The organism is Sedimentitalea todarodis (assembly GCF_032595355.1).
GTDB lineage: Bacteria > Pseudomonadota > Alphaproteobacteria > Rhodobacterales > Rhodobacteraceae > Sedimentitalea > Sedimentitalea todarodis.
Genome location: NZ_JASMWN010000023.1, coordinates 1 through 56,427, shown reverse-complemented (window position 1 = coordinate 56,427; position 56,427 = coordinate 1). Strand labels below are relative to the sequence as shown.

Genomic DNA, 56,427 nt, shown 5'->3' with positions numbered 1-56,427 from the left:
CTGTGCTCAAAAACCGTTGCCAATCGAAGTGTATCGCTTTCGACTATTGATCGATTTGCCGGGCTTGCGCGAACCTTTCTTTGCCCCAAGCCGCGCCGCAACGGCACTGGGAGGCCAAAGCGCAAATAGACACAGCACATGCCCGGAAAGAGACAAATGACTACGTCAAGTTGCAGTGTTGGTGAAATCCCTAGGAAGTTCCAGATCCAATAGGCTTCAGTTCAACCAAATCCGCAAAGCCGCCAAACGCCCGATAGAGCGCGCCAGAAGGCGATTTCATGTTGCACACACAGTGCACATGACACCACTTAACTTATTTAAAATAAATATGAACCTGTCCAATCCATCATTTCGGCGCAATAGAAAGTCTAGCGTGTTGATTTATTTTCATTTTTCTTTTACATTCAAACTGTTGCGAGGCAAAGTTACTACGCAGGAATACGCCCCGATTTGCCCCTTTTCGACGACTCAGCGCACATGATATGGCCACTATAAGCAAGCTTCCCTCCGGTGGATACCGGGTCCAGATCAGACGCAAGGGCCGCTATGCCAGCGAGACCTTTCACCATCGTGACGGCGCCCACAAATGGGTCCGCCAGGCGGAGACACGTGTCGATCAGGGCCTGACACCGAACAAGTCTTCCGCCGCCTGCCTTGCGACGTTTGACGATCTTGTCGATCTGCATGTAAACGACATGTGCGCGGTTGGGAAACCACCTCGCAGAAGTAAGGCCGCGACCCTGGCCACCTTGAAATACGACCTCGGCAAGGAGCGCTTTGGCCATATTGATCGCGCGATGCTGATCGCATATGGTCGCAAGCGCGCATCCGGCCACAGTTACGAGACTGCCGCGCGTTCCTTGCCAATCGACGAATGCAGCATCGAACCCGCCGATTGCCAGCGCACGACCAGTTCCTTGACGCGTGTTGCGCACGCTCGGACCCGGCGTATCTCGTGATAGAGCTTTGGCAGCGTTGTGTTCTTCCTTCTGGTGGTTCCCAGAAGCCTGTCAGATCAGCCCGTATTGCCGGGACTTGTTGCGCAGAAACGGTAGGCCGTTCTCCATCACCTCGGCTTCACCAGAGGCGACAGGCCGCCAGACGGACAGGCCATTCGCGATTTCTGGCGGCATGTTGATAAAGCTCTCCATCGCCAGCCCGCCTTTGAATCCGACTGCGCGCAATGCCGCGAATATTTCATCCCATGCAATCGTTCCGGCCCCGGGTGTGCCGCGGTCGGACTCGGACAGGTGAATGTACAGCAGGTGATCGCGAGCATCGACAATGCCCTGTGCGATGCCTTTTTCCTCGATGTTCATGTGATAGGTATCAAGATGGACAAACATGTTGTCCGCGCCGATGCGCTCGATCATCTCGACCGCTTGCCAACCGGTATTGATCAAATGGGTCTCATAGCGATTGACCGGCTCGATCCCGAACAAAAGGCCCAGGGATTTCGCATGTCGCGCCGTGCGGGTCAGGGCATCTGCGACGTTGTCCAGCTCGCCCTGTGTCGGCGGCAGACCCGACCGTTCGCCGATGCCACCGTAGACCACGCCAGACAACGCCTCTGCCCCGATCGCCGCGCATTGATCCAGCGCAATCGTCAGGAAATCGACCGCGCCATCGGGATTGTGCGACGCCCACACCTCTTGGGGCAGACCCAGCGAACAGACCGCGCGCATTTCTGCGGCTTCCAGCAACTGACGGCTATGCCCGGTATCGACGCTTGGCGGATCGAGCAGCGCGATTTCAAGAAAATCCATGCCATAAGATTTTGCCTTGGTGACTGCTCTTTCACAGCCTGCCCTGTCCCATGTCATGGTCCACATGCTTGTATGAACACCAAAACCTTCCACTATGCCCTCCAATCCCGGCCAGCCTGCACCAGCGCCACCGCAAGTCCTTCATCGACCATCAGTTTCTTGACGAACCCGGCGCGCAGCACCGCGAGGGTCGCCGCCAGTTTGCCGACACCACCGGCGAGCAGGATTGTATCCATCTTCGCCATGTCGGCAGGTTGGACACAGGGGGTGCAGCGGTTCAGCTCGATATCCGCGACGGTGCCGTCGGCCTTGTAGAAGACGCCGCAGCAATCCCCGACGACTTCCGCATCAAGAAGTTGCTGGATTTGGTCAGCGGTGAAGATATCGCCGCCAAAAAGGATTGCGCCTTCACGACATTCGCCGACGCTCATGAAGGCATGATCGGCCTGACGCGCCACATCCATCGCCTCGCGGACGAGCCGCTGTGACATGATCCCTTCGCAGGCGAGCGCACTGTCTGTGACAAAGGGTGCAGGCATCAGGATCGCCCGTCCTCCGGTCTGCGCCGCCAGCCGCACACAGACATCGCCGGGTGCTGTATGCGAGGCATGGGTCACCGACCCCATCAGCGACACAAAGGTCAGGCCGGAATTGCGCACACCTGTGAGATTATCCGCCATCGCGGAAAGTGTTCGCCCCCAACCCAGCCCGACCGTGGCCTGATTGTCGGATCCGGCAATCCGGGCCAGATAGCCGCTCGCAAGGATCGCAACCGCGTTGCGGGACGTGACATCATCGTCGGTGGCGGCCCCGATGGGTGCCACCAGCACCTCTCTCAGCCCGAACGTATCGACCAATTGATCGGCCAGCGCCAGAGTGCGCGAGGTCCGATGTTCGACCGTAATTCGAACCAGCCCCTGTTCGCGTGCATCGGCCAGCATCCGCAACACCTTGAAGCGCGAAATGCCCAACCGCTTGCTGACTTCCTGCTGGCTCAAATTGCCAACGTAATATAGCCACGCAGCCTGCGCGATATCGTCATCAGCCTGGCGTTTCTGCATCAACATCGCGCGCCCGAGACTCCTGGAATTCCTGCGACAAAATAGCTTGACCAACGAAATGATACTTATATAGTCACAAATGTGCAGTCAATGCACAAGTGTTGAATGAGCATCCGATCATACGGCTGCGGCCCTTATCCCCGGAGGTTCAAAGTGACGTTTTCTGCTTGGGTTGTTGGCCTTGCCCCAACCCCGGTCAATGACCCGCAACTGCGGGCATAGGGAGGAACAGATGAAGACCAAGATCAAACTGCTGGCCAGCGCGACGCTAGCATCCACCGCCTTGTTGGGCACTCAGGTTGCAGCGGACGGCCACTCCAAGAACATCGCCACCGTGGTCAAGATCGCCGGCATCCAGTGGTTCAACCGCATGGAAGAGGGCGTGAAGCAATTTGCGGAAGAGACCGGCATGAACGCATTTCAGGTCGGCCCGGCACAGGCGGATCCCCAGCAGCAGGCCGCATTGATCGAAGATATGATCGCGCAGGGCGTCGATGCACTTGCCGTCGTTCCGATGTCACCCGAAGCGCTGGAACCGGTTCTTGGCCGCGCGATGGAGGCTGGCATCACCGTGATAACCCACGAGGCGGCTGCGCAGCAGAACACAACCTATGATCTGGAGGCCTTCGTCAACGAAGATTTCGGCGCGAACCTCATGGAACAGCTTGCGACCTGCATGGGGGGCGAGGGCGAATACGCGGTCTTCGTCGGCTCGCTGACGTCCCAGACCCACAACCAATGGGTGGATGGCGCAATTGCCCATCAAGAAGCCAACTATCCGAACATGACGTTGGTCGGCGACAAGAACGAGACCTTCGACGACGCAGAGCAGGCCTATACCAAGTCGCAAGAAGTCCTGCGCGCCTTTCCGAACATCAAGGGCATGCAGGGGTCGGCCTCGACCGATGTCGCGGGCATCGGTCGCACGATCGAAGAGCGCGGAATGGAAGACGACACCTGCGTCTTTGGCACCTCCCTGCCGTCGATCGCCGGTCAGTACCTTGAAACAGGCGCTGTGGATGGCATCGGGTTCTGGGATCCGGCGGTTGCCGGCGAAGCCATGAACAAACTCGCCGTCATGGTGATGAACGGTGAAGAGGTCACCGACGGCATGGACCTTGGTCTACCCGGCTATGAGAGCGTGTCGCTCGATGGCAAGGTTATCTATGGTCAGGCCTGGGTGAACGTGAACCAGGACAATATGAGCGAATACCCGTTCTGATCCTGACACATTCTGGGGCGGCTCATGGGCCGCCTCCTCTTTCTGAATACACTTCAATCAAGTTGGTTGTTCATGTCCTCAGACCATGACACCGCGTTTATCGACCTGCGTGCCATCACCAAACGCTACGCAGGTGTGACAGCGCTCGACTCTGTCGATTTCACCGTCCAACCCGGCGAAGCGGTCTGTCTGGCCGGGGAAAACGGGTCTGGAAAATCGACACTCATCAAGATCATTTCAGGTGTTGAACCCGCCACCGAAGGCACCATCCACATTGCCGGCCAGGAGCGGACGACGCTGAACCCGCGCATCTCGGCGGCGGCGGGTGTCATGGTGATCTTTCAGGATTTCTCGCTGTTTCCGAATTTGAGCGTGGCCGAGAACATCGCCTTCGCCACCCAGCTTTCGACGCATCAGCGCTTCTTCAAGGCCCGCGCCTCGCGCGACATCGCCAGCGCCGCGCTGGACCGGATCGGGGTTGAGATCGACCTCGACGCGCGCGTGGAGTCGCTGCCCGTGGCGCAGAAACAGCTGGTCGCGATCTGCCGCGCGCTGGCGTCCAAGGCACAGCTGATCATCATGGACGAACCCACCACCGCGCTGACAGACAAGGAAGTGCGACGGCTTCAGGGTATCATCCGGATGCTCAAGGACGAAGGTGTCGCGGTAATTTTCGTGAGCCACAAGCTGGCCGAGGTGCTCGAGGTGTCGGAAAAGGTGGTTGTCCTGCGCAACGGCAAGAAGGTCGCCGAAGGTCCCGCATCAGATTTCGATACGCAATCCCTGACCTATCACATGACCGGACGCGATGTACCCATCGTTCCGCCCAGCGACGTGACCGCGGGTGCCCAAACGCTGATGGAGGTCAAGGGCCTCGGCAAGGTTGGGTCTTTCGCGGACATCAATTTTGAGCTCAAGACCGGCGAAGTGCTCGGCATCACCGGGCTTCTCGGGTCCGGGCGGACGTCTGTCGCCAAGGCGCTCTTCGGACTTGTGGCCCCGGATTCGGGCAGCATTAGGGTAGACGGGCAGCCTGTGCCCATCGGCGACCCACAGGCGGCATCAACGGCCCGGATCGGCTATGTGCCGGAAGATCGCCTGACCGAAGGGCTCTTCCTCAGCCAATCCATTCTTCGCAACGTCGCCGTCGGGCGGCTTGATGCACACACAAGCAGCGGATTTCTCAATATGGGCGATCTTGCGGAGGAAGCCGCAGAGTGGCTTCGCCGGCTCAAGGTCAAGGCCCCGGATATCGAGGCCCCCGTGCAGTCACTCTCCGGCGGCAACCAGCAACGCGTCGCGTTGGCGCGTTGGCTGTCGCGCGCGCCGCGTGTGCTGATCCTGAACGGCCCCAGCGTCGGTGTCGATGTGGGTTCAAAGGCCGACATCCACGACATCATCCGCGATCTGGCGAGCCAGGGCATCGGGATAATCGTGATTTCGGACGACCTGCCCGAACTCCTGGCCACATGTCACCGTATCCTGGTGATGAGGGACGGGCGGATCATTGACACGCTGGACGGAAAATCGGTGACCGAAGACGACCTCGCCCACAGGCTTGCCTCATGACCAAATTGTTCCCCAGGGATTTCTGGACCCGCAACGAAACGCTGGTTGCCGGTGTTATCGTGCTTTTCTGCATCATCGCAACGCTGTCGGATCCGCGGTTCTTCACCATCACAACCGTGTCGGATCTTCTGCGGGCCTCCATCGTGATCGGCATTCTGGCCGTCGGTGCGATGCTGGTTCTTGTGTCGGGCGGAATCGACGTCAGTTTCACCGCGATCGCTGTCTTCGCGATGTATTCGTCAACCGTGCTGTCGCTGGCCATATGGCCCGGGATACCCTGGCCGATGATCTTCGTGATCTCGGTCATATTCGGCGCTGGTTTGGGTGCGGTCAACGGGTTCTTCATCGCCTTTCTGGGCCTGCCCACTCTGATCGTCACACTCGGCACCCTGTCGATCTTTCGCGGGTTCCTTCTGACCTTCATCGGATCGCAGCGGATTTCGGATCTGCCGCCCTCGATGCGTGATTTTTCACGCGGTGTCATTGCGCGGGGCACCACCGAGGCCGGGAACTTCTATTCGATCCCCTGGGCGGTGCTTGCGCTCTTTTTCGTGATCGTCCTGACATGGTTCATCCTCAAGAAAACCATGCTGGGCCGGTCGATCTATGCCATCGGCGGATCGGTCGAAAGCGCGCGGCGCATCGGTATCAACGTCAAATGGACCCAGTTCTTTGTCTATGTCTATGTGGGCGCCTTGGCGGGGCTTGCGGGCATCATCCACGGTTCGGTGGGGCGCATGGCCGATCCGTTTTCGCTGGTCGGGCTCGAGTTGTCGGTGATCGCAGCCGTTGTTCTGGGCGGGGCGCGGCTGATCGGAGGATACGGCACGCTGACCGGTACGATGCTGGGCGTCGCCCTGATCGTCATCGTCCAGAACAGCCTGATTGTCGTCGGCATTCCGACCACATGGCAATCCGTCACAATCGGCGTCCTGATCCTGCTGGGCACCGGCGTTCCCGCCTACCGCGCCAAGCGGGCAGCGGCACAGGCGGGGTGAAGTGATCATGTCAACAAACACATTCATGAAGAACGCCACCGCAGCCCCGGAATTCCGGTTGCTGGTCATAGCGGTGTTCATCTTTGGCTTGATGTCGGTGCTGTCGCCAGACAGGTTCCTGTCGTCGCAGAACCTGACCTCTATGGCATTCCAGTTCCCGGAGTTCGCCATTCTGGCCCTGGCGATGACCATAGCGATGATGACCGGAGGGATCGACCTGTCGGTGGTGGGTGTCGCCAACCTGTCAGCGGTGGTGGCCGCGCTCATTCTGACCCAATTCTCGGATACCGGGATGCCCGCTTCGCAATCCGCGATCTGGCTTGCCATCGCAATCACAGCCGCGCTTTGTGTTGGTGCCATTGCAGGCTTGATCAACGGGTCGCTGGTCGCATTCTTTGGCCTGCCGCCCATTCTGGCCACACTCGGATCGGGTCTGGTCTTTACCGGTTTTGCCATTGCCATGACCGGAGGCAGCGCGGTGATGGGCTTTCCCGAAACCGTGGCGCTGATCGGGAACGCGAAATTGGTGGGTATTCCGGTGCCTCTGATCCTCTTCGCACTCCTTGCCGTGCTGCTGCACCTGATCCTGACGCGCACTGCCTTTGGTCTGCGGGTAACGATGTATGGTGCCAACCCGTTGGCAGCCCTATATGCCGCCATCGACATCAACCGTATGCTGCTCAAGGTCTACGTGATCGCGGGGATGTTCTCGTCCATCGCGGGCCTCATCGTCATGAGCCGCGCCAATTCGGCAAAGGCGGATTACGGCTCGTCCTACCTGTTGCTGGCGGTGCTGATCGCCGTACTGGGTGGGGTGAATCCCTATGGCGGCTATGGCCGCGTGATCGGAGTCGTTCTGGCGGTGCTGTCCATGCAGTTCCTGTCGAGTGGTCTGAACATGCTTCAGGTCTCGAATTTCGCGCGGGAACTGATCTGGGGCGCGCTGCTGATCCTGGTCATGGTCATGAATACACATGCCGTCGCTGCCCTGCGCGGCAGCTTTGCGAAATCATCGAAATAGCGAACCCATCCTGACCTGGAGGAGGACATCATGAAGAAGATACTCAACAATCCAGAAGACTATGTCGACGAGATGTTGGCGGGCCTGACCGCTGCGCATCCCGAGTATTACCGCCTGCACGGAGACAGCGGCAGGGTCGTGGCCCGCGCCAAGCCGGGCAAGGACGGCAAGGTCGGCATCGTGACCGGTGGCGGGTCGGGCCACCTGCCCGTATTTACGGGCTATGTCGGCGACGGACTGCTGGATGCCTGTGCCATCGGGGATGTCTTTGCCTCGCCTTCGGCCGAGCAGATTGCCGACGCGATCCGCGCCGCCGACACCGGCGCGGGCGTGCTGCGCCTTTATGGCAACTACGGTGGCGACGTCATGAATTTCGACATGGCCGGCGAACTGGTGGAATTCGATGACATCGTCTGTTCCACCGTGCTTCTTGCCGATGACGTGGCCTCTGCCCCCCCCGAGGAACGCGAGAAACGCCGGGGCGTGGCGGGCATGGTCTATGCGTTCAAGATCGCCGGGGCCGCCGCCGCAGAGGGACGGGAACTCGATGGCGTGACGGCGGTGGCACAGACCGCCGCCGATGCCTGCCGGTCTATCGGCGTGGCCCTGTCGCCCTGCACCGTCCCGCAAGCCGGCAAACCCACCTTCGAGATCGCCGAGGACGAGATGGAAATGGGCATGGGCATCCACGGCGAACCGGGCGTCTGGCGCGGCAAACTGCAATCCGCTGATCAGATCGCGGGCGAGATGATGGATCGTCTTCTGAGCGACATGCCGATCACCGGCGACGACCGCGTATCGGTCATGGTCAACTCACTCGGAGCGACGCCGCCGGAAGAACTCTATATCCTATACCGCACTGTCAAGGCTCGGATCGAAGACGCAGGTGCCACGATCATCATGCCGCTGGTGGGCCGCTATGCCACGTCCATGGAGATGGCGGGCGTGTCCTTTACCCTGTGCAAGCTCGATGACGAGATGGAAAAGCTGCTGCTCGCGCCCTGCGACTGTGCCTTTTGGAGAGTCTGATGTCGGTCACCCGTGAAATGTTTCTGGCCGCCATCGACCGTATCGCGGCGGCCGTGGAGCGCGACTTTGACATGCTCAACGCCGCCGATGGCGCGTTGGGAGATGGTGATCTGGGGGTCACGATGACCCGTGGCATGCGTAGCATCCACGCGATGAAAGATGACTTGCCCGACGATATCGGCATGGCTCTGTTTCAATGTGCGCAGGCGTTCACCAAATCATCAGGATCGTCTTACGGCACCCTCATGGCGACAGGACTGATGAGCGCCGCCAAGACCCTGCGCGGCCGGCAGCAGATCGACACGGCCAGCATCTCCGGCCTGCTCGCCGGTGCGCGTGACAAGATGCAGGAACGCGGCAAGGCGGAACTGGGTGGCAAGACCGTGTTGGATAGCCTCGACTACGTCGCACGCGCCACCGCCACCGCCGAGGCCGAGCCCGATGATATGGTGCGCGCAGCAGCCCGGGCCGTAGACAAGGCACTTGACGACTTCCGCGACAAACCCGCCACGGTGGGACGCGCGCGCGTCTATGGCGACAAGAGCATCGGCTTGGACGATCCCGGAATGCTGGCGATGCGGTCTGTGGTCAAGGCCGCTGTCGGGCATTGAACCCGCCACCAAACGAATAGGCCAAACAGCCACTTGACTGGAAAAACCGGTCCGGACCCCGTCCGCGCCTCTCCCGCCTTACACCAACGGGTCTTCTCCGCCGTAGTGCCGATCCGGGTAGTCCGCATGCAAGGCCTGATCGGCGGTGCAAAACCGGGGCCGGGCAAAATTGTGCTGGTGCCAGTAGGGATAGATCAGCGGAAGGCGGCTGACATCGTTCAGGCGCCTCAGCTCGTCGTCCGACAGCGCCACGTCAACGGCGCGGAAGTTGCGCTCAAACTGCCCAACCCGGCGACCGCCAACCACCAACGACGCCACCGCCGGTCGGGTCAGCAGCCACGCCAGCGCGATCTGCGCCGCCTCGACCTCATGCGCTTCGCCGATCTCGACCAGCGTGTCGACGATGTTCCAAAGCCGCTCGGTGTCGCGGATCGGCGGTTCGTTCCACCCCTCGGCCTGCCGCGATCCTTCGGCGGGGCCAGCGCCCCTGTGGTGTTTGCCGGACAGCAGCCCGGCCGCCAGAGGCGACCAGACCAGCACGCCCAGACCCTGATCGACCGAGAGCGGCAACAGCTCGTATTCCGCTTCGCGCGCCTCGATCGTGTAGTGGATCTGCTGGGTGGCAAAGCGGCTGGAATGCCGGGGCGCGGCGGCGAGGGATTTCATCACGTGCCACGCCGAGTAGTTGGAACAGCCCGCATAGCGGATCTTGCCCTGCTGGATCAGCGTGTCCAGCGCCTCCATCTTTTCTTCGACAGGGGTCAGCCCGTCCCATTCATGCATGTAGTAGATGTCGATATGATCGGTGCGCAGCCGCTTGAGAGACCGTTCGCATTCCCGGATCAGGTGCCAGCGCGACACACCTTCATCGTTTGGGCCATCGCCAATCGGCATCCGTACCTTGGACGTGACAAGAATGTTGTCGTAGCGGCCTTCCAGCACTTCGCCCAATATCTCTTCGGACAGACCGGTGGAGTACATGTTCGCCGTGTCGAACAGGTTGATGCCGTGGTCGATGCAGGTGTCCACAAGCCGACGCGCATCACTCATATTCTGGTTTGCCGTCAGACCGAAGGCGCCGCGTCCGCCGAACGTGAACGTGCCCATCGTGATGACCGAAACCTTCAGCCCGGTTCGTCCCAAGGTGCGATACTGCAAATTGTCCTCCCTTATTCTCTTGTGTTGTCCGTGTTCCGAGGCCCGTAGCTCTGAAAGGCGACCATCACCTCGGCGATCTCGGCATCCGTCAGGATATGCGCCTCTCCGCCAATGCTGCTGTACAGGTAGGTGCGCGCCAGGGTTTCGAGCTCTTCCAGCCGCCAGCAGGCCTTGTCGATCGTTTCGCCCAGAACCGTGGCCCCGTGATTGGCCATCAGACATCCATGCCGGTCCGCCATGATCTGCGCCATGTTGGCACAAAGGGCCGGGCTGCCAAAGAGCGCATAGTCCGCCAGCGGCACATCATGTCCGCCAAAGGCCGCGATCATGTAATGGCAGGCCGGGATCGACCGGCGCTGGACCGCGAGGACGCTGCAATACGGCGGATGCGCATGCAGAACCACCGGCATGTCGGGGCGCGCCTGGTGCATCCCCTGATGAAAGGGCCACTCCGACGACGGTTTCGGTCCGGCGCAGGGGGGCAAGCCTGACAGCGGGATCGTGACCATCGCGTCAGGCGTGAGGTCCTCATAGCGCACTCCGGACGGGGTGATCAGAATGCCGCCGTCCAACCGGGCTGAAATGTTGCCCGACTTGCCCTGGTTCAGGTGCCGGTCATTCATCCAGAGACAGGCTTCTATCAAAGCCTGGCGCGTCGCGGTCGTGTCGGGCAGCGGGCTTGCGCGCGTCATGTCTTCATCTCCAAGAGCTCCCTTGCAACCCTGGTGCTGGTTGCGAGATGCGTGACGAACCCACCCTTGATGGCCGCCTGCGCCGGCTCGGCGCGGCCCGGCCCGGCGGCAACCAGTAGCGCCATGTCCTTGCCGCGCATCTGATCCAACGACACGCCGATCATCCGTTCTTCGACATCAGCGACCACTGACTGACCCGCGCCATCGATCAGCCGACCGCAGATCACGCCCGCTGCACCCTTGGCGCGATAATCTGCCATACTCTGCGCGCTCAGGATCCCGCTGCGCACCACATGGGCGTCGGCATCGCAGGTGCCACAGGCCAGAACGGTCTTGTTGCAAGTCGCCAATGCCCTGAGTTGGTCATGAACTACCGGTTCGTCCGACAACGCGTCGCGCAGAGCCTTGCTCGACAGGACCAGCGGCACATGCAGGTTGATGCATTGCCCGCCAAGCCGTTGTGCCAGCATCGACGTGCAGGCCTCGGCGGCAAAGCCAAGCGCGGCGGGGCGCGAGCCCAGAAGCTGGATTACTGTCAGGTCCGGCACCGGCGTGTTGGGCAGCTGCTGCGCCATCTGATACACGGTAGCGCCCCAGGACACGCCCAGCCTGTCGCCCGGCTCCAGCAATCGGGGCAACCAGTCGGCGGCCGCCCGCGTCACCCGCGCAACGCTCGCCGCAGTCCCATCCGGATCGACCGGGTCATCGGGTACCACCAGCGCCTCGGCGAGCCCGTAGACCGTGCAAAGTTCCGCCGCCAGGCGATGTCCGCAGAATACATCGCTGTCCAGATGCACCAGCACCCAACCCCGTGCGCGTGCTTCGCTGAGGTAATTCACCACCGACGCACGGCTGATCCGCATCCGCTCGGCGATTTCATTCTGGTTCAGCCCGTCGTGATAGTAGAGCCACGCCGCCTCGACAAAATGCGTGTCATCGCGCGGCTGGACCCGCGCCAGGTCAGCAGCGCCTTTGGTCTTGCCGAGGGGCACACCGGACAGGGGCACGTTCTATTCTGCCGCCCTGGCGAAGTCCGGAAACAGCTCCGCCAATCCCTTTTCCGACGCCTCGCAGACCCCGCGTTCGGTGATCAGGCCAGTGACCAATCGGTTCGGCGTCACGTCAAAGGCCGGATTGCCCCCGGCCGTGCCTGCGGGCGTGACCTGCACTGTGCCGATGCCTCCTCCTTCGATCACCCCCTGCACGTGCGTGACCTCTTGCACGTCGCGCTCCTCGATCGGGATCTCGGCCATGCCATCGCCCACCGTCCAGTCGATCGTGGGCGATGGCAGAGCGACATAGAACGGCACGTCATTGTCATGTGCCGCCAGCGCCTTGAGATAGGTACCGATCTTGTTGCACACGTCCCCGCGCCGCGTGGTGCGGTCGGTTCCGGTGATCACCATGTCCACCATACCGTGCTGCATCAGATGGCCGCCCGCGTTGTCGGTGACGTAGGTGTGCGGCACACCATGCTTGCCCAGTTCCCATGACGTTAGGGCACCCTGATTGCGGGGTCGGGTTTCGTCGACCCAGACATGCAAGGGAATGCCGGCATCATGGGCGTGGTACATCGGGCTGGTCGCAGTGCCCCAATCGACGGTGGCCAGCCATCCGGCGTTGCAGTGGGTGAGCAATCGCACCGGTTCGCCCGCTGGTTTTCTGGCTGCAATCTCGCGGATCAGGGCAAGACCATTCTCTCCGATCCGGCGATTGATCTCGACATCCTCGTCGGCGATCTCATGTGCAAGGGTCAAAGCGGCGGCGGCGCGCTCCGCCTCGAGCAAAGGCCGCAATGCCGCGCGGCAGCGGTCCAAAGCCCAGCGCAGGTTGATCGCAGTGGGGCGGGTTTTCTCAAGAAACGTCCAGGCCGCGTCCATATTCGCAACCGACGGATCTTCGGCCATTGCCAGCGCCATTCCATAAGCCGCCGTGGCCCCGATCAGCGGCGCGCCCCGCACCCGCATCTGGAAAATTGCATCGGCGAAATCCTGCATCGTGGCCACCGGAACAACACGAAAGTCATGTGGCAACCAGCGTTGGTCGATTATGTCCAGAACGTCGCTCTCACCGTTCCACCACAGGGACCGATAATGCGTGCCGTCGATTTTCATAGGACGTCCTTTCCATTATAGTCGCGCGCAAGCGCGCAGACCGCCATCGCATCGGCAAGTGTGTCTGCCGTGTGGATCAATTCGGCACCCATCAGGAGGTTGCGCGCCTCGAGCGGTGCACGAACCGACGCATCGGCGATGTCTTCGAAATCGGCATTGTGCGCCAGGGACAGGCACCGCCGGTGCATCTCGATCCCGCAAACCGCCCAGGCATCGCGCCACAGCCCCGCCGATACGGCGTCGCAGGCCGGAGAACTGTCGTGATCCTGATCTTCGAAGAGAGACGCGGGAAACAGGATGCCTGTTCGCTCGGTTGCCCAAAGATGGCGAAATTCCGTCTCGAAGATGCTGCAGGTATCCGCAATCACCCCGAGGATCCACGCCTGATACGCGGCAAGGTCAGACCCGCGATGCGCGGGCTGACTGAAATAGGCCATCAGGAAATTCGCGCAAAGCATGCCGATATCGAACCCCATCGGGCCATATTGTACGAATTCCGGGTCGATCACCCGGCTATCGCTGTCGGTCGACATGATAGAGCCTGAATGCAGGTCGCCATGCACCATGGTTTCCGTGTTCGACACGAAACGCTGCAACGCCTGCTGCACTTTCACCTTGAGTCCCACATCGGCGCGCAGTCGGGCAATGACAGGCTCCAGCCCCTCGGTGTGGCTGTTCATCTCTGCATCGAAATAGGGATCGGTAAAGACCAGGGCTTCGGTGATGGCCGGGATCTCGACGTTTCCGGCAAAGAGCGCCACATCGGCTTTCTTGTCGGGTCTTTGCATCGACAACTCCGAGCCCCGAAAGGCCGTTCGGGCGCAGTATCGACCCAGAAATTCGGCAAGCCCCGCGACGCGCTCGCCCGCGATAAGCTTGCGCCGCAGGATGACGTGCGGGGCGAGAAACTCCATGATGATCAGCGCCTGTGCTTCGTCAAAGTGGTAGACGCTCGGCACAGACCCCGGATCGCGAGCCGCCTGACGTGTCAGCGCGTGATATTCAAAATAGGCCCGGTAAAGCGGCAATGGCCAACTGTCCCCGACAAGTCGCACATAGGGCAGCGCCTGCTTGACGATTGCCTTGCCGCCGGGGCCGGTGACGATGAACACGAGATTGAGATTACCGTCCCCGACCTCCTGCACCTGCCACGCTGTCGCGTCGTCTCCGACCTGGGCCGCCAACGCCGCCACGCCTTTCAGCCGCTCCGGCAATGTGTCCACGGTCAGAGCCTTGTACGCCATGCCTGCGCTCATCAGCGATTTCCCCCTCCTGCTTTGACGCGCTGTCCACCTTTGCGTACCCGTGAATTTATACTTATGTCAAACCATTTGACAAATGTCATATCGCGCGCCTACCGTCGCGCCAACAGGGGGAGGAAGCGCGTGGCCGGTGACGCACTCAAGGTGAACGGTTTGCAAAAATCGTTCGGAAAAAACCATGTCTTGCGTGGAATCGACCTGACCCTGTCACCGGGATCCGTGACCGTTCTCATGGGTGCAAACGGCGCCGGGAAATCCACGCTGGTCAAAGTGGTCTGCGGCCATCATCGCGCCGATGGCGGAAACATGACACTGGCCGGAGCAGCGTTCGACCCGATAGATGCGGCGGACGCGATCCGCAAGGGCGTCGTGACGGTGCATCAATCCATCGACGACGGTGTGATTCCCGACCTGGACGTTGCCAACAACCTGATGCTCGACCGCCTGGCCGAACGCGGTCACGGCCTGTTTGTCCGTGAAAGCCACTTGCGCGCCGAGGCCGCCAAGGTAGCTGCCGCCATGGGCATCGACGTAAATCTGCGCGCCCGGGTGTCAGACCTGGCGGTCGCCGATCGCCAGATGATCGCCATCGCCCGCGCCATGGCCCGTGCCCCGCAAGTGCTGATCCTGGACGAGCCGACCTCATCACTCTCGGCGGCTGAGGCAGATCGGCTTTTTGCCCTGATCGACCGCCTGCGCGATCAAGGCGTCGCGATCCTATACATCTCGCACCGCATGTCCGATATCCGCCGCATTGCCGACCAAATCGTGGTGATGCGCGATGGCGCGATCTCGGGACTGTTCGACACCGAACCGCTGGACTACGAGGCCGCGGTCACCGCGATGTTGGGGCATCGCATGACCGACGTGGATGTCGCCGTGCAAAGCGGCACCAAACCGGTTCTCGAACTCAAAGAACTGCACCTGTTCGACAACGCGGCGCCGATTGACCTCACAGCGAATGACGGCGAAGTGGTGGCGCTTGTCGGGTTGCTGGGCAGTGGCAAGAGCCGGTTGGCCGAGATTCTCTTTGGCATCGCACGCGCCTCGAAAGGGCATATTCGCATCAACGGAAAAGACTACGCGCCCCGCTCGGTCGAGGATGCGGTCGCCCAGGGGGTCTTCATGTCGCCCAAGGACCGGGGCACCAATGCCGTGATCCCAGCCTTTGACATTGCCGACAACATGACCCTTCCCTTCCTGCAAGGCCTCAGCGTCGGCGCGTTCCTCAAGGCGCGACAACAGCGCAGCAAGGCGCAAGAAAAGGTGGATCAGCTTGGCATCGTCTGCCAGTCGGTGAGCGATAGCATCGGCACCTTGTCAGGCGGCAACCAACAAAAGGTGATGATCGCCCGCTGGCTGCTGGAGCCTGCGACGGTGCTCTTGCTCGATGAGCCGTTTCAGGGCGTGGACATCGGTGCGCGACGGGACATCGGTCGACATATCCGCGCCACGGCGCAGGGACGCGCCACATTGGTTTTTCTTGCCGAGATCGATGAGGCGCTTGAGATCGCCGACCGTATCGTCGTGATGAACGAAGGCGCAATCGTCGGCGAACACGCAAATCAGAACGTCGACCTCGCGGCGCTTGTTGCGGACATCTCGGGGGTCAGGTTGACCGCAACGGGCACCCATTCATGACTGACCGACTCCTCGACTTTGCCATCCGCTATGGCTTCCTGATCCTTCTCATCGGACTGATCGTCTATTTCAGCCTCGCCGCGCCGGGGTTCTTTGGGCCCTTGTCCGCCGCCTTTGTGCTGCAATCCGTCGCGATTACCGGCATCCTCGCACTCGGCGTGACCTGTACGCTTGTCGTCGGCGGCTTCGACCTGTCCATCGGGGCGGTCGCGACATCGGCGCTCATGCTGTCGGCCTATTCCATGGTGATCCTCGAACACTCGGCCTTTGTGGCCGTCGCGCTGTGCCTTGCAATGGGGGCTTTGGTCGGGTTGATCAACGGCCTGTTGATCGTGAAATTCCGGGTGCCCGACCTGTTGGCAACGCTGGGCATGATGTTTCTTCTGATCGGTCTTCAGCGCATCCCGACGCAGGGCAATTCCATCGCAACTGGCATGACCCTGTCTGACAGCGCTGTCGCCGAAGGCACGTTTTCCGCCGCGTTCCTGTGGCTGGGCCGTCACCGGTTTGACGTGGTCATCGACCGGCTGCTGCCGATGCCGGTGGTGATCTTCGTTGCCATCGCCGTGCTGATCTGGTTGTTCCTCGGGTTCACCCGCCATGGCCGTCTGATGTACGCAATCGGGTCGAACGAGCGCGCAGCGAGCCTCGTGGGCACGCCGGTCAACCGCTACAAGATAGCGGCCTACATGATCTCCGGCGTGACCGCTTCCATCGGAGGTATCCTGTTGGCGGCCCGTCTCGGGCGCGGCGACATCGCCAGCGGCAACAACCTGCTCCTGGACAGCGTTGCGGCCGCGCTCATCGGCTTTGCGGTTCTGGGAGCCGCCCGGCCCAACGCATTCGGAACCGCCATCGGCGCGCTGTTCGTCGGTATCCTGTTGCAGGGCATGACCATGATGAACGCCCCCTATTACACCCAGGATTTCGTCAAGGGCACTGTTCTTGTCGCCGCCCTTGTCTTCACATTCTACCTGTCCTCGCGCCGCACCGGCACGGGACATTGATTATCAGCGAAAGGGAGGACTCGATATGCTGAGACGTCACTTCATGGCCCTGGCGAGCGTGGCAAGCGTCGCGCTTGGCGCGGGCGCAGCAACGGCACAGGTGGCACCTGCACCTCTGGACACCCCCGAAGACGTGACCATCGCGCTTGTGCGCTATCTGTCCACGGGCGACTTCTTTCAGGCCTATCTGTCCGGAGTCGAAACCCAGGCGGCGGCGCTTGGCGTCAACCTGCGCGTGCTCGACAGCCGTCAGGACGCCGCACTACAGGCGGATATGGTGGATCAGGCCATCGCGCTTGGTGTCGATGGCATCATCATCCAGCACGGTCTGACGGAATCCATGCGCGACGCCGCCCAGCGGGCGGTGGATGCGGGTATCAAGGTGGTCGCCTTCGACGTGAATGTTGAAAACGAAGCCATCCCGCAGATTGAACAGTCAGACTACCTGCTCGGCAAAATGGCATTGGAGCAGGCCATCGCGGACAACGGAGACAGCTTTGCTGCGGGCTATGTCTATGTTCCGGGCATCGCCCCGCTGGATCGCCGTCACGTCGCGTGGGAAGAGGTGAAGGAGGCCAATCCCGGCATCACCGAAGCGGCACGGATTGGCACCCTCGACAATCCGATCGCCAACGCCAACGCGAACCAGGCGCGCGCTTCGCTTCAGGCCAACCCCGACATTTCGGTCTTTTTCGCACCGTACAACGAGTTTGCCAAGGGGGTGAAGATCGCCGCGGACGAGTTGGGTCTGAGCAATGACATGAGTATCTACTCGGCCGATATCTCGACTGCGGACATCGCCCTGATGCGCGAAGCCGACAGCGCCTGGAAGGCGACCGTCGCCACGAACCCTGCCGTGGTGGGCGAGGTTTCGGTCCGGGCGCTGGCCCTGCTGCTGGCCGGCGAAGACCCCGGAGCCTCCGTGATCGTGCCGCCGACCTTGATCACGCAGACCTTCCTGAACGACAACGACATCCGAAACATGGAAGACCTCGGCGCAAAGATGCCCCAGTTTCAGCATGCGGATGTGGCGATGGCCGACTGGATGCCCCTTCCCGCACGTTGATTTCAACAGACCCGGCCTTGCCAATTGCGGGGCCGGGTCCCTCCACGAGAACGGAGCATCCCCATGTTGATCGGAATCGACCCGCGCACGACACCCGAATTGCTCTACACACTTGCCCGGATGGGCCATGGCGACGAAATCGTGATTGCCGACCGCAACTATCCAGCCACATGGTCGGCGTTAGGTTGCCTGGTGCGGGACGTGATCCACTATCCGGGCCATGACGCAACAACAGTGGCCGATCTGATCACGCGCCTGATGCCGCTGGACACATTCCATACCCATTCCGTGTTGCGCATGGAGATCGACCATGAGCCCGACACCCTGTCAGAGGTGCATCAGGCCGTCTGGGACGTGCTGATACCGCGCTTGCCCGAAGGCGGCATCTTGTCGAGCATCGAACGTCAGGCATTCTATCGCCGTGCCCGTGGCAGCTTTGCCGTAGTGCAATGCAGCGAGGATCGCCCGTTTGGCTGCTTTATCCTGCGCAAGGGTGTCATTTTCTGAAGCACCGGACCAAGCCGATGGCAGAGCGCCCCCCTGACACCGGGTGCCTTGCGCTGCTCGGAACGGAGGGCACGGTCACGCCTTACCCGATCGGCCGTGTTACGCGGATCAGGTGAGGACTTCCCTGAGTGACTCCAAATCGCTGCGACGCGCGCGCTTCCTGCAGATGGATTCTGACTCCAGATCAGAGGCAGACGCCGCTATGCCAGCGAGAGCCCTTAAAATTTCTCACCGCCGTGAACGCCTTTGTTTCCAAGCACGCCGGATGCCTGGGAAAACTGGCTGCGCACCGAGCTTTGCCAAACTTGCCTCGCTTCGTTGTATTGAAGTTTTCTTCCAACATTTGATCCGCTACACCACGGCCAGACACTGCAAGGAATGCAATGATGGACAGCCCCGACAAGCCGCAGATCTACCTAACGACGCCACTGGCCTTTGAGACCGAGCCGTTTGCCGAGACTCTGGCGCATGTCATGGACAGTACTGAAATCGCCTGTGTCAGGTTGGCGCTGTCAGGTCGGGACGAAGACAGGATATCGCGGGCCGCCGATACGCTGCGCGAGATCACGCATGCGCGTGATGTTGCCCTGGTCATCGACGATCATGTGGTGCTGGCAGAACGTCTTGGGCTTGATGGTGTTCACCTGACAGATGCCGCCAAATCCGTGCGCTTTGCCCGCAAGGCTCTTGGCCCCGACGCCATCGTCGGCAGTTTTTGTGGCACGTCCCGGCATGACGGGCTGACAGCCGGCGAGGCAGGAGCGGACTACATCAGCTTTGGACCGGTTGGCACCACGGCACTGGGCGACGGATCGGTCGCGGAGTTGGACCTGTTTCAGTGGTGGTCCGAGGTGATCGAAATCCCGGTGGTTGCCGAGGGCGGGCTGACCCCTGATCTGCTGTGCACATTTTCTCCGATCACGGATTTCTTCGGCATTGGCGACGAAATCTGGGAGGCCGACGATCCCGCAGCGGCGCTCTCTGCACTACTGAAGTCAATCGGCCAGGTCAGATGACCCGCTCGACGAACCAGTAAGCCCCGATCATCGCGATCACCGCCGAGGCAGGGATCGCGATACGCGCGCGATACCACGGCTTGTTCCTGAACCAGAGCCCAACCGCCAGAAACGCGATGGCAATGACCGTCAACTGGCCGACTTCCACACCGATGTTAAAGCCGATCAGCGCCGCAACGAACTGCCCCGGTGGCAATCCGAACTCTCCCAGAACACTCGCGAATCCCAGACCGTGCAACAGGCCGAACCCGAAAATCACGACCGGTCGCCAGCGGTTCAGCCCGTCGGTCACGATATTTTCGACGGCGACGTAGGTGATCGACGCGGCAATGAGTGGTTCGACAATATCCGGTGGCACGCGCACCCAACCAAGCGCGCCCAAGGCCAGAGTCACTGTATGAGCCAGGGTAAAGGCACTGATCTGCCAGACCAATGGCCGCAGGTGGGTGCTCAGAAAAAACAGGCCCAGGACAAAGAGGACGTGGTCCAACCCCTTTGGCAAGATGTGATCAAAGCCGACCGGAACGTAGGATAGAAAGGTCCGCCAGCCACTCGCGCTCGCGCCACCCGCCAGGGGGACCGGCGGGCTGGATCCACCGCCCTCGATGTATCCGGTGAACGGGTCGGTGACGCCCTGCTGCCGCAACACCAGATCGCCGGCCCCGTCAGGCCAGTGCAATGTCAGCGATCGCGCCGTCATTGGCACCTGACCGGTCAGGACGAGATGGCTGGCGCGCGGCAACTCCGGGTCGCCAACGTCCGGAACATCGATCGTGGCGACGGACAGGGCCACCTCGCCATTTGCATCCACTGAAATTCGATCGATCCATTGCTCTGCAAAGCTCCGCACGCGCGGCGCAAGCGCGGCAGGAGTCAGGGCCCGCAGCGCATCATATTGATCCGACATGGCAGAAGCGTTGGTGTCCACCAGCCCATCCAGATCGATCCCGGCCAGAAATGCTTCGACATTCAGCCTCAGGTCGAGCGTCAAGAGCCCGTCCTGAACCGTCAGATCGCCAATGGTCGGCGTCACTTCATGTGCGTGAGAGGCCGAGGACGCGAACAGCAGCAGGCTTGACAACGCGGCCCGCAGGATCAGCATCAACTTCACTCGACCAAAGGTGTTGCTCATGTCATCCCGCCATTCACTGGCCGTTCTGGCCTCTTTGCTGTTCACTGCCATTCCGGCGCTATCACATGAGTTTTGGATCGAGCCAGAGGAATATCAAGTCCAAAGCGGCAGTCCTCTGAAAGCGCAGTTCCGAAACGGGCAGAACTTCAAAGGTACTGCACTCGCCTATTTCGACAAGCGCAATGCGCGACTTGAGCAGGTCATTGCCGGACAGGCGGTGCCCTATGCCGGCCGCATGGGTGACATTCCGGCGATCGAGACTACCGCCCCCTTGGACGGCCTGCTGGTGGTCGTCCATCAGACCGCTCCCCAGACATTGACGTACAAGACCTGGGAGAAGTTTAAGGCCTTTGCCGAACACAAGGATTTTCCCGATATCCGCGCGAGGCATCGAGATCGCGGACTTCCAGAGAGTGGCTTTGCCGAGCGCTACACCCGCTATGCCAAAGCGCTGATCGCGGTGGGGGATGGCGCTGGCAGCGACCGCCCGGCCAGCATGGAAACGGAATTTGTCGCTCTGACGAACCCCTACACGGATGATCCGGAAAACGGCCTTCACGTGCAGTTGCTCTATCGGGGAAAGCCGCGCGCCGATGCGCAGATCGAGGTTTTTGAAAAGGCTCCGGATGACACCGTCACCATCAATTTGCAGCGTACTGACAGTCAGGGTCAGGCCATTATCCCGATCAAATCGGGCCATGAATACCTGCTGGATGCCGTGGTTTTGCGCCCGCTGTCCGATGACAGCCCCGAGGTTTGGGAATCGCTCTGGGCAGCGATGACTTTCGCGGTGCCCTGAGGCAGCGAATCCCGCCGCTTGCACCCGGATCGGATTGACGGCACAAGTCGGGTCATGAGCGGTTCGAACACTCCAGTTCTGTGTATCGGAAGCGTCCTTTGGGACGTGATCGGCCGATCCGCGAGCCATATGAGACAAGGGTCGGACGTTCCTGGGCGGATCACCCGCCTGCCCGGCGGCGTCGCCATGAACATTGCCATGACGCTTGCACGATTTGGCCTCACCCCAATGCTCTTGACGGCAATAGGACGCGACGCCGAGGGCGACGAACTTGTCGCGGCCTGTACCGAGCTTGGCATGGTCACCGAACATATCTATCGCTCCGAAGACCTGCCCACCGATCGCTATATGGCGGTTGAAGGCGCCAACGGGCTTATCGCGGCCATTGCCGACGCACATTCGCTGGAGGCGGCAGGCGACAAGATCCTCCGCCCCTTGACCAACGCGAGCCTGGGATCAGAGGCCATCCCCTATCGCGGTCACGTCGCGCTGGATGGCAACCTGACGCAATCACTGCTTGAGAAAATCGCCCAGAGTCCGGCCTTTGCCGCCGCCGACCTGCGCGTGGCACCGGCCTCTCCGGGCAAGGCGGAACGACTGTTGCCATTCCTCAACCACCGGCGCGCAACACTCTACCTCAACCTCGAAGAGGCCAGCCTGCTCTGCCAAACCGAATTCAACACGTCGAGAGAGGCCGCAATCGGGCTCATGTCGCGCGGCGCGCTGAAGGTTCTGGTCACCGACGGAGGCAACCCTGCCACCGAGGCGGATGCAGATGATCTGATCTGCCAGACTCCGCCCGAAGTGCTGGTCACGCGGGTGACCGGGGCGGGCGATACCTTCATGGCCGCGCATATCGCCGCCGAGGCGACTGGCACAGACCGCCAGACCGCCCTCACCCGCGCGCTACACGCCGCCGCCACCTATGTTTCAGGAGAAACACCGTTGTGATTGACCCCATCCTTTCGGCCGAAGTCCGGGCCGCGCGCCAAAATAATCAGCCCCTGGTTGCATTGGAAAGCACGATCATTACCCACGGCATGCCCCATCCGCAGAATGTCGAGGTCGCGCGGCAGGTCGAGCAGGACATCCGGGACGCCGGGGCAACACCGGCGACAATCGCGGTCATCGAGGGGCATCTGCATATCGGGCTGGACACCGAACAACTGGACGCATTGGGCCAGGCCCGGGGCGTTGCCAAGCTGTCGCGCGCGGATTTCGCCGCCTGTCTTGCAACCGGCGGCACGGGTGCCACCACGGTCGCGGCGACCATGATCGCTGCACGGCTCGCAGGTATCGACGTCTTTGCTACCGGCGGCATCGGCGGCGTGCATCGCGGTGCAGAGGCCAGCTTCGACATTTCTGCCGATTTGCAGGAGCTCGCCCAAACACCGGTCACAGTTGTCGCCGCAGGGGCCAAGGCGATTCTGGATATCAGCAAGACGCTTGAAGTTCTGGAAACGCTCGGCGTACCGGTGATCGCGGTCGGACAGGATGCCTTTCCCGCCTTCTGGTCAGCACGATCCCCGTTTGATGCACCGCTGCGCATGGATGATCCCGAGGCGATTGCCCGCACGCACATGATGCGCCGGGACCTGAGCATTCCCGGCGGCCAGCTCGTCGCAAATCCAATTCCCGCCGATGCCGAGATCCCGGCCGAGGAACTTGCGCCCATCATTGTTGCCGCACAGGCAGATGCAGCGCATCACCGGATCGTCGGCAAGGCCGTGACGCCATACCTGTTGCAGCGGATTTACGAACAGACCGAAGGACGCTCGCTCATCGCGAACATTGCGCTGGTAAGAAACAACGCGCGCTTCGCAGCCCGGATCGCACAATCTCTGGGCGCACTCTCCCGCCAAGACGATTGACGCTACCAGCAGCTATTGTAGCCCGCTGCGCGAAGACATAAGTTGCGCGTCGGAACTGGCGGAATACACATGACCACCCCATTCGATGAAAACCCTCCCCCGCGTAAAGTCAGCCTCTTTGCGAGGCTGCGCTCATCCTTCCTGACCGGATTGGTGGTGATCGCGCCCGTGGGTCTTACCATCTGGCTGATCTGGTCAGTGATCGGCTGGATCGACGGTCTTGTGCTGCCTCTGGTCCCCCATCGTCTGCGTCCCGAGGAATACATCGGCATCAACCTGCGCGGTGTGGGCGTGATCATCTTTCTGCTCTTCACAATCATGGTCGGCTGGATCGGCAAAGGGCTGATCGGGCGATCGCTGATCCGCTGGGGCGAGAGCCTTGTCGATCGGATGCCGGTGGTTCGGTCGATCTACTCCGGGATCAAGCAGATTTCGGAAACCGTGTTTGCGCAATCCGAACGCTCGTTCGAAAAGGCCTGCCTTATTCAATATCCGCGCAAGGATATCTGGGCGATCGGATTCATTTCGACGACTGCAAAGGGTGAAGTTGCCAAACGCGCCGAAACGACCGGAAAACTGGTCAGCGTGTTCCTACCGACCACTCCGAACCCGACATCCGGCTTCCTTCTGTTCCTGCCCCAAGAAGATGTCATAGAACTGGATATGACGGTCGAAGAGGCTGCCAAGCTGGTGATTTCCGCCGGACTGGTCTATCCCAATGGCAAGGATCCGACAGTTGCGGCGGATGACTCGAAGTCTTTGGTGAAATAGCGCGGTCAGCCGTAGGTGTCGGCAAGATCCACGGTGCTGGTCTTGTTCAGGTCCTTCTTGTGCGCAGCAAGGAAATTTTCCGCCGCAGCCCGGCCTGCCGCCTTGAGCTTTTCGATGAAATAGATACTCGGCACCAGCTTGGTCGCCACGGATAATTCGTTCATCAGCCCATCATCGGCGATCATATGCACCAGCACAGGCGCCTTGTCTTCTGCCGTCAGCGTTCCGTCATCAAGCAGCCGCTGAACAAAGGAAATCGCGCGCAGTTCCCGAAGCAGTGACGAGTTGAAGCTGATCTCGTTGATCCGGTTCTGGATCTGCTGGGTGGTCACGGGCAGCGAATCGCGCTCCAGCGGGTTGATGTTGATGATCACGATATCGGCGGGCAGGTGTCGCGCGAAGAGCGGGAACAGCGCCGGATTGCCGGTATAGCCGCCATCCCAGTATGGTTCACGACGGCCGGTTTCAGGGTCGTCAATCTCGATCGCCTGAAACACCGTCGGCAAACAGGCCGACGCCAGGATTGCATCGGTGGTGATATCGTCTCCGGAAAAGACCCGGATCTTTCCAGTTCGCACACGCGTGGCGCAGATAAACAGGTCCGGGCCCACATCGGCGCAGACCTTGCCAAAATCAAACGCCTCCACGATCGGAATCAACGGATTACGGTAAAACGGGCCATAGCTGTAGGGCGACACGACTCGTGACCACAAGTCCATCGCGGCAAAAGCGGGCGAATATTCGATCGCCCGTGCCATCTTGCCGATGTCAAATCCCTGCATCCAGTCCACAAGGCGCGTATCCTGCTGCCCGGTGACCTGCGACCACAACCAGTCCAGGTTGGCGCGCGCGCCTTCGCGCCCGCCGGTGATCATGCCCGCCTTCAAGGCCGCCCCGTTCAGCGCGCCCGCAGAGGTTCCCGAAATCCCGGCAATCTCGATATCGTCGTCTTCCAGTATCCGGTCGAGCACACCCCAGGTAAATGCGCCATGCGCGCCGCCGCCCTGCAATGCGAGGTTTATCCGCTTCTTTTGTGTCACGTCCTGCCCTTCAGCTTTGGAAAAGTACTCCGGGGGTGAACGGTGAAAATCCTGATTTTCACCGGAAGGGGCTGGCCCCCTGCCCGGCCTTGCTCACAAGGCCGTCCAGCCGCCATCGACACTGAGGGTGGTGCCAGTGATCTGGGCCGCGGCATCGGTACACAGAAACACCACCGTGCCCCCCAGTTGTTCCACGGTCGCAAATTCTTTCGACGGTTGCCGCTCGAGCATGACCTTTTCGATCACTTCCTCGCGTCCCATACCGTACTTCTCCATCGTGTCGGGAATCTGTGCTTCGACCAGGGGCGTGAGCACGTAGCCGGGACAGATTGCGTTCGCGGTGATCGGCTCACGCGCGGTTTCCAGGGCGACCGTCTTGGTCATCCCCACAATGCCGTGCTTTGCCGCGACATAGGCGGATTTGAACGGGCTTGCCGTCAAACCATGCGCGCTCGCAATATTGACCACCCGTCCCCACCCGGCCTTGCGCATCACCGGCAGCGCGGCGGCAGTGGTGTGAAACGCGGAATTCAGGTTGATCGCGATGATCGCGTCCCATTTTTCGACCGGGAACTCGTCAATCGGCGCCACATGTTGGATACCCGCGTTGTTGACGAGAATGTCGCAGGCCCCCGCCTTTTCAATCAAGGCCCGGCACTCGTCGCCCTTGGACATATCCGCCTTGACATAGCGCGCCTGCACACCCGTCTCATCGGCGATCTGCTTGGCCAGTGCGTGATCTTCATCGCGATCCGTGAATGAATTCAACACAACATCCGCTCCGGCGCGCGCCAGTTCCCACGCGACACCCAACCCGATTCCCGAATTCGATCCGGTGATGATTGCGGTCTTTCCCTCAAGCGACATGACAGGCCCTCTGCTCAGTTTGTTACTGCTGCCTTAAATGACATGCTGCACCTGCAAAGGAAACGGTAAACATCGTTCGGGTCTGGTTACCAAAAATTAACCAACTTCCGCCACAACCGCAGAACAGGCATACAAAAAAAAACGCCCGCGCGAAGCGGGCGTTGAGTTATTGAGGCAGGTTTCATACAGGCAAGAAACCTATCGAGCAGTAATCCTCTTATACGCAATTCCCTTCCGGCATCCAAGCTAAAAGTTTGAAAAGACATGTATCCCTCGTTAATCTGTCACTAAGGAAAACAAGGCCAGAGCAGGATTGTTGCCAAAGTGCGACTAGATTTTTTTTACCGCGCAAGCGCGCGCGCCACCGGATTCGCCACACTTCTTGTGGCCTGTTCTGCATCGGCGGAATCAACGTATGGCATAGCTATGTATGGGGCACCGGCGCTACCACCTGATTTTGTGTCCCTGCCCTATGCAAATCCGGATGCCCCCAAGGGCGGGCGGATCGTGTTCGGCAATACGGGTGGTTTTGATTCACTCAACCCGTTCGTCCAAAAAGGCACAGCACCGTGGCAATTGCGCTTTTGGGGGTACGAATCCCTGATGGGACGATCCTGGGACGAACCCTTCACCTTGTATGGCCTGCTTGCCGAATCGATTCGCACGGCACCGGATCGCTCTTGGGTTGAATTCACGCTGCGACCAGAGGCGCGGTTTTCCGATGGCAGCCCGGTCACTGTCGAAGATGTGATCTGGTCCTACGAAACGCTCGGCACACAGGGGCACCTGCGGTATCGCGGATTTGCAAGCCAGATCCAGAGCATAGTCCAGACGGGCGAGCGCAGCCTGAAGATCAACTTCAATACGGATGATCGCGAACTTGCCCTGATCGCCGGGATGCGGCCGATTCTGAAAAAGGCACAATGGCAGGGTGTCGACTTTACGGCCTCCGGTCTCGACAACATCCCCATCGGTACAGGGGCCTACGTGATCAGCGATTTCGAAGCTGGTCGGAATGTCACCCTGCGCCGAAATCCCGACTATTGGGCAAAGGAGCTGCCCTTTCGGCGCGGCACGCAGAATTTCGACGAAATGCGCATCGAATTCTACGGCGATGGGACCGTCCTGTTCGAAGCGTTCAAGGCCGGCGAACTGACGGTAATGCGCGAGTTCAACGCCGAGAAATGGGACGCACAATACGGCTTTCCGGCGGTGCTGCGGGGCGACGTCATCAAATCCGAAATCCCGCATCAACGCCCGTCGGGGATGACCGGGTTCGTGATGAATACACGGCGCGCGCCCTTTGATGACTGGCGCGTGCGCGAGGCGATGCTGCTGGCGTTCAATTTCGAGTACATCAATGACACGGTGACCGGCGGTGCGCAGCCTCGGATCACGTCCTATTTCTCAAGCTCCGAGCTTGCGATGCAGCCCGGTCCCGCGACTGGCAAAGTGCTTGAACTGCTTGAGCCCTATGCGGATGCGCTATTGCCGGGCGCTCTGGAGGGCTATGCCCTGCCCGCCAGCGATGGCACCGCGCGCAACCGGGGCAACTTGCGCCGTGCCGTCGATCTGTTGGCGGCGGCGGGATGGACGGTTCAGAATGGCGAACTCCGAAACGCGCAAGGCACCCCCTTTGCATTTGAAGTCCTGCTCCGGCAAGGCGATGGCGGCAACCAGACGGTGATCGAAATTTACAGTCGCGCGCTCTCTCGGCTGGGCATTCAGGTCGATGTCAGTACCGTGGACGATGCCCAATATGCCGCCCGGATCGACCAGTACGACTTCGACATGACCACGTTCCGTCGCGAATTGTCGCTGTCTCCGGGCAACGAGCAACGCCTCTACTGGGGCAGCGACGGCGTGGACGTGCCGGGAACGCGCAACCTGATGGGGGTCGCATCGGGCGCCGTGGACGGGTTGATCGACAGGATGCTCGCGACAGACTCCCGCGAGGAATTCACCGCTGCAGTCCGCGCGCTTGATCGCGTTCTGACAACCGGGCGCTACGTAATCCCGCTCTGGCAGTACGATGTCGGGCGGATCGCTCACGCCCGTAAGCTGCGTTTTCCCGAACAGCTGCCCATCTATGGCGATCGAACCGGATTTCTTCCAGACGTTTGGTGGTACGACGAGGACTAGCGCACACCCCGTGTCGTTCGGTGACCAATGGGGGCCTTGATTGCCTGCGCAAAAAGTGACCGTTAATGATTGCCCGCGCCCGCGACAAATCGCCACGTTTCTCTGCGCTGCAGCATCGCTAGTCTGATCCTCGGGAGGCATGTATATGCTGAGGGGAATGCACAGATGACATGGACCGACATGACCTGCGACTGGGCCGTATGGTACAGTAAGCTGCAAACCCGTTTTCCGCATCTTGACGACGGAGCCATGCCGTTCGCCAAGGTCGATCGCGGCGGGTTCGAGGCCTACCTCGCAGAAACCCACAACCTCTCTCTGACAGAGGCACGGGAAGAGATCGAAGATTTCCTCTTTGTCGAGGCGCTGATCCTCGAAGCCAAGGACGATCACGAGGCTGCGTGATCCTTCAGGAACGCGGGACTATTGAGTCGTCTTCGTCAGAAGAATGGCTCAGCACAGCGAGGTCACCCACAGTATCATCGCATCTTCGTCGCTGACCGACACGACATTGTGCCCCATCGCCGCGTCGTAATAGGCGCTGTCACCGCGGCGCATTTCCACCGGTTCGTAGAATTCGGTATAGAGCCGTACCATGCCGGTCAGCACATATAGGAATTCCTCGCCGTCATGGCGTACCCAACCATCGAATTCCTCCATTGATCGGGCGCGAACGCGGGCGCGATAGGGCAACATCTGCTTCTTTGTCAGGGTTTCCGCGAGCAATTCATGCTCGTAGGTCGCGGTCGCATGCGCCTCGCCGTCGCCGCTGCAAGTCACGGACATGCGACCATTCACCTGGCCACGCTGCGGTGTCGTGAACAATTGGGGGACCGAGATACGCAATCCCAGGGCGAGCTTCTTGAGCGCATCATAGGTGGGCGACATCTGCCCGTTCTCGATCTTGGACAGCGTCGAACGCGCCAATCCCGCCTGCCGGGCTGCCTGCTCCAGCGTCCAGCCCTGTGCCTTGCGTAGATCGCGCACGCGCAGGCCAAGGTCCAAGGGTTCGGCAACGGTTTCGTCGCCCGAGTTGCGGGCAATTCGAATGATGGATTTGGGATCGCGCGGTGTCATTGCGGCTCTATAGGGTTGGCTGGCATGGCTTGCAACGCCCCCCGCGCCGGGCTAGCCACGGCCATGCTGTCGATATTTGACCAAGGGCCTCCGCCGCCCTGCCCCGATCCGTTCAATCTGGCCGCTCACGTGCTGGGCGCTGCGAGCACACATGCCGACAAGACTGCGCTGTCGGTTCTGGGCCAAAGCGGGTCGCAAGACTGGACCTATTCGGAACTGGAAAACGCGGTGCGGGCCACCGGCACCGGGCTGTTGGACGCCGGTTTGCAACCGGGTGACATTGTGCTGATGCGGTTGGGCAATACCGTCGACTTTCCAATCACTTATCTGGGTGCGATTGCTGCGGGGCTGGTGCCGGTGCCAACCTCGTCACAACTCACCGCAACGGAAGCCGGCAAGATAATCGCCGAACTGTCACCTGCAACCGTCCTGCGCGACCCGGAGGTTGAAAGCGCGGAACACCCTCATGAAATCGACCTGTCGGCGTTGCGCGCAATGCGCCTGTGCGCGCCCTGTGACTGGGCGATGGGGGATCCGGACCGGCTGGCCTATGTGGTCTATACGTCGGGCACCTCGGGCAAGCCGCGTGCCGTGCGCCATGCCCATCGGGCGATCTGGGCACGACAGATGATGGTCGATGGCTGGTATGGGCTGACGTCAGAGGACCGCTTGTGCCACGCTGGCGCGTTCAACTGGACCTACACCCTGGGCACCGGCCTGATGGATCCCTGGACCATCGGCGCCACCGCGCTGATCCCGGAACCGGGCACGACCCCTGCGGCGCTCCCGACCCTGCTGCGCGCGCACAATGCGACGATTTTCGCAGCCGCACCGGGCGTTTATCGCAAGATACTCGCAGATGGCGCGAACCTCGACCTCCCCGCTCTGCGCCATGGCCTCTGTGCGGGCGAAAAGCTCTCGACACATCTTCACGAGACGTGGAAGTCCGCCACCGGAACCGGACTCTACGAGGCCTATGGGCTGTCGGAATGCTCGACCTTTATTTCATCCAGCCCGCACCATCCCGCGCGGGGCGAAGCGCTCGGCCAACCGCAGAAAGGGCGGCGCATTGCCATTGTCGACAAAGAGGGGCCCGTCCCGCAGGGAAAGGAAGGGGTGATTGCCGTTCACCGTGACGATCCGGGGCTGATGCTGGGCTATCTCAATGCACCCGAGGAAAGCGCCGCCAGGCTTCAGGGCGACTGGTTCCTGACCGGCGATCTGGGCGCGATGGCCGTGGATGGGCAGATCAGCTATCTCGGCCGCAACGACGACATGATGAATGCCGGTGGCTACCGCGTGTCGCCGCTCGAAGTTGAAGCGGCATTGACCGGGCACCCCGGCGTTACCCAGGTCGGCGTGACCGATATCGAGATCAAGACCGACACACGGATCATCGTTGCCTTCTACACCGGCCCTGCTCCACTGGACGAAGAGACACTGGAGTCTTATGTCGGTTCCAAGCTGGCGCGCTACAAACAACCGCGCGCCTATGTTCACCTGCCGGCACTTCCTGCAAGCGCCAATGGCAAGCTGCTGCGCCGGGCGCTGCCAGCATATTTTGAGGCGCGGACCAAATGACAGACCAGACCATCTCACTCGATATTCTCTCCGATCCGATCTGTCCCTGGTGCTATATCGGCAAGGCCAACCTGGATGCGGCGCTCGCCGCAGTCGCGGACCATCCGTTTGTCATCCAATGGCATCCGTTTCAGCTGAACCCGGAAATGCCGGCAGAGGGCATCGGCCGGCGTGACTACCTCGAGTCAAAATTCGGCGGCAAGGAGGGCGCCGCGCGCGCCTATGCCCCGGTTGTCGAGCGCGCAGAGGCGGCCGGTCTGACGATCAATCTTGAGGCCATGACGCGCACCCCCAACACGCTGGATGCGCATCGCCTGATCCATTGGGCCGGAATTGAGCACAAACAGCTGCCAGCCGTAGATGCCCTGTTTCATGCCTATTTCGTTGATGGCCGCGACATTGGCGATCATGAAACGCTGGCCGACATCGCCGACGGCATTGGGCTTGACGCAGCTCTGGTTCTGCGGCTGCTGGCCTCTGACGCCGATCGCGACGACATCATCAAGCGTGACGCCAAGAGCCGCGAGATGGGGGTCAACTCTGTGCCGACCTTCATCGTGGCTGGAAAACACGCGGTTCCGGGCGCGCAGCCGCCGGAACTGTGGCAAAAGGTCATCGGCGAATTGATCGAACAGTTGAAAGAGCCTGCCAACCCGTGAAGCAGTTCAACGCACAAACCGTGATCGTCAGTCTTGTCGGCGTTCTTGTCTCCGGCACGGTCTTCTTTCACTATGTCGAAGGCTGGAGTTGGCTGGATTCCTATTTCTTCACCGTCGTGACGATTTCGACCGTGGGATACGGATCACTGGTACCGGTCACGGCACTCGGCAAGATCGGCACCACCGCCTTTATCTTTGTCGGGTTGGGGGTATTCGCCGTCGCGATCCAGCAATTTGCCGTCTATCAAATGCAAAAGCACAAGGAAAACGCGGAATGGCTGGTCGGTCACCTGGGCCACGATCTGGGGCACAGAGCCAAGCCCGCAGCGAATGACGACGATCAACCGGAGACGACCAAAGGCGAGAGCACCCCGGACACCACAGCCAGGCATTCCTGAGACCGGCGCTTGCCCGCCCCAACCTGCCAGACCACCGGACAAGGCCCCCGCGCCTGCAAAACGGCAATTTTGCAGGGCCACCTGTGCGTCACGCGATATGGCATGCAGCGATTTCCTGTGCTAGCGCAACCGGATAGCGCGGAGTTCGAACCATGCAAAAGCCCATGTCACGCAGTGAGTTCATCGCGCTGATCGCGATGATGTTCGCGACGATCGCGTTTTCCATCGATGCGATGCTGCCGGCCATGCCCGATATCGGCCGCGAACTGAGCCCTGATGACGTCAATCGCGCGCAACTGATCCTGACCTCGTTCGTGCTGGGGCTTGGGATCGGAACATTTTTCACCGGGCCGCTCTCGGACAGTTTCGGTCGCAAGCCGGTGATCTTTGTCGGTCTGACGCTCTACGTGGTGGCGGCAGCGGCGGCATGGTTCAGCAGCTCACTGGAATGGATCCTCGTGGCCCGTGTGGTTCAGGGCATCGGAGCCGCGTCGCCAAGGATTGTCGGCATCGCCATCATGCGCGACCTCTATTCTGGCCGTGAAATGGCAAAGATGATGTCCATCGCAATGATGATATTTACCATCTTTCCGGCCTTTGCACCGATGATGGGGGCATTGATCATCGCGTTCACCGGCTGGCGTGGGATTTTTCTCGCATTCATCCTGTTCGCGGCCCTCACCGCGACATGGATGGCCGTGCGACTGCCCGAACCCCTGCCCCTTGCGAACCGTCGCCAGTTCCGTGCGCCTCTGCTGCTGGATGCCGTGCGCGAAATGCTTGAACATCCGACGGTGCGCCTGTCGATCCTGGTTCAATGCCTTTGTCTTGGCATGCTGTTTACCCTGCTCAGCCAGGTGCAACCGGTCTACGACGTGATCTTTGACCGCGCCGACAGCTTTCCTTTCTGGTTCGGCGCCATCGCACTGATCTCCGGCGGGGCCAGCATCCTGAACGCAGCAGTCGTCGGGCGCGTCGGAATGCGGCGCATGGTGACCTGGTCGCTGGCCGCACAAATCGTTGCGTCGGGTTTGGTTCTGCTGATGTCGGGCATCGGATTGACGATGGATGCCATGTTTGCATTGTTCGTGATCTGGCAAACCTCGATCTTCTTCATTGCGGGAACCACGCTTGGCAATCTGAACGCGATCGCGATGGAGCCGATGGGGCACATCGCGGGGATGGCCGCCTCGGTCATCGGCGCAATCGCGACGGTTTGCGCCGTCCTGATTGCCGCGCCGATCGGCTTGCTGTTTGACGGTACGCTCTATCCATTGGCGATCGGCATCTTCACCTGCGCCTTGGTCGGCTTTGTCCTGATGCTGCAAATGGGCCGCATCGAACGGCGCAGCGTCGTCTAAATCTCTGTTGCCGAACGCGTCATTCTGCTAGACTGGGCGCACAGGGAGAGAACCGGGATGTCAGACTATTATGATCTGGGCAGCCACAGTTGTTCGATCACAACCCGCTCACCGGACGCACAACTCTGGTTCGATCGTGGGCTGATCTGGACCTATGGCTACAACCACGAAGAGGCCGTTGTTTGCTTTCAGCGCGCCGTGACCTTTGATCCGGACTGCGCGATGGCGCATTGGGGCATCGCCTATGCCGGTGGTCCGAACTACAATATGCCGTGGGAGCTGTTTGACGATGCCGGGCGCGCCAAAGCGCTGGCCCTGGCCTATGACGCAACCCAGTCCGCGTTGGCGCTTGCCGACAGAACCACGCCAGCCGAACAGGCCCTGATCCGTGCCCTGCCCGCACGATACCCGCAGCGCGATCCGATCGAGGACATGCACAGCTGGAACCACGATTTTGCCGATGCGATGCGCGCGGCGTTTACCGCAGTCCCAGATCACCTTGATCTGCTGACAATCTATGTCGAAGCCCTGATGAACCTGACACCCTGGCAGATGTGGGACCTCGCCAAGGCGCAACCCGCAGACGGTGCCGCAACGCTGGAAGCCCAACGCGCATTGGAAGACGCCATGGCGCATGCGCCCGGCGCGATGTGTCATCCGGGATTGCTCCACCTTTATGTTCACCTGATGGAAATGTCGCCGTTCCCCGAAAAGGCGCTGAAGGCCGGAGACGTGCTGAGAACGCTGGTGCCGGACGCCGGGCATCTCATACATATGCCCACCCATATCGACGTGTTGTGTGGTCACTATCACAACGTGATCTACTGGAACCAGAAAGCCATCGAGGCCGATCTGAAATACTACCAGCGCGAGGGTGCCTTCAATATCTACACCGGCTATCGCCAACACAATTATCACTTTGTCGTCTATGGCGCGCTGTTTCTCGGACAGATTGAACCGGCCCTTGCGGCGGTGCGGGGCATGGCGGACACCGTCCCCGAAGAGATGCTGCGCGTCGAAAGCCCGCCGATGGCGGACTATTTCGAGAGCTACCTGGCGATGGAGCCCCATGTCCTGATCCGGTTTGGTCGCTGGGAAGAGGCCATCGCACTGGCCCCACCCGAAGACCCTGATCTCTATCGCACCATATCGGCGACGACGCATTATGCACGCGCGCTCGCCTTTGCAGCAACGGGCCGCGTTGCCGAGGCAGAGGCCGAAGAGCAGGTCTTTCTGGCCGCCAGGGCGCGGGTGCCGGAAACCCGAATTCTGCACAACAACACCGTCGTTGAACTGCTTGAAATCGCAACCGAAATGCTGCGCGGAGAGATCGAGTACCGCAAGGGCAACCATGCGATTGCCTTTGCCCATCTGCGACGATCAATCGAACTCGACGATGCGCTCCCCTATGACGAACCCTGGGGCTGGATGCAGCCCGCCCGCCACGCCTTAGGTGCATTGTTGTTTGAACAAGGCCATGTCGAAGAAGCCGAAGCCGTCTATCGCGAAGACCTTGGGCTGGGCGGACAATTGAGCCGCGCCACGATACACCCCGACAATGTCTGGAGCCTCAAGGGTCTCTACGACTGCCTGATCGGACGGGGTGAACAGGTCGAGAGCATTCAGATCAAACAGCGCCTCGACCTTGCGCTGGCGCGCGCGGACCGGGCGGTGGCAGCGTCGTGTTTTTGTGCGCAAAAGGCAATGCAGGCGGCACAGTAGTCGGTCAGACCATGCCCCGTCGGATCGCGATCAGTGTTTGCGACTATAGGTCCAGGTTGGCACGGTCGTATCGCGCGCCACGGAAAAGCTCTCGGCGTCGCCCAGATATTCGAAACCGCAATGGATCAGCACCCTCGCCGATGCCGGGTTGTCCTGAAAAACGCTTGCAAACATCGCGCCACTGCCCAGCGGATTTGCCTGCACCAACGCCTCGACCGCCTCGGAGGCAAGGCCGGTGTTCCAATAGATCGGTGCGACCCAATAGCCGACTTCCGACTGGTTGCGGTCAAGCCGGTTGAGGGAAATCAGTCCCTGGAGTTCGGAGCCGCCAGATGTTGTGCCATCCATCGCCCAAACGTCTTCGTCCCGATCTTCGGACATGGCGCGCGCGATAAAACCTTCAACCAGTCCCGGCGGCAATGGATGCGGAATAGAGGTGGTCATGCGTGCCACCCGCTCATCGCTCCAATAAAGCTCGATCAACCCCTTGTCCGAACGCCGCAGAGGTCTCAAATCGAACCGTTCGGTTTCAATCACCGGCTGGTTGATGATCTTATCCAATTTCATGCGTCTGTCCCTCCTCCGAACATCACAAACAACACGGACAACCTGGCGACAGCAGCCATTGTCCTTACGAATTGGGAGTTCTGCGCGGCATATTCAACACCCGCCGCGTCAAGTTCCCCCCAAGAAAACCTGATCAAGAGCAGTATCGCCTCACAACGTAGCAGAATTGAGGCAAATTTGGCGACAACCTGTGTCGGACCGCTCGGTCAAAGAGAAAGGGACCGGCGGTGACCGCCGATCCCCTGGTATGTTTGACCTTGAAGGTTCGGCTTTACTCGGCGGCCTCGACTGCGGGCATGACCGAGATAAAGGTGCGTCCTTTCAGACCCTTGTGAAAGGTCACGGCGCCATCGACGGTTGCAAAGATCGTGTGATCCTTGCCCATGCCAACGCCCTCACCCGGCCAGAACTTGGTCCCGCGCTGACGCACGATGATGTTCCCGGGGATGGCGGACTGGCCACCATAGAGTTTCACGCCAAGACGGCGACCTGCTGAGTCGCGTCCGTTACGGGAGGAACCGCCAGCTTTCTTATGTGCCATTCTTTCTCTCCTTAACCCTTAGCCAATTCTTTGGCCTGTTCGATCCAGCCTTCGCGCTCGATCCGACCCTTGAACGACAGTTGCTCATCCATAGCAGCAACGTCTTCGTCGGTCCATGCCGCGACTTGGGCAAACGTCGTGACACCAGCACCGTGCAACTTCTTCTCAAGTGCAGGGCCAACGCCGGACAGCTTTTTCAGATCGTCAGCACCTTCAACCGGTGCAGCGTCTGCCTTGGGTGCGGCGGCCTTCTTGGCCGGTTTCTTGGCCTCGGTGGCTGCAACCGCTACGGCGGCAACAGAACCGGCACCAACAGCCGCCTTGACGCCGGACTTGCCCGCGCCGGACGGCAGGATATCGGTGACCTTGACCAGAGTCAGCTTCTGGCGGTGGCCTTTGGTGCGCTGGCTCCCGTGCTTTCGGCGTCGTTTGACAAAGTGTGTGACCTTCTCGCCCTTGATCTGGTCGACAACTTCGGCCTGAACGCCCGCACCTTCGATCAGCGGTGCGCCCACAACGGTTTCGTCGCCGCCCAACATCAGGATTTCGTTGAACTGAATTGTTTCGCCAGCGTCCGCAGCCAGTTTTTCAACGCGAAGCATATCGCCCGCCTGAACCTTGTACTGCTTGCCACCGGTCTTCATGACCGCAAACATGCGTCTCTTCCTTTGTCTACCGCGTCGTGTGGCCCCCGTTTCGGGTGTTTCGGCCCTGGGAATCCCAGTGCCACCTCAGACAGCGCGCCCATGTTCAGGCGAAATGATACATAAACCCGGCGCGATTACTCGGGCCGGGATGCGCGCTTATGGCCAGACCTGAACCGTCTGTCAACCGCAATCCGATTCAAATATCGCTGCCATTCATCGCCTGCGCAACGGCAAGCCCGAGCTTGTAGGAGATATCGTTGTATATCTGGTCAAACCCGTTGAACAGCGCCTGGTTCAGCGCCTGCCCCGTAGATGTGGCGGAGAAGTCTGAATAGGACTGCAACGCGTCCCCACTCAGAGGTTGATAGGCCATCAGGAGAAACCCGTAGATCCAGCTTGTTGTGTCCGCGCGCAAGCCATCCGCCTGCGCCCAGACTTCGGACAGGATCTCATCCTCCCCCATCCGGGTGCCTCCTCCATCGGCGAGACCGCGAAAGAAATGGTAGTTGGACTCCAGGCCCGACGTCACGTTGCGTTCGATCAGATCGTTGATGTCAACAAATCGTTCGACATCCGCCAGATGCGGATCGTCGCTGCCCGCCAGGTCCTGATAGGTCGCACGTGCGAGGCCTTCGACCGCCGGGTCCGCCATCGCCACCCTGCCCGCGTTTTCAAGCGTCAGAATACGCTGGCCCTCGTCCGTATCAAAAAAGTCCACGACCGCCCGCATCTGCGCGGTGTCCAATGTCTGAACCAATGCGGCGGTCAGCGCCTCGCTCATGGCATCGGCGTCATAGAGCGCGGCCACCCGGTCCTGAAAATAACGGCCGCCGCCTCCACCAAGCATGTCGGCTTCCAGTTCGACTCCGTATCGCAAACCTTCGTCCCGCAGGATTGATGCAACCTCGTCCACCCGAAGCACACGGGCCAACTCCTCCTCTGGCAGGTCCGCAAAGGCCGTCGATGCCTGCATCAACAGTGCGGCAAGCCCTGTCGCCAGCCGGCGCAATCGCATCTCAGATGTCCTGCCCTGGGTGCAGTTCGGTCATGCGCCCGGCCAGAACCTCAAAGCGATTGGCCATGATTTCATACTGAACGGCATTCAGCAGTTCATAGACCTGTTTCATCTCCGGTTCTTCCAGCGCTGCGACATAGGCGGCAAGATCGTCATCGGAAAACGCCCGGTAGGTATAGGCTGCCCCCGCAAGCGCCGAACGTCGCAGGATCGGCAGCAATTCGGGTTCCTGCGCCTTGAACATCAACCGAAGATCATCCGGGTCCATGCGTAATTCGACAACGCCCGCAGTTGCGGCGGCCATGAGGAATCGAAATTGAATTTCCTGAATGGCACGCAGGCTGCTCCCGGATGCATCAATGGCATTGTTCATGCGTTTGAACATCTCCAGACGGGGATCACCCGAGGCGACCATATCCGCAACCAGTTTTTGCCCTTCAAGTTCCTTGGTCTCGTCCTCACTCATGTGCGTCTGGTTTTCGACCTCGACAAGGCGCTGCCCCAGATCGCTGGCATAAAAACCAACCGCATGGGTCAACGCGTTGTCCGTCAGCGTCTGCTCTAGAATTTCAAGAGCCATGTCGTGCATCACAGAGGTATCAAAGACTTCGTCCGCCAGCCGTTCCCAATCGGACCCAAATTTGTCCTCATCGACCCCAAGCATTTCTGGTGCCGAGCCTGCCGAGAGCGCCATGCTGTCCAACGCCACATCAAAGCCTGTCACGTTGAGAAACGCCTCGATCCGATCCCGCTCGGCAGCCATCACCGCCCCCGCAAGCGCGATAAGCAGGAAAGTCAGGCACCCGACCAGCCAATATCTGTGGAGCCAGAACGAACGACGAAACGACAGGGGGGTAGAATGATGTGACATATGCAGAATCGTAAGCTTTTTGCGCCCGACCGCAAATGAATTTCGCGAGAACGCGTAATCGATGATCAAAACGGGCCTTGCCAGCCCCTGCGATCCCGATTAAACGCAGCCACCAGACCCCCGCGGAGAGGTGCCGGAGTGGTCGAACGGGGCGGTCTCGAAAACCGTTGTGGGTGCAAGCCCACCCAGGGTTCGAATCCCTGTCTCTCCGCCACTTGCCCCATTGCGAACCAGTGACACCGCCCTGAATGGCACGGATTTTTCCGCGTTATCAAAGGGGTTTGCGCCAACCGACCGAACCTCATAGACGCAACACCATGCCGGGCTCAGGCTCAGAATGGCCCTCAGTCTCAGTTTGGGCGAACCTCGCCCATTCCGGTTCGGTCCCGTTTTTTTGTTATCTTTCAATGGTCTGTCGTCGAGCCCCGCCAAAACCCAAAGTCGCGTTCCGAACGATATCGATGGCAATATAGACAGAACACGCAGTAGGCGCGTTGCTCGGGATGCCAGCGTAAATCGGCGGATTTCTTGGGTGAGTTCGCTGCCCCTGGCGCTAAGGAAAACATACGTGAATTGAAACTGAGCCAATGCTCAGGGCGGGCGGAAACGACTTTGAGGCGGTCGGACTTGTCGCAATTCAGCTCCACTGCAAGGGTTCAGCCGAATTGAGCTCAGCCGCTCATCAGCTTCTTAATGCCGCCGATGAAACTCGCATCATCCTGATCCTTCCGTTCATCCAAGAGCTTCTCCGCGTCCGCTCCGGCACGGAAGCGCAAACGGTCTCCGGTGTCGTTGGCTGCGTCCCAGATGACCTCGGCCACCGTTTCAGGCGCGGAGGGATTGGACGCCAGTTTCCCGAACAGGCGGCCCATGGCCTCGGCGGTCGGCGCGTAGTCCGAAAGGCTTTCATCCATTGCGAAGTCGAAGGAGCTGCCACCGAAGTTCGTGTTGATCATTCCGGGTTCAACGATCCGCACTCGAATGCCGAGGGGTTCAAGTTCGTAGTGCAGCGCCTCTGACAGGCCTTCGACCGCGAACTTTGTGCCATGGTACAGCGCGCCGAGGGGAAAGGTGATCTGGCCGCCGATGGACGAGATATTGATGATCGTGCCTGACCGGTTATGGCGCATATGGGGCAAGACCGCCTTGGTCGCCTCCAGCAGCCCGATCACGTTTGTGTCGAACTGTCGTCGGATGCGGTCCATCGTGAACGCCTCGAGCGCGCCATATGCGCCGTAGCCAGCGTTGTTCAGAAGCACGTCAATCTTGCCGAAGCGATCGATGCCCTCGGAAACTGCTGTCGGGATCGACGCCGCATCAGTCACGTCGAGCCGCACAACCGCCACGTTGTCCAATGCGGCCAATGCATCGCCTTTGGATGGGTCGCGCATCGTGGCGATCACGTTCCAACCGTTTCTCTGAAAGTGCCGCGCCGTGGCTTCGCCAATACCGGAGGAAGCCCCTGTGATCAGAATGGTTTGCATGTCTGTCTCCTCATGCGTTCAGGTCGAGCATCTCAGCGATGCCAAAGTTGGTCAGGACGGTGCGGGTGACATCATGGAGCACATCGTTGTAGCGCTCGATCTCGGGGCCGACGCCGACATGGTCTACGACAGTGCGAAAGGGCTTTTGCCCAAACGGCATGTCCAGAAGGGCTACGACCGTTTCTGCGATCCGCTCTGGCCGCTGCATTGGCGTCGCCTCGAGCATCTGGGCCAGCCCGGCATTGGACATCGCGGGCACGGCGGCAAAGTCGCCGTATTCAGCCTCGCGCGCTACGTCGTTAGGGGCCACCAGGCCGTCGAAGAACGCTGTCGGCATGGCCCCAGGTTCGATGATGCAGGACTCGATCCCGAAACCGGAAAGCTCGGTCCGATAGCATTCGACGATGGCTTCCAGCGCCCATTTCGACGCCGAATAGGTGCCGTAAAACGGGGTCGCAATCCGCCCAATGAGGCTGGAGGTATAGAGCACGGTTCCCCGGCCTTGCGCCCGCATGTGCGGAAGGGCTGCCCGCATGACCCGCTGAACACCCATGACATTCACGTCGAATACGTGCGCCATGTCGTCCGGGGACATAAGCTCCTGAATGCCGTAGGAACCGATCCCGGCGTTGTTGAACAGGATGTCGAGCCCGCCCAGTTGCGAAATCGCATCGTCAACACCGCGTTCGGTGCTGGCCGCGTCGGTCACATCCATCTCGACGATTTTTGCGCCTGCGGCTTCAAGCTCGGCGACAGTCGCGGCGTTCTTTCCGCTGCGACTGCGCACACTTCCGGCAACGGCATAGCCCCTCGCCAGAAGAGCCAGCGCCGTGGGCTTGCCGAACCCGCCGGCAATGCCGGTAATCAGAACTTTCTTCATCCTTACGATCCCTTCATATCGATACAGACACGATATTCAGGGAAGGCGTGGTAATCTTTCTGATTTGTCCTGGTTTATTGCACGATACTCCAGAAGTCGCATATTTCGGTAAGTTATTGATCCTTTGCGTGCTATGGCTTACGGGCAGAGAAACGGGGGCAGCCATGACACCTGAAACATTGCTGAATCGCGTGTCATCGATCCTCGATCACTCGGGGGTGCAGCAGGGCGCGCTGTTTCATGAGGGCAGCGGGACACACCTGTTGCGTCATGAGGCCCCCACAGGCCAGAACGCGACCGTCTATCGCCCGTTGCTCTGCCTCATCCTGCAAGGCGCGAAGGACGTCGCAACCGGCTCGAAGATATTGACCGTCAGCGCCCGGCAATCCCTGATCGTCAGTCATGCCTTGCCTGTCCTGTCCCGGATCACCCAAGCGACGCCCGAGACCCCTTACATCGCGCTCGTCTTCCCCCTTGATCTGGATCTGCTCCGATCTCTGGCACCATCGGTGTTGCCGTCGTCTGACAGCAGGCCCTCGGATCCGTTTTCGATTCATCTGTGCGATACGGATGTAGAGATCGAAGACGCTCTGCGGCGCTATTTCGGGCAATGCGAAACCGACGCCGCGCGGCGCCTGTTGGCGCCGATCACCGCCCGCGAAATCCACGCCCGCTTGTTGATGGGGCAGCATGGCGAGACGCTGCACAGATTGCTTTGGCACGAAAGCACGGCCAGCCGCATTTTCCAGGCTACGCGGGACATCCAGACCCATCTTGCCAAGGCGATTGTCGTCACGGACCTCGCCCGGGGCGTCGGCATGAGCAGTTCGGCCTTTTTCGAGCAATTCAAGTCCGTTACCGGCACCTCTCCGCTGCAATATCAAAAAGACCTGCGCCTGCTGCGTGCCCGAGATGAGCTTCAGACATCCAGCGCTAAGGTGTCGGAGATTGCATTCGGGGTCGGATATGAAAGCTCGGCGCAGTTTTCGAGGGAGTACTCTCGCAAATTTGGCCGGACGCCACGGCAAGACCGGACGCTCGAGCCAGTTGCGTGACGCCGTTTTGGTCCAGACCTGGCGTCAGGTCTCGAAGGGCTGCAAACGAATTTGCGGCAAGCATGGTCTCCGAACTGACATCTGGCCACATTTATCGGCAGCCTGACTCTCCATGGATAACGGGCGTTTTGCCCCCTCTGCTATTGTCGCGCTACAGTCCGGGCCCTAAATTGCGAAACCTCAATCAAACACCCGCCCCGGTTGCTCGTCCCACGGCAGTTCCGCCACGCCGCAGAGATCGAAGATCGACAGCACCGTGGGCTCGCGCCGCAGGACCAGCCGTTCCAGCACCGATGGCGAGAGCCATGCCAGCCGGATCACGCGGCTGACATAGCGGTCGGAGATGCCTTCCTCTCTGGCGAGATCGGCGATGGTCGTGACGTCGCCGCGCTCCAGCTTGCGCCGCCAGTCCCACGCGCGGCCGATGGCGCGCAGGAGGCGGGCATCCTGGCCGCGGTCCATGGCGACCTCGATCTCTTTGGGAGGCAGGATACGGGGGCGGCCGCCGCGATTGCGCAGGGTAAGCGGTATGTGGACACGGAGGGTTTCGGGCTCTGCCATCACGCCACCTCCGGCTTGGCCGGGGCCATCAGCGTTGCAATTGCGCCCAAACCCTCATGGCGCAAGTCGACCGCCAATCCGGCCTCGCTGGCGGTGACCCGGGCCACCAGAAGTTTGACCACGCGCGCCTGCTCGGCCGGGATCAGCGCGTTCCACATGTCGTCGAATTGGGTGAGAGAGGCGCTGATCGCCGCCTCTCCGAGGTCTGGCCGATCCTTGCGCAGGGTCCGCGACACCCGCGCGGCGACCTCAGGCGTGCGCAGCAGGCGACGGATTTCGCCCACCACGGCATCCTCGACCATGCCACCCGGCAACCGCTGCGGTCCGCGCAACTCGGCCTTGGGGCGTTTCTTGATCACGTCCATCGAAACGTAATAACGATAGCGGCGCGTGCCTTTCTGGGTGTGATGCGGAGTCATGGCCACGCCGGTTTCGGTGAAGATCAGCCCGCGCAGCAGCGCCGGTGACGGCTCTTGGGCCACGGCCTTCCTAAGATACCGGTTGTTCGCGATCACCTCATGCACCTCGTCCCACAGCGACTCGTCGATGATCGCGTCGTGCTCGCCGGGGTAGGCGGTGCCCTTGTGGACGGCGAGGCCGCGATAGACCTTGTTGTGCAAAGTCTTGAGGAGTGAGGTCTTGTCGTAGGGCCTGCCGGTCTTGGTCAGGATCGCGCGTGCGTCCAACTCGCGGACCACCTGCGCCGTGGAACTTGACCGCGCGTAGAGCGTGAAGATCGTCCGCACCGTTTCGGCCTCAGCCGGATCCACGATCAGCTTGCGGTCTTTCACGTTGTAGCCGAGCGGCACCGGCCCACCCATCCAGATGCCCTTCTTGCGCGACGCGGCGACCTTGTCGCGGATCCGCTCGCCGATGACTTCGCGTTCGAACTGGGCAAAGCTGAGCAGGATGTTCAGCGTCAGCCGCCCCATGGAGGTGGTGGTGTTGAAGGACTGCGTGACAGACACGAAGGTGACGCCGTGCTTGTCGAAGATCTCGACCAGCTTGGAGAAATCCATCAGCGCGCGGCTGAGGCGGTCGATCTTGTAGACCACGACGATGTCGATGAGCCCGTCCTCGATGTCGGCGATCAGATCCTTCAGCGCGGGGCGCTCCAGCGTGCCGCCCGAGAAGCCACCGTCATCATACCGGTCGCGCAGACAGACCCAGCCCTCAGCCTTCTGGCTGGCGATATAAGCCTCGCAAGCCTCCCGCTGGGCGTCGAGGCTATTGAATTCCATGTCGAGCCCTTCCTCGCTCGATTTGCGGGTGTAGATGGCGCAGCGCAAGCGACGGGGCGGTTGTGGCTGTGTCTGGCGGGTCATTTGCTGATCCTCGGGCGTGGGGTGAAGCCGAAGAACTTCCAGCCGTTCCAGTTCGCCCCGGTGATGGCCCGCGCTGCGCCGGACAGCGACTTGTACCGACGTCCCTGCCATTCAAAACCCTTCACCAAGACGGTGACCGTGTGCTCGACACCGTTCCATTCGCGGACCAGCTTGGTGCCCGCCATCGGCCGTCGCGGGTCGGACAGGATTTGACCGGGCTCGCCGGATGCCGCCTCGGCCGCCAGCGCATCCAGCGTCCGCCGCGTGTCGCGACCAATGCCGCCGAGGGCCAATTCCTGAATGCGGTAGCCCAGCCGCAGCTCGAGGTTCTGGCGGCTTGTATTTGGCGCGGGCGCGTCAAAGATCGCCGCCCATTTCTCGCGCAGCTCCGGCACGGTCATGGCCTTCAGCGCGACCAGGTCTGCCAGGACAGCGTGGCCCTTCGCAGGGCCAAAGCCTGTTCTCTTTCCTACTGATTTCGTTTCGGTTTTCGTCATTCGTCTTCTCCAACTCGGGTTCGCAACTGGTGACGACGACGGCGAACAAGGGTGAGGATGTCCAGCGAACTGTCTCCGTCGTTCGCAGATTTCTCGTTTATTGTCGGAGGGTTGGCCCGATCCACGGCCGCAGCGAGGATCTGGGCGAGTTCAGCCAAACGCTCGTCGGTGGTGAGCGTTTCGGGTGGCGGGGCGAAATTGACGTCGTTGTCTGGCATGGCGGGCGAACCTCAGGAGCTGTCTCGTCCTGTGGTGGCCGCGATGCGGATGGGATTTCAAGTTAAAACAATGGGTTGTCGTAGTGCCGCGAAACTAAGAGAAGCCAAGCGTTCGTGTGATTTGGGTAGGATTGATGGACGTGCCACGGGCTTCCCTCTCACCAAGGATCAACGTCGAAAATTCGCAGCAGGCGGATTTTGCTAAATCGGAGAGCGGCGAGGCTTTATACTGGTATTCTACCAGCATGGAACTCAGTTCTCACACCGCCACGAGTGTAAAGTTGCGCATCCGGAAACGGACTTGGTCAGGCGTATAAAAAAGGCAGGCGGCGGTGCGACCACGCAATACAAAGAATACCTTAATTTTAGCTTAGGTCACGCCACAGGTGGAAGAACGGCGGTGATCGCTTCATCACACAGATATTGAATTGCGTCCGGATTGCGCTGAATGCCACGAAAGAGAGCTGCTTGCCAGCTATTCTGACCCTTTGCGGCACATGCCACCCGAAGTTCTTGATCGACCTGAGTCGTTATACTGGCGATGCTCGGTTCAGTATCACGAATTTTGATTTGTGTTGGAAGCGATGACCATTCGGTTGCCATCGATAATTGAAACTGCGTCCCCAAGACATTCTTCAAGTGGAACTCCACAATTTCGTCGCGTGGCACTTCAAGGCTTGGAAGGCCAAGTGGAATAAACCTAGCTGCCTTAAATGGCGGTACGATCTCTACGTACCAAATTTCCTGTCCGGCCCAGTCGTCAAAGTAGGGATGAATGAAGCGCCGAGGCTCACCACCATGAACAGTAGTTCCCTTTCCACCGGAGTTGCAGTGGCTGCATGCGGGGACGAGGTTTGCCCGCATGATCGAAAACTCTGGATAGACTTTGCGAGGTAGGTAGTGGTCGAGATCACCAGTTACTGGCGACCCGCAAATCGGACACGACTTCAGCCCCTCTTTCCTTCGCATGCGCCGAAGCTCACCGGAACCCTTGCGAGTGTCGTAAAGGGAGTATTGGCGGTCGCCCACACCGGGGCCGAAGTCGCTCGGAGCAACGGCAAAAGGACTTCCGGCATTTTCCTGGTATGCCTTATACGCGGCGATCCAAGCGGCTTGGTGGGGCTCCCACTCAGGCTTCTTGGCTAGTCTGTTGATTTCCGCCTCATCATCTTCGGCGGGGACGGGAAAAGGCAGGTGCTGCATGTCTCAGGCTTCTGGTTCGCCATTCTCTGGCCCGTCAGCCTGTGGTTCTGCCAGCCGACGAGCGATGAAAGAAAGGCTTTCCGAATTAAGTTGGTCCCCAAATCGTTCGATGACACCTTCAATACCAAGTTCACGCCCAGTCTGGTCGGCCCAATCAGTCAAGGTTTTCTGAAAGCTATGTGACATGGACGTATCTCCAAATACAAACTGAGAAATGCTGTCGATGGTAGCGCCGAATGTCTGCATGCGAGGCTGGTCGATGCGGATCTGACGGTTCTCCAAGGTGAGGACATTGACGCAGTTTCGAGGCGTTTCGCGCACCACATATGCTGAGTGCGTCGCAATTATTGCAATTGATCCAGTCGACTGCAGTAGATTATCGAGAATTTCCATGAGGTTAGAGATAAAGTTTGGGTGAAGATGTGTTTCGGGCTCGTCCAGCAGAAGCAAGCTGCCCTGTTCAATCGCTGACGCTGCCTGAGCTGCAAATCTCATCATTGCATACTCACCGCTGCTGAGGCGACGCACTTGGCCGTGTTCATTCAGAATTACCGCGGCTCGATCCCAGTCTATTTGGTGGATCAGGCGGATTGAGTTCTGTTCGTTCAGTGCCCTGCGAATAGGAAAATAGTCTTGTCCCCCGACGTCAATGGCATGAGGCAACCTGTCTTCTGCAGCTTGGGCAAGAATTGGCAAGTGAAGTCCCCTCCACAGCCCAATGGAGTTAAGAGCCTCCTCAATAACATCCATACGAGATTTGTCGCGCAAGGGTCCGAAGACGTTCAACTCGTCAGTTTTTCGACATGCAACTAGGGCGGCAAGAAGAGAGTCGTTCTGATCGTCAATTGGAGAATTCACCGCATAGTACTCATAATCGATACCGCGCCACGCCCCAATTGATCGAGGGAAAGGGTCCGTCGGAACCGAAGAGAATACGATTACCCTAGAGGGGTTCAGGCTGGGCATAAATCGTTGACGCCCTATCTCCGCTTCCAAAGAATTGTGAAGCCCATCGACAATTGCCTTAAGAAGATGTGTCTTCCCAACACCATTTCGACCTATTAGAACAGCGGTTCTGTTTCGAAAGACTGCATCGGGGTGGAAGTGGAATGACAGCGTATAAGGGTTGTCCGCACTGAGCATTCGGGCCGAAAAGACGAAATCTGCAGCCAATTCGGCCACCGGAGGTGGCGGGTCGGGCCTAAAGTGGCGACTACCACGTCTGAGAGCATCATAGGCACCACCGAGCCGAAGAGCTCCAAAATGGAAATCTTCGGTACTTATCAGTTCGAGGAGCTCAGGATTGTTCCCCTCCGTCCGGGCGACCGTGGCATCGTGCATCACCCGCAGTGCGCTTATTCCAACATCGAATCCAAGCGCTCCAATAACATCACGGTACATTTCGACATCAGGTAATAGCGTAGCGAAAGGCTGTTCAACGGCGTCTACTTGCAGGACGTTGCCGTACTGTTCAAAGAGTTCAGCGAAAACAGCCGAACTGCGGTGCCTTCCCTGGAACATCACCCGCATATGAAAGTCTAAGGTACCTCCTGCCACGGGACGAACGTATAGTTTGGCAAAGAAGTTGCGGCCAAAGTCATTCCAACCCGGGTTGTCGTTGTCGGGTATAATCGCAATAACTGGCGTGGGAAAATCTTCCAGGTTCGCAATGGATCGTGCAAAGAACACGTCGACGGGCGCGTCAGCCGGGATTGGTTCGGGCATTTAGTATTCTACTCCTCCACGGCGTCTTCTAGAAAAGGCTAGATTAGCCATGTTGAGGCGCCGCACAATGCACGAAGGTGAATCCCACACCATGGGCTGACCTCCGACATCCTTTACTTTCAGATCCAACGTCTGGGCTGCCTTCGGACGTTTGGCCCGAGTTTCATAACGAAGCAATGGCTGTCAGTGCCTTGTCGCCCCGCTCACTATACAATCGGTCTCCAACCGCAGAACCGCCCGCCACAACGGCGTCTTGGTGAACACGCTGCGCTGGGTGCTCCGGACGCTCTCGTTTCGGTCCATTTGAAGCAGCCCCGTCCAGCACAGAGGCCGAAGCACCTGAATGTAGAGGCTGCTCAGCACATCGTCGAAACCAACGGCAGGGTCGTGCTCACCGAACAGCACCTGACGGAGATCAGCGCCGGTCGCGCCGTCCTCGGTCTCGACGTTTAGCACGTTGCCTTCGCCGAAGAAACGCCACCAGCGCGCGAGGTTTTGGCCGACAGCCGCACAATGACGGGTGGTGGCGCGGCCGGAGTGGCGACGCTGGGCGCGGCGGGGGTCGAAGTCGCACAGAGCGTCCTGGCCGAGACCCAGTCCGCCGTCCTGCCACTTGTGCCATATCTCAACACGCTTCGTTGGGTGTTCATCGCCGTGGCGCTCGTTGGCATTGCGGTCACGATCTACGCCCGCCTTGATGATTGGAAGCGGGGGCAGCGATGATCACCACCATTCTCGGCGGGATCGCCGCAGCCCCATGGATGAAGGCCGCGCTGCGCTACGGTGCCATCGCCGTTGCCATTGTCCTGTTCCTGTTGTCGATCCGCCGCTCCGGCGAGCACGTCGGGCGGATCGCTGAACGTCTCGAAACCACGGAGAAGGCCAATGAAATCCAACGTCGAATGCTGGAGGCGGCGGCTCGCCGTCCTCGCAATCGCTACGAGCTTGTTGAGCGGCTGCGCGACGGAGGGTTTTGAGGCAGGCGGCGTGGCAGCGTGTCCGCCGGTCGTCGAATACAGCCGGGGGTTTCAGGCGCAGGCGGCTGAAGAATTGGCGATGCTGCCGGACGAATCGGCCATCGTTCAGATGATGCGTGACTACGCTGTGATCCGGGATCAGGCGCAGGCGTGCGGGTCATTGTAGTGGGACTGTCAATCAGTTGCCGACCTGTTTTCAGGAACATCCGAAGCCCGGTACCCGACACCTCGCTTCCGATGTATTTCCGCCTACGCAGCCTCTGAGTTTAAGATCTCAGTTTTAACGTATGCTTGGAACTCTGCCGCCGCGGTGAAGCACCGGAACCCAGCCGAGCTAGCCAAAGCCAGTACTTCTGCAGTCTCGTTCAGCAGTACGACAACTGGTCCCGTCAATCCGGGCTGAAGGCCTTCTGGCCAGGCTAGATCAAAGACAGCCTTTTGCGCACCAGTTGCAGGGTCCGCGTAGTCGAAGGCGACCAGCCCACGCGGCAGGCCTTGGTCTTCCACCCACTGATTCAGGGTTTCCAGCTCCTGCTCTTCGGCTTCGCTGGTAATCCCACCTATTGGTCCGGAAGTCGTCGCAGCGGGGGGTGTCGTCCCTGCGGCTAGCCATTGCGTGTCGCCATGCAGAAGCTCTTCGAAGCGCTTGTTTGCTTCGGCAGCCAGTAGGTTCTTTCGTGCTTCCAGGAAGTCGAGATAGCGTTCGATCTTCCAGAGCGCGGGGTCCATCGGGATCCATTGTGACGCCAGCGCACCGGGGTGTTTCGCCTCCACCTCGGAAAAGTAGTCCTCGGGCAACCGATCACTGATGTTCAGGTTGGTGTCTTTAGTCAGGAAGCAGAAATTTGCCAACGCATTCACTTCAGCGCGACGATACTCCCGTTTGTACAGTTGGGCCTTGGGGAAGATGTGGTGGACTTCGAGGCGGCTCATTTTGCCCAGCATATTCGCCTTGAGTGGCAAACCCGTTCCCCAGTCGGAAGCTTCCCCCATGCGCGTAAGCATGTAGAGGACGGGGTAGAATCGAGCACCGAGGCTCCAGCCAGTGAAATGACCCGGTTCAACTCTCAGGCCCCCATGCCAGAGGCGCAGCTGTTCTATAAGCGCGTCCAGTCCGCCGTTAGGTCCTTCGAGCGCGGCCAGATCCTGGTCTATGACCGTTTCGGTCGAGCCTGAGAAGCGGCCCCACATCCCAGCTTGCGCGAACCAGAACAGCAGTTTGTCGCGCTCCTTAGCGTCTAGGCCGCCATTCTTCTTATCCATATATCGGACCATCACCGGAACGCCGAAACGGCCGAAGAACACTTGGTCGTGGTCAAGGCCGAGGCGTCCGGCAATCAAGTTCAACGAGGTGTCGATATGCTTTGAGGATCGTTTCAGGCCGTCCTGAATGTCGATCGCATCCTTGTCATGGAGATAGCTGAACTTCGCTTCGCCCGTGAGAATGGTGTTCACCGACCGCAACAACCAGTCGATGTTGAAATGGTATCCTGCGTCCGACCAGTCCTTGATCTTCGCTTTCATGGTGTCGCGGGCGTCGGGCCATTCGGCGCAGATCTTGGCAAGGGCGAGATCGCCCTTCGAAAGCTTGGTGCCGCCGCTGTTTACGCGATTGAATATGTCGACGACGATGTCGAGCGTCTTGTCAGCTCCGGTAACTTCTTCAATGTGCAAGTCGATGTCAGTGATGCTGAGCAGCTTGCTCAAGCGGCCCACGAAGTCACCGACGTTTGCGACCTGTTCAGGGTCAGCAGAGAGCTTCGCAACAAAACTGCCAAGGCCAGCAGTGCCAGCCTGCATCAAGGCCGTAACATCGATCCAAAGTGGATCGTCCTGCATCTTGATTGGCTGGTAGAATGCGAAGGTTTCTGTTCCGAGGTGGAAACGAAGTCCGGTGAACGCTTGAGGATTGCCGTCGAAGAATTTCGGCGGGTGCCCCCTCACAACCCCATAGAGCGATGTCATCCTCTGTTGCCCATCCAACAATAGTTTGACGATACCTGCAGCGATAGGGCCATCGCCGCGATGGGCCGCCGTCTTCGCTTCGGTTGCCCAGACAAGCAGCCCGCCGACCGGGTGACGTCGATACATTGAGTCGAAGAGGCCTCGGACCTGGTCACGGTTCCACACATAGCCGCGCTGGAACTCTGGCAGCGCCATGTGCCCGCTATCAATGTGGTCAAGTATCGTCGAAATCTTCACGGCGCTTCCCCTTCATGGCCGACTGCTTTCAGGGCGTCCGGCGCTCCCTTGTGGGCGTTATCATACACTTTGGACCACCCAGTATTGTCCGCGACCGCAAACTGGGGGTAGAGCCTGGTGAGCGAGTTCTCTGCCCCTTCAGTAACTGTTGCCTGCAGCCCATTCCCGGTTAGCTCGTTACCCCCCCCTTGGAATACGCGGGCGCCGGACATGGCCTCCAAGATCAATTCGTTGATTTTCGCTTCGGCAACCTGACGTATGGTCTCCATCGCGCCGCGCGCTTCCTTGCCTTCAGGGGTGTCTGGAGCGCCACGCTTATCGAGAGTTGCACTAGCCGCCTTGAACTCAAGAATATTGTTTCGCAGATCATCTGCAGAGCGTCGGGGGATAAAGACAAATACCGTGGGGGATTGATTGCCAGCCTGACGAGCGTCTGCGCGAACCGAATTGTCGTCAGTTGCCCAACCATCACGTATCCATAAGTAGGTTCGCTTGCTCGCATCAGGCGGCAGCGTCGGATCGAAGATCGCGCTTACATCCCGTGTCACTTTTGAGTTGCCATGAAGCAGCGACACACGCCCAACAAGAGCACCAAATTTCTTCCGGATGAGGTCATCGCGTTCTGCTTCGATACGATGTGATTGGTTTGCTAACGTGGCTTTCTGACTGAGGAATTCGTCGTTCCAAGCCGAGCTTTCTTCTGTCTGAATTCGATACTCATCGCCGACACGCATGATGAGATCGCATGCGTCGAGAAGCTTAGGCAGCTTGCTTCGAAGTCCAGATGAGCCCGTTGGAAGATCGTCGACCAGCAGATCTGCGATTGTATCAATCGTCGCTTTAATCCCAATTTCAGAATTACTGCTTCCGATCTTGTTGATTAGAAAAATGATACCGCAAGCGCGAGCCGTCAATTTCTGATCATCACTTCCATGTATCCAAGACATCGTCTTTTCATGCAGTTTTCGCGGCAAGATTCTGGCCTGCAAAAGTTTATCTGCACCGTCAAAATAGAGAAAGTCGGCCGGGACAGCGAACCCAATTTTTTGATCAGCACTTTCCCTTATCGCCTTATGAATAAGGCTAAGCTGGTTGCGAAGTTGACTATCGGTACCTGACGCATCCAGAACTCTATTAGCGGATTCCCAAAAGCGCCGACGAACAGGAAGGATAGGGTAGTCCTGCGTAAAGAAAGCGACGTCATTTTGCCGGTGGCCGATGTTGGTTCCACTCAAGTGCCGTGATATCTCACCAATATTTTCTTGCATCATAGCTTCGATATTGGGCTTGGACTCGGCGTTCTTGGCAAGGATAACTTGCCTCACCACTGCATCTACGTCCGTATCTGAAAGTTCGATGCGAATAGTGAAGCGACCCTGAAGCTTTGCAAGGGTGGGCGTTCCAGTGACCGCCGTTTGACCGGTTCCGACAAAAGTGAGCTTGCCGCCTAGGCTTTCGTCTTTTACGACCGCTTCAACCATTTCTTGAACTTCGATAGCTCGATCGCCACTGGTGCCAATGAATTGCTGAACTTCATCGAGTACGATCAAGGTTAGAGGGAGTCTGTTTTCGCGTGAAATGGCTGTCCGAATAGCGGAAATCATTTCCTGATTGGAGACGTCCTGAACGTTCGGATAAGTGTTTTGAAGAGCATCAACCATGGAGTTGGACGAGGCAAAAAGCTGTGGTTTTGCTTCGATTAGGGCTGCATGGAGACCTTCTGCCACGTAGAAATTGGCGAGTTCTTCATCCCAGTCATATCCACTTGCTTCTACGTGAGCGCGAACCTGTTCCTCTATTTCTTCCTTCCTCAACCACATTGCGAACCGAGCGAGAGGATATTGTTCTGGCAACCCGACCGATTTAAACACAATTCCAAGCAGGGCGAGGCGAACGCTACCGCTGGCGCCAGCACCGAGCGTTCCCGAGGCTGCGTGCAGGCCACCATAACGACGAGATTGAACCGTCAATTCCTTTAGATGATCGCGAACGTCTTGGGGCAGGTCTGCTATGCCTCGGGCTGTCGCACCGTCGTCAAAAGTGGTGTCTAACCAAAGTGCGCGAAGCATCTTCACCATGTGGGATTTACCAGACCCGAAGAAACCGCTGACCCAAACAGCAGGCTGCTGCGCCTGGTCAATGTTTTTTAGATAGGTGTCAAGGATATGCGCCATACCGGAGCCATACTGTCCGTCACATACAAAGGTCTCGAGCTCATACCGCAATACGTCCCTCGCAAGTGACGACGTGCCATCATTCACGTTTGCGACGCCTTCGTTGACGAGTTTACGTGCCGTGGGATCTTGCCGATAGAGTGAGCGAAGTTGCATTCGAGGTCTCTTTCTCAGAAAATTTTGTCAGCTGTTATCGGAACGGCCAGGTAGTTCCAGCCATCATAGCCGTCGAGAAGCCGGTAGTTATTGTCTTCGTAACTGCCGGGGAAGAATATCACGAGTCTGCCCGATACCATTGGAGCCAGGCGATCGACCACATCTTTGACTTTGAGAAACCCAAACAAACTGCCAACGCCGGAAATAGCAATCACACTATTGTCGGGCGACTCGATCTCAGAGATGCGGCGCTCAAAATCCAAAGCCAAATGCTCTAGGTATCTTGGATATATTGTCGCCAACAGGCTTGGCTTTTCGAAGTAGGATTTCGCATATCTCTGTGATGCCAACCACTCTGCGAATGTGTTTGTCAGGTCGTAGAGGTGCCAATCGTGTCCAGCTTGTCTGGATGCCAATTCGAACTCATCTATCTTGGTTCTAAGCGCTCGCTCCTCAGTCTCATGATAGACGCAAAACACCACTCGCTGCGCCGCAGCGGCATCATCCCGCCAAGGTATAGAGATGAACTGAGCGTAGGATTTCACGAGGCGTTTGACGCGGCTCATTGCAACCACTCCCGGTCGGTACGCGGCAGTAGATTGGGAAATGAAACTTCAAACACGTCGGCGATGTGGTTGATACTCAGCCACCCTTTTTGACCCGCTTGTTGTGCCAATTCGAGGGATTTGTCCGCGCTACAGTCCAGTAGTTTTGCGTATGGGCTACTAAAGAGCGAAAGCCCTCTGAGCCCTGCCAAGTATCCTAAGAAGACAGCATACGCAGCATTCCCGGGTGTTGGATTGGCCTTGCAGCGGATTTTCACGGCACGACCGGACAGGTGTCCGGCTTTTGTCCAAGATGAGTTCAAATTTTGAGCTGTTGACTTGAGCGTCGCCGCGCTGAAGCGATTTGGAAAGAGTGCTTCGATATGCGCTTCCATTGACTCGCGTGACACTGTTACGCCCTCGATTTTCGAAGAAATGAAGGGGGCCGATGATCTCAAAAGTGCGTCCCGTGCGAATGCGCATTGAAGGGCTAGTAGCGCATGCCCGTCCAGATCCCGGTCCCAAAAAAACCTGAAGCCGCGAAATACCAGTAGGTGCGGATCGAGTCCGTAGAGGTCAGCAAGGTGCCGAAATGTCAGTGTGCGCGTTTTTGCAGATCTCTTTCCAAGCGCATTTTCCTCAATAATCGCCAAGCGATATTTGTCACGATCAGAAAGAGGATCCTGAACCGCGTCAAATAGTCTGCTGAGTTCATCCACCATGATTGTCCGGGAGGCATGTGCCCCACCCGTTTCGGCGCTAAATCCAAAACGCTGGAGGTTTGCCTTCTCCTTGTGCAAGTCTGATCCGTTATTCATTGCGAGGGCCGATCACGCCGGGGTTGAGTAGAACAATCTGCTGATCCTTTGGTTGACGCGCAGTTGGATTTGTGTCGAGCCCGAGACGCTTGAGCGCGTAGTGGAGCAGAGCGCGTCGAACTTTGATCTTCGCCTTGCCACCGCGCATCCCATAGTCGAGCGCGATCACCTTCTTCTGGTTCTCGGAGAGTTCAGGGTGGGGGGCAATCTCAAGCGTGACATGCTCTTGCCAGTCGGTATCGGCAGCTTCAGTGGCCTTGCTGGCTTCAACTCCGCGAGTCCGGAGAATGCGCGAAAGCAGGAAGTCCTTGAAGACTTCGTTGGTCTTACAGAATGCCCGGGTATGCCATCTAAATCCATCGAACCCGATGGCGTGGGGTGCGATCCACCGCCAGGTCGGCTCGGGGCGCGATAGGGACTGATACTTCACCTCGATTGCCTCTGAACGGCGGATGGCGCCTACAACGGATCGCAGGGTGACAGGGTTCACCCCACGGGCTGGCGTTGGCGCAGCATCATAGGATGGAAGTTCGGCGATCCAGGTATCGTCACTGTCGAGGATACCATCGGCCAAGGACCGTAGCTGTGCGAGGTAGCGGCTGGCGTCAGGTTTCAGGAACTGTGCAGCGTAGTCGGGACACCGGACATACGTCCGCGCGCTCTTGTCATAGACCATGTTGTCTGGAGCGAAGCCGATGTAGCGATTCAGGTCGGCGGACGCTTGGTTCACCGACAGCCCGAACTGCTCCATCAAATCGCTGCGGTTCACTCGCCCCTCCCAAAACAATCGGAACTCGATGAACTCGAGGCGCTGCGCGACTCCCCAACGAAGCTCCGATTTGTCACTATCCACTTCGCACTCCCGGCTCGGCGCGTTTGATTAATATGCGCGCCCATTTTTTGTGCTGGCTGCACGCTAGCGGGGAGTCATGTCGTGTTCAATCGAAATGCTTCGCAAGATTGTCTTTTTCGCGATGTCGTAGCCTTGGGAGGGGCGAGGTTGGTTGCTCAGCCTTCGGCCAGTAGCTCATCAGGAACGCTTTGAACCTTGCGTTCGAATGCCTCGACGTCGGACAGTCGATAAACGACCCGGCCGCCGATCCTCAGGTATCGCGGGCCTTCCTGGACCCAACGCCAGCGCTCGAGTGTTCGGTGGCTGATCTTCCAGCGGGCCGCCAGTTCTTTCTGATTCACACATACTTCGCTCATTTTCGTCTCCTTTTGCGCAACTCACTTCGGTCGCAAGAGAACGAATGCGTGAGAATAAAACCTATTCAAGTCGGTATGTTGCGTGCTCTGAGGCTATGTTCGAAACAGGCGGGGCGGGCGTAAATTGGCGCACCGCATCGAAAACATGTCAAATCCTTCGCGGTGGCGCGATGCCCATCGGCAAGGGGTCGGACACTTTTCTCAAAATTTCAGAGATTTTCGTGGCGTCTAGACACGATCCGAAACGCCAAAACAGCCGAATTGCGGAGCGAGTCATTCCCTCCGCCACTATCCCTTTTTTGAGATACGAAGCGCAAGCCGCAACTGGGAAAGTTGCGGCTTTTCAGTGCTTTACTTCGTATCGCCATTTCGCCTATCGTGAGAAAAATGTGGGCGCGAATGTGGGTGCAGAAAATGACGGTCTCAATGACGGGGAAACATGGCAAACGGCGCAGGCCGCACTACGAGAAACAGCTCTGGCACTAAATCGCTTCGCGATATGGGCGCTTGTGACGTGGGTTGCGCGTAGTCGGGATTTGTTTCGCGGATTGTGAAGTTGAGAGTTTGCTGTTGATCGAGGTGATTTTGCCTCGGTTGACA

At 59.4% G+C, this 56,427-nt stretch carries 58 protein-coding genes, 1 tRNA gene and 1 pseudogene; 29 read left to right on the top strand and 31 right to left on the bottom strand.

Features of this window, described 5'->3' with window-relative positions; all coding sequences use genetic code 11:
- The first annotated feature begins 482 nt into the window (after positions 1–482).
- The gene (locus tag QO231_RS21555) at positions 483–959 is read left to right on the top strand and encodes a hypothetical protein (RefSeq protein WP_316781491.1); all 477 of its coding nucleotides are present in this window, start codon (positions 483–485) and stop codon (positions 957–959) included.
- Positions 960–1,010: 51 nt separating this feature from the next.
- Here QO231_RS21555 and QO231_RS21550 read toward each other — a convergent pair whose 3' ends face one another.
- Both QO231_RS21550 and QO231_RS21545 read right to left on the bottom strand, forming a co-directional pair.
- Positions 1,011–1,823: a sugar phosphate isomerase/epimerase family protein gene (locus QO231_RS21550; RefSeq protein WP_316781488.1), complete on the bottom strand. Its 813-nt coding sequence runs from the start codon at positions 1,821–1,823 to the stop codon at positions 1,011–1,013.
- A gap of 35 nt (positions 1,824–1,858) precedes the next feature.
- Complete coding sequence (locus QO231_RS21545) at positions 1,859–2,833, bottom strand: sugar-binding transcriptional regulator (RefSeq protein WP_316781484.1); 975 nt, start codon at positions 2,831–2,833, stop codon at positions 1,859–1,861.
- 226 nt (positions 2,834–3,059) lie between these two features.
- Here QO231_RS21545 and QO231_RS21540 point away from each other — a divergent pair, with 226 nt between their 5' ends.
- The 6 genes from QO231_RS21540 (at position 3,060) to QO231_RS21515 (ending at position 9,277) form a co-directional block, all read left to right on the top strand.
- Positions 3,060–4,049: an autoinducer 2 ABC transporter substrate-binding protein gene (locus tag QO231_RS21540; protein ID WP_316781481.1), complete on the top strand. Its 990-nt coding sequence runs from the start codon at positions 3,060–3,062 to the stop codon at positions 4,047–4,049.
- 72 nt (positions 4,050–4,121) lie between these two features.
- Positions 4,122–5,618, top strand: a complete 1,497-nt coding sequence (locus QO231_RS21535; protein WP_316781477.1) for a sugar ABC transporter ATP-binding protein — start codon at positions 4,122–4,124, stop codon at positions 5,616–5,618.
- Entirely contained in the window at positions 5,615–6,616 is a 1,002-nt protein-coding gene (locus tag QO231_RS21530; RefSeq protein ID WP_316781475.1) for an ABC transporter permease, read from the top strand. The genes QO231_RS21535 and QO231_RS21530 overlap by 4 nt, the downstream gene beginning before the upstream one ends.
- A gap of 7 nt (positions 6,617–6,623) precedes the next feature.
- Positions 6,624–7,637 carry an ABC transporter permease gene (locus QO231_RS21525; protein WP_316781472.1) on the top strand — a complete coding sequence of 338 codons (1,014 nt, stop codon included), beginning with the start codon at positions 6,624–6,626 and terminating at the stop codon, positions 7,635–7,637.
- 30 nt (positions 7,638–7,667) lie between these two features.
- Positions 7,668–8,666, top strand: coding sequence for a dihydroxyacetone kinase subunit DhaK (locus tag QO231_RS21520; RefSeq protein WP_316781469.1), 999 nt, complete (start codon positions 7,668–7,670; stop codon positions 8,664–8,666).
- Positions 8,666–9,277, top strand: coding sequence for a dihydroxyacetone kinase subunit L (locus QO231_RS21515; protein WP_316781466.1), 612 nt, complete (start codon positions 8,666–8,668; stop codon positions 9,275–9,277). Before QO231_RS21520 ends, QO231_RS21515 begins: the two co-directional genes overlap by 1 nt.
- A gap of 78 nt (positions 9,278–9,355) precedes the next feature.
- Here QO231_RS21515 and QO231_RS21510 read toward each other — a convergent pair whose 3' ends face one another.
- From QO231_RS21510 to mtnK, 5 genes are read right to left on the bottom strand one after another with little or no spacing between them, the layout of a single operon-like run.
- Positions 9,356–10,435 carry an aldo/keto reductase gene (locus tag QO231_RS21510; RefSeq protein ID WP_316781463.1) on the bottom strand — a complete coding sequence of 360 codons (1,080 nt, stop codon included), beginning with the start codon at positions 10,433–10,435 and terminating at the stop codon, positions 9,356–9,358.
- Positions 10,436–10,446: 11 nt separating this feature from the next.
- Positions 10,447–11,127 carry a class II aldolase/adducin family protein gene (locus QO231_RS21505; protein WP_316781459.1) on the bottom strand — a complete coding sequence of 227 codons (681 nt, stop codon included), beginning with the start codon at positions 11,125–11,127 and terminating at the stop codon, positions 10,447–10,449.
- Positions 11,124–12,134 (bottom strand): sugar-binding transcriptional regulator, encoded by a 1,011-nt coding sequence (locus tag QO231_RS21500; protein ID WP_316781457.1) that lies wholly within the window; start codon positions 12,132–12,134, stop codon positions 11,124–11,126. The genes QO231_RS21505 and QO231_RS21500 overlap by 4 nt, the downstream gene beginning before the upstream one ends.
- Positions 12,135–12,137: 3 nt before the next feature.
- Positions 12,138–13,241, bottom strand: a complete 1,104-nt coding sequence (gene mtnA, locus QO231_RS21495) for an S-methyl-5-thioribose-1-phosphate isomerase (RefSeq protein ID WP_316781454.1) — start codon at positions 13,239–13,241, stop codon at positions 12,138–12,140.
- A complete protein-coding gene (gene mtnK, locus QO231_RS21490; protein ID WP_316781451.1) occupies positions 13,238–14,497 on the bottom strand; it encodes an S-methyl-5-thioribose kinase in 1,260 nt (419 codons plus the stop codon). Before mtnK ends, mtnA begins: the two co-directional genes overlap by 4 nt.
- 129 nt (positions 14,498–14,626) lie before the next feature.
- On the opposite strand from mtnK, the gene QO231_RS21485 reads away from it, so the two are divergent.
- From QO231_RS21485 to QO231_RS21465, 5 genes are all read left to right on the top strand, one after another.
- The gene (locus tag QO231_RS21485; RefSeq protein ID WP_316781449.1) at positions 14,627–16,144 is read left to right on the top strand and encodes a sugar ABC transporter ATP-binding protein; all 1,518 of its coding nucleotides are present in this window, start codon (positions 14,627–14,629) and stop codon (positions 16,142–16,144) included.
- The gene (locus QO231_RS21480) at positions 16,141–17,151 is read left to right on the top strand and encodes an ABC transporter permease (protein ID WP_316781445.1); all 1,011 of its coding nucleotides are present in this window, start codon (positions 16,141–16,143) and stop codon (positions 17,149–17,151) included. The genes QO231_RS21485 and QO231_RS21480 overlap by 4 nt, the downstream gene beginning before the upstream one ends.
- Positions 17,152–17,176: 25 nt before the next feature.
- Positions 17,177–18,217 carry a substrate-binding domain-containing protein gene (locus QO231_RS21475; protein WP_316781442.1) on the top strand — a complete coding sequence of 347 codons (1,041 nt, stop codon included), beginning with the start codon at positions 17,177–17,179 and terminating at the stop codon, positions 18,215–18,217.
- 63 nt (positions 18,218–18,280) lie between these two features.
- Positions 18,281–18,724 (top strand): RbsD/FucU family protein, encoded by a 444-nt coding sequence (locus tag QO231_RS21470; protein ID WP_316781439.1) that lies wholly within the window; start codon positions 18,281–18,283, stop codon positions 18,722–18,724.
- Between the two features lie 386 nt (positions 18,725–19,110).
- Entirely contained in the window at positions 19,111–19,740 is a 630-nt protein-coding gene (locus QO231_RS21465) for a thiamine phosphate synthase (protein ID WP_316781522.1), read from the top strand.
- Here the strand turns inward: QO231_RS21465 and QO231_RS21460 are convergent.
- Complete coding sequence (locus tag QO231_RS21460; protein WP_316781436.1) at positions 19,733–20,872, bottom strand: HupE/UreJ family protein; 1,140 nt, start codon at positions 20,870–20,872, stop codon at positions 19,733–19,735. The genes QO231_RS21465 and QO231_RS21460 overlap by 8 nt on opposite strands.
- Between QO231_RS21460 and QO231_RS21455 the strand changes: the two genes are divergently transcribed.
- The 4 genes from QO231_RS21455 (at position 20,871) to QO231_RS21440 (ending at position 24,313) form a co-directional block, all read left to right on the top strand.
- Positions 20,871–21,671, top strand: coding sequence for a DUF4198 domain-containing protein (locus tag QO231_RS21455; RefSeq protein ID WP_316781434.1), 801 nt, complete (start codon positions 20,871–20,873; stop codon positions 21,669–21,671). The two genes, QO231_RS21460 and QO231_RS21455, sit on opposite strands and share 2 nt — an antisense overlap.
- 54 nt (positions 21,672–21,725) lie before the next feature.
- Positions 21,726–22,622: a PfkB family carbohydrate kinase gene (locus QO231_RS21450; protein WP_316781431.1), complete on the top strand. Its 897-nt coding sequence runs from the start codon at positions 21,726–21,728 to the stop codon at positions 22,620–22,622.
- On the top strand, positions 22,619–23,542 hold the full coding sequence (locus QO231_RS21445) for a pseudouridine-5'-phosphate glycosidase (protein ID WP_316781428.1): 924 nt from the start codon (positions 22,619–22,621) through the stop codon (positions 23,540–23,542). Before QO231_RS21450 ends, QO231_RS21445 begins: the two co-directional genes overlap by 4 nt.
- A gap of 69 nt (positions 23,543–23,611) precedes the next feature.
- Positions 23,612–24,313, top strand: a complete 702-nt coding sequence (locus QO231_RS21440; protein ID WP_316781425.1) for a DUF502 domain-containing protein — start codon at positions 23,612–23,614, stop codon at positions 24,311–24,313.
- A gap of 5 nt (positions 24,314–24,318) precedes the next feature.
- Here QO231_RS21440 and QO231_RS21435 read toward each other — a convergent pair whose 3' ends face one another.
- The gene (locus QO231_RS21435) at positions 24,319–25,353 is read right to left on the bottom strand and encodes a patatin-like phospholipase family protein (RefSeq protein WP_316781422.1); all 1,035 of its coding nucleotides are present in this window, start codon (positions 25,351–25,353) and stop codon (positions 24,319–24,321) included.
- A gap of 93 nt (positions 25,354–25,446) precedes the next feature.
- Complete coding sequence (locus QO231_RS21430; RefSeq protein ID WP_316781421.1) at positions 25,447–26,220, bottom strand: 3-hydroxybutyrate dehydrogenase; 774 nt, start codon at positions 26,218–26,220, stop codon at positions 25,447–25,449.
- A 324-nt stretch (positions 26,221–26,544) separates the two neighbouring features.
- Between QO231_RS21430 and QO231_RS21425 the strand changes: the two genes are divergently transcribed.
- Positions 26,545–28,362 (top strand): extracellular solute-binding protein, encoded by a 1,818-nt coding sequence (locus tag QO231_RS21425; protein WP_394356669.1) that lies wholly within the window; start codon positions 26,545–26,547, stop codon positions 28,360–28,362.
- A 165-nt stretch (positions 28,363–28,527) separates the two neighbouring features.
- Positions 28,528–28,764 (top strand): hypothetical protein, encoded by a 237-nt coding sequence (locus QO231_RS21420; protein ID WP_316781417.1) that lies wholly within the window; start codon positions 28,528–28,530, stop codon positions 28,762–28,764.
- A 48-nt stretch (positions 28,765–28,812) separates the two neighbouring features.
- On the opposite strand, the gene QO231_RS21415 is transcribed toward QO231_RS21420, so the two are convergent.
- On the bottom strand, positions 28,813–29,436 hold the full coding sequence (locus tag QO231_RS21415) for a helix-turn-helix domain-containing protein (RefSeq protein WP_316781414.1): 624 nt from the start codon (positions 29,434–29,436) through the stop codon (positions 28,813–28,815).
- Between the two features lie 63 nt (positions 29,437–29,499).
- Here QO231_RS21415 and QO231_RS21410 point away from each other — a divergent pair, with 63 nt between their 5' ends.
- The 5 genes from QO231_RS21410 (at position 29,500) to QO231_RS21390 (ending at position 35,157) form a co-directional block, all read left to right on the top strand.
- On the top strand, positions 29,500–31,017 hold the full coding sequence (locus QO231_RS21410) for a class I adenylate-forming enzyme family protein (RefSeq protein ID WP_316781521.1): 1,518 nt from the start codon (positions 29,500–29,502) through the stop codon (positions 31,015–31,017).
- On the top strand, positions 31,014–31,676 hold the full coding sequence (locus QO231_RS21405; RefSeq protein WP_316781411.1) for a DsbA family oxidoreductase: 663 nt from the start codon (positions 31,014–31,016) through the stop codon (positions 31,674–31,676). Before QO231_RS21410 ends, QO231_RS21405 begins: the two co-directional genes overlap by 4 nt.
- Positions 31,673–32,074, top strand: a complete 402-nt coding sequence (locus tag QO231_RS21400; protein WP_316781408.1) for a potassium channel family protein — start codon at positions 31,673–31,675, stop codon at positions 32,072–32,074. The genes QO231_RS21405 and QO231_RS21400 overlap by 4 nt, the downstream gene beginning before the upstream one ends.
- A gap of 152 nt (positions 32,075–32,226) precedes the next feature.
- The gene (locus QO231_RS21395) at positions 32,227–33,435 is read left to right on the top strand and encodes a multidrug effflux MFS transporter (RefSeq protein ID WP_316781406.1); all 1,209 of its coding nucleotides are present in this window, start codon (positions 32,227–32,229) and stop codon (positions 33,433–33,435) included.
- Between the two features lie 57 nt (positions 33,436–33,492).
- Entirely contained in the window at positions 33,493–35,157 is a 1,665-nt protein-coding gene (locus tag QO231_RS21390) for a tetratricopeptide repeat protein (RefSeq protein ID WP_316781403.1), read from the top strand.
- A 30-nt stretch (positions 35,158–35,187) separates the two neighbouring features.
- Here the strand turns inward: QO231_RS21390 and QO231_RS21385 are convergent, their stop codons facing one another.
- The 5 genes from QO231_RS21385 to QO231_RS21365 form a co-directional block, all read right to left on the bottom strand.
- On the bottom strand, positions 35,188–35,724 hold the full coding sequence (locus tag QO231_RS21385; RefSeq protein ID WP_316781400.1) for a GNAT family N-acetyltransferase: 537 nt from the start codon (positions 35,722–35,724) through the stop codon (positions 35,188–35,190).
- A gap of 271 nt (positions 35,725–35,995) precedes the next feature.
- Entirely contained in the window at positions 35,996–36,265 is a 270-nt protein-coding gene (gene rpmA / locus QO231_RS21380; RefSeq protein ID WP_316781398.1) for a 50S ribosomal protein L27, read from the bottom strand.
- A gap of 11 nt (positions 36,266–36,276) precedes the next feature.
- Positions 36,277–36,921, bottom strand: a complete 645-nt coding sequence (locus QO231_RS21375) for a 50S ribosomal protein L21 (RefSeq protein ID WP_316781395.1) — start codon at positions 36,919–36,921, stop codon at positions 36,277–36,279.
- A gap of 187 nt (positions 36,922–37,108) precedes the next feature.
- A complete protein-coding gene (locus QO231_RS21370; protein ID WP_316781393.1) occupies positions 37,109–37,927 on the bottom strand; it encodes a DUF2059 domain-containing protein in 819 nt (272 codons plus the stop codon).
- 1 nt (position 37,928) lies between these two features.
- Positions 37,929–38,690 carry a DUF2059 domain-containing protein gene (locus tag QO231_RS21365; protein WP_394356671.1) on the bottom strand — a complete coding sequence of 254 codons (762 nt, stop codon included), beginning with the start codon at positions 38,688–38,690 and terminating at the stop codon, positions 37,929–37,931.
- Between the two features lie 232 nt (positions 38,691–38,922).
- On the opposite strand from QO231_RS21365, the gene QO231_RS21360 reads away from it, so the two are divergent.
- A tRNA-Ser gene (locus QO231_RS21360) sits at positions 38,923–39,012 on the top strand.
- 457 nt (positions 39,013–39,469) lie between these two features.
- On the opposite strand, the gene QO231_RS21355 is transcribed toward QO231_RS21360, so the two are convergent.
- Positions 39,470–40,282 carry an SDR family oxidoreductase gene (locus tag QO231_RS21355; protein ID WP_316781390.1) on the bottom strand — a complete coding sequence of 271 codons (813 nt, stop codon included), beginning with the start codon at positions 40,280–40,282 and terminating at the stop codon, positions 39,470–39,472.
- 10 nt (positions 40,283–40,292) lie between these two features.
- Complete coding sequence (locus tag QO231_RS21350) at positions 40,293–41,162, bottom strand: SDR family oxidoreductase (protein ID WP_316781388.1); 870 nt, start codon at positions 41,160–41,162, stop codon at positions 40,293–40,295.
- A 164-nt stretch (positions 41,163–41,326) separates the two neighbouring features.
- Between QO231_RS21350 and QO231_RS21345 the strand changes: the two genes are divergently transcribed.
- Positions 41,327–42,217: an AraC family transcriptional regulator gene (locus tag QO231_RS21345; RefSeq protein WP_316781386.1), complete on the top strand. Its 891-nt coding sequence runs from the start codon at positions 41,327–41,329 to the stop codon at positions 42,215–42,217.
- A gap of 180 nt (positions 42,218–42,397) precedes the next feature.
- Here the strand turns inward: QO231_RS21345 and QO231_RS21340 are convergent, their stop codons facing one another.
- The 7 genes from QO231_RS21340 to QO231_RS21310 form a co-directional block, all read right to left on the bottom strand.
- Complete coding sequence (locus QO231_RS21340; RefSeq protein ID WP_316781383.1) at positions 42,398–42,778, bottom strand: hypothetical protein; 381 nt, start codon at positions 42,776–42,778, stop codon at positions 42,398–42,400.
- Positions 42,778–44,103 (bottom strand): recombinase family protein, encoded by a 1,326-nt coding sequence (locus QO231_RS21335; protein ID WP_316781380.1) that lies wholly within the window; start codon positions 44,101–44,103, stop codon positions 42,778–42,780. The genes QO231_RS21340 and QO231_RS21335 overlap by 1 nt, the downstream gene beginning before the upstream one ends.
- Positions 44,100–44,600, bottom strand: coding sequence for a DUF2924 domain-containing protein (locus QO231_RS21330; RefSeq protein ID WP_316781378.1), 501 nt, complete (start codon positions 44,598–44,600; stop codon positions 44,100–44,102). Before QO231_RS21330 ends, QO231_RS21335 begins: the two co-directional genes overlap by 4 nt.
- Entirely contained in the window at positions 44,597–44,818 is a 222-nt protein-coding gene (locus QO231_RS21325) for a hypothetical protein (protein ID WP_316781376.1), read from the bottom strand. The genes QO231_RS21330 and QO231_RS21325 overlap by 4 nt, the downstream gene beginning before the upstream one ends.
- Before the next feature lie 375 nt (positions 44,819–45,193).
- Entirely contained in the window at positions 45,194–46,021 is an 828-nt protein-coding gene (locus QO231_RS21320; protein WP_316781373.1) for an HNH endonuclease, read from the bottom strand.
- A gap of 3 nt (positions 46,022–46,024) precedes the next feature.
- Positions 46,025–47,746 (bottom strand): AAA family ATPase, encoded by a 1,722-nt coding sequence (locus QO231_RS21315; protein WP_316781370.1) that lies wholly within the window; start codon positions 47,744–47,746, stop codon positions 46,025–46,027.
- A gap of 183 nt (positions 47,747–47,929) precedes the next feature.
- Complete coding sequence (locus QO231_RS21310; RefSeq protein WP_316781367.1) at positions 47,930–48,202, bottom strand: hypothetical protein; 273 nt, start codon at positions 48,200–48,202, stop codon at positions 47,930–47,932.
- 3 nt (positions 48,203–48,205) lie between these two features.
- Here QO231_RS21310 and QO231_RS21305 point away from each other — a divergent pair.
- From QO231_RS21305 to QO231_RS21295, 3 genes and pseudogenes are all read left to right on the top strand, one after another.
- Positions 48,206–48,469 (top strand): annotated as a pseudogene (locus QO231_RS21305) (YcbK family protein); the annotation flags it as partial.
- Positions 48,466–48,723: a hypothetical protein gene (locus QO231_RS21300; RefSeq protein ID WP_316781365.1), complete on the top strand. Its 258-nt coding sequence runs from the start codon at positions 48,466–48,468 to the stop codon at positions 48,721–48,723. The pseudogene QO231_RS21305 and the gene QO231_RS21300, both read left to right, overlap by 4 nt.
- Positions 48,724–48,733: 10 nt before the next feature.
- Positions 48,734–48,889 (top strand): hypothetical protein, encoded by a 156-nt coding sequence (locus tag QO231_RS21295; protein WP_316781363.1) that lies wholly within the window; start codon positions 48,734–48,736, stop codon positions 48,887–48,889.
- An 83-nt stretch (positions 48,890–48,972) separates the two neighbouring features.
- Here QO231_RS21295 and QO231_RS21290 read toward each other — a convergent pair whose 3' ends face one another.
- From QO231_RS21290 to QO231_RS21265, 6 genes are all read right to left on the bottom strand, one after another.
- The gene (locus QO231_RS21290) at positions 48,973–50,925 is read right to left on the bottom strand and encodes a GmrSD restriction endonuclease domain-containing protein (RefSeq protein WP_316781360.1); all 1,953 of its coding nucleotides are present in this window, start codon (positions 50,923–50,925) and stop codon (positions 48,973–48,975) included.
- Positions 50,922–53,255: a BREX system P-loop protein BrxC gene (gene brxC / locus QO231_RS21285; RefSeq protein ID WP_316781357.1), complete on the bottom strand. Its 2,334-nt coding sequence runs from the start codon at positions 53,253–53,255 to the stop codon at positions 50,922–50,924. Before brxC ends, QO231_RS21290 begins: the two co-directional genes overlap by 4 nt.
- Before the next feature lie 14 nt (positions 53,256–53,269).
- A complete protein-coding gene (locus tag QO231_RS21280) occupies positions 53,270–53,821 on the bottom strand; it encodes a BREX protein BrxB domain-containing protein (RefSeq protein ID WP_316781354.1) in 552 nt (183 codons plus the stop codon).
- Positions 53,818–54,618: a hypothetical protein gene (locus QO231_RS21275; RefSeq protein WP_316781524.1), complete on the bottom strand. Its 801-nt coding sequence runs from the start codon at positions 54,616–54,618 to the stop codon at positions 53,818–53,820. Before QO231_RS21275 ends, QO231_RS21280 begins: the two co-directional genes overlap by 4 nt.
- A complete protein-coding gene (locus tag QO231_RS21270; RefSeq protein WP_316781351.1) occupies positions 54,611–55,471 on the bottom strand; it encodes a WYL domain-containing protein in 861 nt (286 codons plus the stop codon). The genes QO231_RS21275 and QO231_RS21270 overlap by 8 nt, the downstream gene beginning before the upstream one ends.
- A 155-nt stretch (positions 55,472–55,626) precedes the next feature.
- The gene (locus QO231_RS21265) at positions 55,627–55,827 is read right to left on the bottom strand and encodes a helix-turn-helix transcriptional regulator (RefSeq protein ID WP_316781348.1); all 201 of its coding nucleotides are present in this window, start codon (positions 55,825–55,827) and stop codon (positions 55,627–55,629) included.
- Between the two features lie 44 nt (positions 55,828–55,871).
- On the opposite strand from QO231_RS21265, the gene QO231_RS21260 reads away from it, so the two are divergent.
- Complete coding sequence (locus QO231_RS21260; protein ID WP_316781345.1) at positions 55,872–56,381, top strand: hypothetical protein; 510 nt, start codon at positions 55,872–55,874, stop codon at positions 56,379–56,381.
- The last annotated feature ends 46 nt before the right edge of the window (positions 56,382–56,427 follow it).

Coding starts and splice junctions, on each gene's coding strand:
- QO231_RS21555 (WP_316781491.1), top strand. CDS start 483: ATGGCCACTATAAGCAAGCTTCCCTCCGGTGGATACCGGGTCCAGATC.
- QO231_RS21550 (WP_316781488.1), bottom strand. CDS start 1,823: ATGACATGGGACAGGGCAGGCTGTGAAAGAGCAGTCACCAAGGCAAAA.
- QO231_RS21545 (WP_316781484.1), bottom strand. CDS start 2,833: ATGTTGATGCAGAAACGCCAGGCTGATGACGATATCGCGCAGGCTGCG.
- QO231_RS21540 (WP_316781481.1), top strand. CDS start 3,060: ATGAAGACCAAGATCAAACTGCTGGCCAGCGCGACGCTAGCATCCACC.
- QO231_RS21535 (WP_316781477.1), top strand. CDS start 4,122: ATGTCCTCAGACCATGACACCGCGTTTATCGACCTGCGTGCCATCACC.
- QO231_RS21530 (WP_316781475.1), top strand. CDS start 5,615: ATGACCAAATTGTTCCCCAGGGATTTCTGGACCCGCAACGAAACGCTG.
- QO231_RS21525 (WP_316781472.1), top strand. CDS start 6,624: ATGTCAACAAACACATTCATGAAGAACGCCACCGCAGCCCCGGAATTC.
- QO231_RS21520 (WP_316781469.1), top strand. CDS start 7,668: ATGAAGAAGATACTCAACAATCCAGAAGACTATGTCGACGAGATGTTG.
- QO231_RS21515 (WP_316781466.1), top strand. CDS start 8,666: ATGTCGGTCACCCGTGAAATGTTTCTGGCCGCCATCGACCGTATCGCG.
- QO231_RS21505 (WP_316781459.1), bottom strand. CDS start 11,127: ATGACGCGCGCAAGCCCGCTGCCCGACACGACCGCGACGCGCCAGGCT.
- mtnA (WP_316781454.1), bottom strand. CDS start 13,241: ATGAAAATCGACGGCACGCATTATCGGTCCCTGTGGTGGAACGGTGAG.
- mtnK (WP_316781451.1), bottom strand. CDS start 14,497: ATGAGCGCAGGCATGGCGTACAAGGCTCTGACCGTGGACACATTGCCG.
- QO231_RS21480 (WP_316781445.1), top strand. CDS start 16,141: ATGACTGACCGACTCCTCGACTTTGCCATCCGCTATGGCTTCCTGATC.
- QO231_RS21475 (WP_316781442.1), top strand. CDS start 17,177: ATGCTGAGACGTCACTTCATGGCCCTGGCGAGCGTGGCAAGCGTCGCG.
- QO231_RS21470 (WP_316781439.1), top strand. CDS start 18,281: ATGTTGATCGGAATCGACCCGCGCACGACACCCGAATTGCTCTACACA.
- QO231_RS21465 (WP_316781522.1), top strand. CDS start 19,111: ATGGACAGCCCCGACAAGCCGCAGATCTACCTAACGACGCCACTGGCC.
- QO231_RS21455 (WP_316781434.1), top strand. CDS start 20,871: ATGTCATCCCGCCATTCACTGGCCGTTCTGGCCTCTTTGCTGTTCACT.
- QO231_RS21460 (WP_316781436.1), bottom strand. CDS start 20,872: ATGAGCAACACCTTTGGTCGAGTGAAGTTGATGCTGATCCTGCGGGCC.
- QO231_RS21450 (WP_316781431.1), top strand. CDS start 21,726: ATGAGCGGTTCGAACACTCCAGTTCTGTGTATCGGAAGCGTCCTTTGG.
- QO231_RS21440 (WP_316781425.1), top strand. CDS start 23,612: ATGACCACCCCATTCGATGAAAACCCTCCCCCGCGTAAAGTCAGCCTC.
- QO231_RS21430 (WP_316781421.1), bottom strand. CDS start 26,220: ATGTCGCTTGAGGGAAAGACCGCAATCATCACCGGATCGAATTCGGGA.
- QO231_RS21420 (WP_316781417.1), top strand. CDS start 28,528: ATGACATGGACCGACATGACCTGCGACTGGGCCGTATGGTACAGTAAG.
- QO231_RS21415 (WP_316781414.1), bottom strand. CDS start 29,436: ATGACACCGCGCGATCCCAAATCCATCATTCGAATTGCCCGCAACTCG.
- QO231_RS21410 (WP_316781521.1), top strand. CDS start 29,500: ATGCTGTCGATATTTGACCAAGGGCCTCCGCCGCCCTGCCCCGATCCG.
- QO231_RS21405 (WP_316781411.1), top strand. CDS start 31,014: ATGACAGACCAGACCATCTCACTCGATATTCTCTCCGATCCGATCTGT.
- QO231_RS21395 (WP_316781406.1), top strand. CDS start 32,227: ATGCAAAAGCCCATGTCACGCAGTGAGTTCATCGCGCTGATCGCGATG.
- QO231_RS21390 (WP_316781403.1), top strand. CDS start 33,493: ATGTCAGACTATTATGATCTGGGCAGCCACAGTTGTTCGATCACAACC.
- QO231_RS21385 (WP_316781400.1), bottom strand. CDS start 35,724: ATGAAATTGGATAAGATCATCAACCAGCCGGTGATTGAAACCGAACGG.
- rpmA (WP_316781398.1), bottom strand. CDS start 36,265: ATGGCACATAAGAAAGCTGGCGGTTCCTCCCGTAACGGACGCGACTCA.
- QO231_RS21375 (WP_316781395.1), bottom strand. CDS start 36,921: ATGTTTGCGGTCATGAAGACCGGTGGCAAGCAGTACAAGGTTCAGGCG.
- QO231_RS21370 (WP_316781393.1), bottom strand. CDS start 37,927: ATGCGATTGCGCCGGCTGGCGACAGGGCTTGCCGCACTGTTGATGCAG.
- QO231_RS21365 (WP_394356671.1), bottom strand. CDS start 38,690: ATGGCTGCCGAGCGGGATCGGATCGAGGCGTTTCTCAACGTGACAGGC.
- QO231_RS21355 (WP_316781390.1), bottom strand. CDS start 40,282: ATGCAAACCATTCTGATCACAGGGGCTTCCTCCGGTATTGGCGAAGCC.
- QO231_RS21350 (WP_316781388.1), bottom strand. CDS start 41,162: ATGAAGAAAGTTCTGATTACCGGCATTGCCGGCGGGTTCGGCAAGCCC.
- QO231_RS21345 (WP_316781386.1), top strand. CDS start 41,327: ATGACACCTGAAACATTGCTGAATCGCGTGTCATCGATCCTCGATCAC.
- QO231_RS21340 (WP_316781383.1), bottom strand. CDS start 42,778: ATGGCAGAGCCCGAAACCCTCCGTGTCCACATACCGCTTACCCTGCGC.
- QO231_RS21335 (WP_316781380.1), bottom strand. CDS start 44,103: ATGACCCGCCAGACACAGCCACAACCGCCCCGTCGCTTGCGCTGCGCC.
- QO231_RS21330 (WP_316781378.1), bottom strand. CDS start 44,600: ATGACGAAAACCGAAACGAAATCAGTAGGAAAGAGAACAGGCTTTGGC.
- QO231_RS21325 (WP_316781376.1), bottom strand. CDS start 44,818: ATGCCAGACAACGACGTCAATTTCGCCCCGCCACCCGAAACGCTCACC.
- QO231_RS21320 (WP_316781373.1), bottom strand. CDS start 46,021: ATGCAGCACCTGCCTTTTCCCGTCCCCGCCGAAGATGATGAGGCGGAA.
- QO231_RS21315 (WP_316781370.1), bottom strand. CDS start 47,746: ATGCCCGAACCAATCCCGGCTGACGCGCCCGTCGACGTGTTCTTTGCA.
- QO231_RS21300 (WP_316781365.1), top strand. CDS start 48,466: ATGATCACCACCATTCTCGGCGGGATCGCCGCAGCCCCATGGATGAAG.
- brxC (WP_316781357.1), bottom strand. CDS start 53,255: ATGCAACTTCGCTCACTCTATCGGCAAGATCCCACGGCACGTAAACTC.
- QO231_RS21280 (WP_316781354.1), bottom strand. CDS start 53,821: ATGAGCCGCGTCAAACGCCTCGTGAAATCCTACGCTCAGTTCATCTCT.
- QO231_RS21275 (WP_316781524.1), bottom strand. CDS start 54,618: ATGAATAACGGATCAGACTTGCACAAGGAGAAGGCAAACCTCCAGCGT.
- QO231_RS21265 (WP_316781348.1), bottom strand. CDS start 55,827: ATGAGCGAAGTATGTGTGAATCAGAAAGAACTGGCGGCCCGCTGGAAG.
- QO231_RS21260 (WP_316781345.1), top strand. CDS start 55,872: ATGCGTGAGAATAAAACCTATTCAAGTCGGTATGTTGCGTGCTCTGAG.